Here is a 57,671-nt window from a genome sequence, read left to right as displayed (position 1 = left end):
GTTGCTCGCCCAGGCGGCGGAAGAACAGGGTGTAGTCGACACCGCCGACCTGCATCCGCTGCAGCAATTGCTCCACCAGTTGCTGGTCGCCATCTTCCGCGGTGGCCAGGCCGAGGCGGCGGCGCATCAGGTCCAGGTAATGGGCCTGGTAAAGTGGCAGGAACAGTCCCAGGGTCTCGCGCAAAGCCTCGATGCTGATGAATGGCGTCAGTGCCTGCGCCAGCGCGCTGAGGTTCCACTGGCCGATCGGTACCTGGTTGCTGAACGAGTAGCGGCCTTGGTCGTCGGAGTGGTTGCAGATGAAATGGGCGTCGAAATCATCGAGGAAGGCGAAGGGGCCGAAGTCGAAGGTAATGCCCAGGATCGACATGTTGTCGGTGTTCATCACGCCATGGCAGAAACCATAGGCCTGCCACTTGGCGATCAGCTCGGCGTTGCGCTCGACCACTTCGCGGAACATCGCCAGGTACGGTTCCGGTTGTTCCAGGCACTCGGGGAAATGCTGCGCCAGCACGTGTTCGCCAAGCTGCTTCTGCTGTTCGGGCTGCTGGGTGTAGTAGAAGTACTCGAAATGGCCGAAGCGAATGTGGCTTGGCGCCAGGCGCAGGACCATCGCCGCACGCTCCTGGCGCTCGCGCCACACGGGTGTATCCGAACCGATCACGCACAGTGCACGGCTGCTGGGAATGCCCAGGGCATGCAGGGCTTCGGAGGCGAGAAACTCGCGAATCGACGAACGCAGCACCGCGCGCCCATCGCCCATGCGCGAGTAGGGTGTCTGGCCGGCGCCCTTGAGGTGCAGGTCCCAGTATTCACCTGCCTCGTTCCGAACCTCGCCGAGCAGCAACCCGCGGCCATCACCCAGGCGCGGGTTGTAGGAGCCGAACTGGTGCCCCGAATAGACCATCGCCCGTGGCTCGGCCTCGGCCCACAGCTTGTGGCCGCTGAACAGTTGGGCAAAGACCTCTTCTTCAGCGCTTGCCGGGTCCAGGTCGAGCAGCGCCATGGCTGCGGGACTTGCTGCCACCAGGCGCGGGTTGTCGATGGGCTCGGGCAGCACATGGGTGGAAAAGGCATCGCCCAGGCGAGCGAAGCGGTTGTCGAAGGTCAGTTCGTCGAGGGCTTTCAACGGCCATCTCCAGCAGAATGTCCGAGTATTCTGCTGGGATTAGTGCTTCGATGCTAGTCGGGCTTTTCCTGTGGCGGCTGCGGAGCCTCTGCGCCGGGCTTGCTGGCCGGTACCAGGGTGTCCGCTTCGCCGTCGACCGCCACCAGCTTGTACTCGTTGCCGTGGAGGTTCTTGAGGTAGACCTCCATCTGCCGGAAGGAGATGTTGATGTGCTCCTTCTTGAACTCGCGGTTGATGAAACGGTTGACCTCGTCGATCACCGGGTTGCGGTCGCCCAGGTCGCGTACGTGCATGCGCAGTTCGTGATCCAGCGTGCTTTCGCCGAAGTTGAGGAAGTACACGTGGGGCTCTGGCTCCTTGAGCACCCGTGGGTTGTCGCGGGCGGCCTTGAGCAGTAGTTCCTTCACGCGGTCCAGGTCGGAGCCGTAGTCCACGCCGAGCTTCAAGGTCACGCGAGTGACGGTGTCGGTCAGCGACCAGTTGATCAACTGCCCGGTAATGAAGGTCTTGTTCGGGACGATGATGTCCTTGCGATCGAAGTCGGTGATGGTGGTGGCGCGGATGCGGATCTTGCTCACGGTGCCCGACAGGGTGCCGATGGTGATGGTGTCGCCGATCCGTACCGGACGCTCGAACAGGATCATGATGCCGGAGATGAAGTTGGCGAAGATTTCCTGCATGCCGAAACCCAGGCCCACCGAGAGGGCTGCCACCAGCCATTGCAGCTTGTCCCAGCTTACGCCCAGGGTCGATAGGGTGGAGACGAAGCCGATGCCGACAATGGTGTAGGACAGCAGGGTGGTTGTGGCATAGGCGCTGCCCTGGGCCAGGTCGAGCTTGGACAGCACCAGCACTTCCAGCAGGCCGGGCAGGTTGCGCGCCAGAGCCAGGGTGATGCCGACGATCGCCAGGGCGCCGATCAGGTTGCCGATGGTGATCGGTACCATGCTCATGGCGGCGCCGGTGCCGCTGGTGTATTCGTAGAGGGTGATGTTGTCCAGATAGGAGAACACGGTGATCAGGTCCGACCAGACCCAGTACAGCGCGGCGACGAAACCGCCGAGCAGGGCCAGGCGGATCAGGCGCAGGGACTGCTGGTTGACCTGCTCGATATCCAGGGTCGGTTCTTCGACCACGATCTCGCCGTCGCCCGCTTCCTTGGCCGCCTGGCGCTTGCTCAGCGCACGCTGGTAGGCCAGGCGCCGGGCGGCTACCGACAGCCCGCGAACGAAGGTGGCCTCGATCACCAGCCAGAACATCAGCAGGTACAGCGTGTCGATCAGTCGATCGCTGAGTTTCAGTGCTGTGTAGTAGTAGCCGAAGCACACCGCGACGAACAGGGCGATCGGCAGGGCGGTGAACAGCACCCCGATCAGCTTGCGAAACAGCGAGGCCTTGCCATGGTTCGGACTGCGTAGCAGCAGGCGGCTGAGCAGCCAGGCCATCAGGGCGTAGCAGGTCAGGACCACGCCGATGCCGAGTACATCATCGGCCAGGGATGCCGGCTGCAGCTCAGCCACGGCCACCACGGCCACCAGGGCCAGGACCACCAGGCCCAGGCGCCGTACCCAGCCCTGGAGGAATTCGACCTGGGGCTTCTCCCAATGGAAATGCAGCTCGGCGACGCCGCCCGGCGCCAGGACCCGATAGGCGGTGTAGAACACCAGCCAGGCCTGGGATATCTGCAGCAGCGCGGCGCCGAGGTTGGCGTTCTGCCCACGGGCGTCGATCTGCAGGGCGTAGCCGCACAGGGCCAGGGCCAGGGTGACCGGCATGGCCAGCAGCACGTTGATCAGGATCGCTTGCGGCGTATGCCACTGGCTGTCGCGCTTGAAGTGGCCGATGTCCTTGTGGACCTTGCTCAGTCGCCCGTACAGGTAGCTGCGTTTCCACAGCAGCCCACCGATCACCAGTAGCAGCGGCAGGAACAACAGGGGCCGTTGCAGCAGGCCGTCGGCCAGTTCGTTGATGCTCGACAGCCAGGGCAGGGTGGTGACCTGTCTCGGCAGACGGTTGGGCACGCCTTCCAGCCATTCCGGGTCCAGTGGCTTGTTGCTCGGAATCCAGAACATCTGTTCGTCGAGGGTCGCGCGCAGGTTCTGGGCGGTGCTGAGCAACTGCTTCTGGTTCAGTTGCAGCGTGATGGATTCGTTGAGCAGCGCGCTCAGCTCGCGATTCAGGCGCTCCAGCAGGTCGCTGCGGGTCACGGCAAGGTCGAGCAGGGTGCGGCGCAGTTGCGGGGTGACCTGTTCCGGCGGCTGGGTCGCCAGCAGGTTCTCGACATAACTGGACGGGCTGCTGAGCAGTTCGCGCTGCTGGTTGACCTCGAACTGGTACAGGCGGATGTCGGCGATTTCGTCCGCCAGGTTTTTATCGACCTTCAGGCGCGGCAGGGCCTGTTTCTGCTTGTAGAGAATCTTCGACAGCAGCAGGCTGCCCTTGAGCACATTGATCTGCTCGTCCAGGGCCTGGTCGCTCTGGGTCAGGGTATCGAGCTGCTGCTTGGTCTGCAGGTTCTGCTGGGTCAGTTCGTTGAGGCGGTCGGTGCTCTTGAGCAGGTAGTCGGAGAGCTTGAGGTTGGTGGCGCTCTCGGTCGCCAGCAAGCTGCTGTCGCCGGCTTTCTGGGCTTCGATGGATTGCTGGGTGACGGTCTGCTGGGACTGGGCCAGGCGCTTCTGGTTGATCAGCGTCTGCATGTCCTGGATTTCCTGCTCCAGGCGCGCGGTCTTTTCCATCAGCAGGTCGTGCTGGCTGTTACCCAGGTCCTGCAACTGGCTGTTGCCGGCCAGTTCCTGGCGACGCAACGGGATCAGCGCATTGATCGCCGCCAGTTCGGCGGTCAGCTGGTTGCGCTGTTCGGTGCTGAGGGTCTTGCCGTTGTCCTTGCCCAGCTTGAGGATGGTGTTGATCTGCTGGATGCGGGTCTGGCTGTTGCTGATTTCCGACTGGGCCCGTTCAGGGCGGGTCTGGGCGGTGATGATCAGGCTGTTGGCGTCGGCCAGGGCCTTTTGCAGCTCACCCTGCTGGGTGGTGCGTTCGGCCAGCAGTTGCTCCAGTTGGGGTACCGATTGATTGGCATAGCGTTGGGCGACCGGTACCACTCGGGTCGCTTTCAGGCGCGTCAGCTCACGCTGGTTTTCGCTGGTCTGGCGCGGGGCCTCGGCCACCTGCTGCTTGGTCGCGGCCAGGCGCCTGGTGTAGTCGTCGGTGCTGGACAGCCAGCTCAGGGTCTGCTGCAGCACCTGTTGCAGGGCTTTCTGGTCGACATCCGAAAGCTTGCGATCGGCGATCTTGTCCAGGCTCTGCTGGACCGACTCGCTGGTGGGCGGTTCGGCGGCCTGGAGGGCGCCGACAGAAAGACTCAGGCCCAGCAGGGCCGCACAGGAAAGGGAGCGCAAGAAGGACATAGGTACCGATCGAGCAAGGTAAGTCGGGAAGTGGCCAGTTTAGAGGAAGAGGCCCGGCCCTGGGCGACTTCCTTCGGGGAATCTGACGCCGACTTTGCCGATCTTGTTCCCGTCCATGACCGCAACCGTCCAAATGGTGTTGTTCCATTCGACCTGGTCGCCGACGATCGGTGCGCCGCCGACCTTGTGGGCGATGAAGCTGCCCAGTGGCGTGTTCGGATCGTCGCCTTCGAGCTTCAGGCCATACAGGGCCGCCACGGCGCCCAGTTGGGCGTCGCCTTCGAGGACGAAGTCGCCGAAGAAGCGCAGGTCGAGGCCGCGCTGCGGTGCCTGGCTGAACAGCTTGCCGAGGGCCGGCAGGTTGTGTTCGTGGCCGATGACGCAGAGCAGGTCGCCGACTTCCAGGGTGGTGCTACCGGACGGGTGGAGCAGTTGCTGGCCGCGGAACAGTGCGGCGATCCGCGTGCCTTCGGGCATCTTCAGCTCGCGCAGGGCGGCGCCGATGCACCATTTTTCCGCGCCGAGGCGGTAGACGAACAGTTCCCACTCGCTGGTGACGTGGACTTCCAGGGCGGCTCGGGAAATCGGCGCCGGCTCCGGTGGTACGGTGACCTTGAGCAGCTTGGCCACCCACGGCAGGCTGGTGCCCTGCACCAGCAGCGAGACCAGCACGATGAAGAACGCCAGGTTGAAGTACAGCTGCGCATGGGGGAGTCCGGCCATCAGCGGGAATACCGCGAGAATGATCGGTACCGCACCACGCAGGCCAACCCAGGAAATGAAGGCTTTCTCGCGGCCATGGAAGGCACGGAACGGCAGCAGGCCGACCACCACCGACAGCGGCCGGGCGAACAGGATCATCCACAGCGCCAGGCCCAGGGCCGGAATGGCGATCGGCAGCAGGTCATGGGGCGTGACCAGCAGGCCCAGCACCAGGAACATGCCGATTTGCGCCAGCCAGGCCATGCCATCGAGCATGTGCAGGATGCCGTGGCGGCTGCGCACCGGGCGGTTGCCGATCATCAGGCCGCACAGGTAGACGGCCAGGAAGCCGCTGCCGTGCAGGGCGTTGGTCAGGGCGAAGACCACCAGGCCGCCGGCGATCACCAGGATCGGGTACAGGCCGTTGGCCAGGTTGATACGGTTGACCAGTTGCAGCATCAGCCAGCCGCCGCCGAGGCCGATGACCCCGCCGATGCCGAATTCGCGAACCAGGTGGCCGAGCAGACTCCAGTGCAGGCCGGTCTGGCCGCTGGCGAGCATGTCGATCAGGGTCACGGTGAGAAACACCGCCATCGGGTCGTTACTGCCCGATTCGATCTCCAGGCTGGCGGTCACCCGTTCGTTCAGGCCCTTGCCGCCGAGCAGGGAAAACACCGCGGCGGCATCGGTCGAACCGACGATGGCGCCAATCAGCAGGCCCTGGATGATGTTCAGGTCGAACAGCCAGGCGGCGGCCATGCCGGTCAGTCCGGTGGTGATCAGCACGCCCACCGTCGCCAGCGATAGCGCCGGCCAGAGTGCTACGCGAAAACTCGACACCCGCGTGCGCAGGCCGCCGTCGAGCAGGATCACCGCGAGGGCGAGGTTACCCACCAGGTAGGCGGTGGGGTAGTTGTCGAAGATGATGCCGCCGCCGTCGACGCCGGCGGTCATGCCCACTGCGAGGATGATCACCAGGATCGGGATGCCCAGGCGTGAAGACAGGGAGCTGACCAGGATACTTGCGCCTACCAGCAACGCGCCGATCAAGAACAGGCTGTTGATGGTCGTCGCATTCAAAGGCAGTACTCCAGAAAAGCTAGAAAGACGGGTGCGCAGACTGACTCCATGCAGTCTGCGTGCCATTGATTCTAACCTGTTGAAATGTACCGCTGTCAAAAGCTTTAGAACCAGTCCTCCCGCATCGACAGGCAGGTATCGTCGCGGGCTTGCAGAATCGCCAGTTCGTGATGGCAGCCGGGCACCTCCCAGGTCAGGAAGTAGCGGGCCGCCTGCAGCTTGCCCCGGTAGAACGAAAGATCGGCTCCATCCCCCTTGGCCAGGCCCTCTTCGGCCCGCACCGCCTGCTCCAGCCAGCGCCAGCCGATGACCGTATGGCCGAAGGCCTTGAGGTACAGGGCCGAGTTGGCCAGGCCGCTGCCAACCTTGCCCTGGGCCAGGTCGCCGAGCAGACCGATGGTCACCTCCTGCAGGCGTGCGACCAGTTGTTCCAGCGGTTCGCGCAACGCGTCCAGGGAAGGATGCGCGGCGGCACGTTTGCCGGTGTCGGCAATCAGGCGGATCAGTTGCTTGAGGCCGGCACCGCCGTTCTGCGCCAGCTTGCGCCCCAGCAAATCGAGCGACTGGATGCCGTGGGTGCCTTCGTGAATCGGGTTCAGACGGTTGTCGCGGTAGTACTGCTCCACCGGGTATTCGCGGGTGTAACCGTGGCCGCCGAGAATCTGAATCGCCAGTTCGTTGGCCTTGAGGCAGAACTCCGACGGCCAGGATTTGACGATCGGGGTCAGCAGGTCGAGCAGTTCATGAGCCTGCTGCCGTTCGGCTTGCGATTCCAGGGTGGTGGTGTCGTCGAACAGGCGGGCGGCGTACAGGCCCAGGTCGAAGGCGCCTTCGACATAGGCCTTCTGGGTCAGCAGCATGCGCTTGACGTCGGCGTGCTGGATGATCGCCACGGGAGCGGTGCCAGGGTCCTTGCTGTCGGGCAGGCGACCTTGTGGACGCTCCCGTGCGTACTCCAGGGAGTACAGGTAGCCGGCGTAGCCGAGCATCACCGCGCCCATGCCGACGCCAATGCGCGCCTCGTTCATCATCTGGAACATGTAGCTCAGGCCGTGATGGGGTTTCCCTACCAGATAGCCGACGCAGTTCCCGTTATCGCCGAAGTTCAGCGCCGTGGAGGTGGTGCCGCGCCAGCCCATCTTGTGGAACAGCCCGGCCAACAGCACGTCGTTGCGCGGGCCGAGGCTGCCGTCGGCATTGACCAGGAACTTGGGCACGATGAACAGCGAGATGCCCTTCACCCCGGCCGGTGCGTCCGGCAGCTTGGCCAGGACCATGTGCACGATGTTTTCCGACAACGGATGATCGCCGCCGGAAATGAAGATCTTGTTGCCCTTGAGCCGGTAGGTGCCGTCGGCGGCCGGTTCGGCACGGGTGCGGATATCGGCCAGGGACGAGCCGGCGTGGGGTTCGGTCAGCGCCATGGTGCCGAAGAAGCGTCCGTCGATCATCGGTTGCAGGAAGCGCCGCTTCTGTTCGTCGCTGCCGAAGCTTTCGATCAGGTTGGCGGCGCCCATGGTCAGGAACGGGTAGGAGGTCGAAGCGGCGTTGGCCGACTGGAAGTGCGCGAAACAGGCCTGGGACAGCAGGGTCGGCAATTGCATGCCGCCGTCTTCGAAGCTGCGGGCGGCATTGAGAAAGCCGGCTTCGAGAAAGGCGTCCACCGCGGGCTTCACTTCAGGAATGAGGACCGCTTCGCCGTTTTCATAACGCGGCTCGTTTTCGTCGTTCTTGCGGTTGTGTGGCGTGAAGAATTTCTCGGCGATGGTGCGGGCCGTGCCCAGGGCGGCATCGAAGGTTTCCCGTGAGTGCTCGGCAAACCGCTCGCGGCGGGTCAGGCCTTCGGCATCGAGGACTTCGTAAAGCTCGAAAGCCAGATTGCGGGAACTGAGCAGCGTCTCGGACATGGCGGCCTACCTTTGATGGGATGACTCGAGTCTAGGTGGCTGAATGGGTGGTGCCTAGCAAGATTGATCTGGGTGATAGAGGGCCAAAGCGGCGACGTAGCTCATGCCCTATATCTGTCGGAGCAGCTCGCATGTGTGTGAGTTTTTTCTGGTATTCGAGGTAGATGGTTTGTCGCCAAGGTACCCCTTCAATTTTTATGGTTGGGGGTAATCATGCAAGTGACTGTCACCCGCGGGCTTTCGATGGAGGCGGTTCTCATCAATGGCAGGGGCGATAACGACGTCTCCCGCCCAGGTCTGCCTGACGCCTTGAGTTCAGTTGCGAATGTTCCTGGCCGGGAGCGCGCTATCTGTGCGCGGGCGCTCTTTCCTGCCGCCGGGAAGGCAGCATCCGGGTTGCTGTATGGCGAGGCCATCCAGGCCGTGGCGGACCGTTATGGCGTCGTGCTTGCCTTTCGCGCGCCCAATCCGCTGGGAGCGAGCCTGCTCAATGAAGGCTTCGCCTCGAAGAACTCTCATGTCAAGGCCAAGTCCAGCGGCACCGGTCCCACGGCCGGGTTCGTCCCGTTGAACCCGGCCTACTCGAAGGTGACGGCGGCGCAGCTCGCCGGGCAGCAGCGCAACATCGACAAGGCGCTGGCGTCAGGAGCCGGGACGGTGAGCCTGAGCCTGTCCCCTGCGCGGCTAGCCGAGTTGCTGGAGGCTGGGCATATGGAACCTGTCGGTTCGGCGTACCGGGCCGATTACCCGTCGGGTGTATCCGCTCTGTTCCGTATCGATGAGCAGGGGCGGGTTTTCGACGACGCCGGGCCGGTCCAGGTGCTGAGCAATCCGGGCGATGACCGGGCGATCACCGCGGATTACGACCTGTTCGCGATTTATCCTCGCGAGGCGCAAGCCGCGAACCGACGACCGCTGGAGGCTGCAGCGCGGCTCGTGGGTAACGTCAACGAAATACAGCAGCGTCGAGCCAGTCCGTGGACGACTCCGCGTCCGGCTTTCGAGGGCGCGCGCGAGCATCAGGATATGGGCAATATCCATGGTTTCGGTATCGCTATCGTGCGGGCGCTGAACGAGCAGGTAAGGGCGGCAGGTTATGCCGGTGGCAATCTGGTCTGGCATAACGATGAGACCGGCAATCCATTTTCTGCCGGATTCGATCCGCGCGATGAACCGATTTTCTTCTTTCCCGGGGATCGCATGACCGGGCAGGCGACTGCGCCGCGGCAGGTTTCATCCAGGGAGGAGTTGCTGGCGTTGCAGGGGTGGTTGAGGACGGAGGGGTTTCATGTCGAATACAGCCCCAGGTTCGGCTTCTAGAGGCGAAGGCCTGGCACCCATTGCGGGTGCCAGGTGTTTCGGTTGATCAGCCGATGGTCATCAGGCTGGCGTTACCGCCAGCTGCCGCGGTGTTGACGCTCAGCGCCCGCTCGATCACCAGGCGTTCCAGGGCGATACCGGTTTCGCCCTGGGACAGGCCCTGTACGCCGACGATTGCACCACTGCGTTTCGCCACCTGCTGGCAGACGGCGCGCAACTGATCGGAGTGGCCGTGATGCAGGACCGCATCGTAGACCACCTCATCCTTGTGCCAGTCGGCAACCCGCTGGATGCGCGCCTGCACATCCTTTGGCAGGCGTGCGTAGAGGGTCTTGCCCGGCTCGCCTTCCGGCCACAGCGCCGAGCTGCCCACCGCCAGCACCGCGGCGAGCTGGGTCAGCAGGTCCGCCTCGAGTTCGGCCAGGCACAGCACGTGTTCGCGCGGCAGGATGGCGTAGCTGTTGCGCTCGCCGGTCGGGCCGACCAGGGCGCGGGTAATGCCGCTCTGCGACTGGCTGGCGAAGCGGGCGCAGAGGTCCGCCAGGTCCTGCTGCTGGTTGGCCGCGGCCCAGGTTTGCAGGGCGTTCAGCGGTTTGCCCAGGGCGGCACGCAGGCGCACGTCCGGTGCGTTCTGCGCATCGACGCGGGCAAAGGACTGCTCGATGGCATCGGCCGGGCGGGTCGACAGCAGGCGATAGAGGTACAGCGGGCCACCGGCTTTCGGGCCGGTCCCCGACAGCCCCTCGCCACCGAACGGCTGCACGCCGACCACGGCACCGACGATGTTACGGTTGACGTAGACGTTGCCGGCGTTGACGTTGTCGACCACCTTGGCGATGGTTTCATCGATCCGGGTGTGCACGCCGAGGGTCAGGCCGTAGCCGCTGGCGTTGATCTGGGCAATCAGTTGGTCGAGGTCCTTGCGCTTGTAGCGGACCACGTGCAGAACCGGGCCGAAGATCTCGCGCTTGAGCTCGTCGAAGCTTTCCAGTTCGATCAGGGTTGGCATCACGAAGGTGCCGCGCTTGCATTCCTCGCCATCGGCAATCGCCATCTGGTAGACGCTGCGGCCTTTTTCACGCATGCCCTGGATGTGTTTCTCGATTCCAGCCTTGGCCTCGGCGTCGATCACCGGGCCGATGTCCACCGACAGGCGCTCCGGGTTGCCCAGGCGCGACTCGGCCATGGCGCCCTTGAGCATTTCAATCACGCGGTCGGCGGAGTCTTCCTGCAGGCACAGTACGCGCAGGGCCGAGCAACGCTGGCCGGCACTGTCGAAGGCCGAGGACACCACGTCGATCACCACCTGCTCGGTCAATGCCGAGGAGTCGACGATCATCGCATTCTGGCCGCCGGTTTCGGCGATCAGCGGGATCGGTCGGCCCTGGTTGTCCAGGCGCCCGGCGATATTGCGCTGCAGCAGGCGGGCGACCTCGGTGGAGCCGGTGAACATCACACCCTTGACCCGCTCGTCACCGACCAGGCGTGCCCCAACGGTTTCACCGCGGCCCGGCAGCAGTTGTGCCACGCCTTCCGGAATACCGGCTTCGAGCAGCAGGCGCACGGCCTGGGCGGCGATCAGCGGGGTCTGTTCGGCCGGCTTGGCCAGGACCGGGTTACCGGCGGCCAGCGCGGCGGCAACCTGGCCGCTGAAGATCGCCAGCGGGAAGTTCCACGGGCTGATGCAGACCACCGGCCCCAGCGGGCGATGGGCGTCGTTGCTGAAATCGTTGCGCGCCTGCACCGCGTAGTAGCGCAGGAAATCCACCGCTTCACGCACTTCAGCGATGGCGTTGGCGTAGGTCTTGCCGGCCTCGCGGGCCAGCAGGCCCATCAGTGGCTGGATCTCGCCTTCCATCAGGTCGGCAGCCCGCTCCAGGATGGCGGCACGTTCAGCCGGTGGTGTGGCCTGCCAGATCGGTGCGGCGTTGAGGGCGCACTGGATCGCGTTGTCGACGTCTTCGCCGTTGGCTTCCTGGACGTGGCCGACCACGTCGCGGTGGTCCGATGGGTTCAGTACCGGTGCCGGGGTTTCGCTGCTGGAGACGCAGCCGAGCATCGGGGCGGCTTTCCACGGGTTGTTGGCGCTGGCCAGCAACGCGCAGGACAGCGAGGCCAGGCGGTGTTCGTTGGCCATATCGATGCCCGCCGAGTTGGCGCGCTCCATGCCATACAGCTCGCGCGGCAGGGCGATGCGTGGGTGCGGCAGGCCGAAGCCGCCCTCCTGCAGGGCCATCTGCTCGATGCTGGCGACCGGGTCGGCCACCAGTTCCTTAATGGACACGGACTGGTCGGCGATACGGTTGACGAACGAGGTGTTGGCGCCGTTTTCCAGCAGGCGGCGTACCAGATAGGCCAGTAGGGTTTCGTGGGTACCGACCGGTGCATAGACGCGGCACGGCCGGTTCAACTTGCCCTCGGCAACCTTGCCCACCACTTGTTCATAGAGCGGCTCGCCCATGCCGTGCAGGCACTGGAATTCGTACTGTCCGGGGTAATAGTTCTGCCCGGCGATATGATAGATCGCCGACAGGGTGTGGGCGTTGTGGGTGGCGAACTGCGGGTAGATGACTTCCGGCACCGAAAGCAGCTTGCGTGCGCAGGCGATGTAGGACACGTCGGTGTACACCTTGCGGGTGTATACCGGATAGCCTTCCAGGCCCTCGACCTGGGCGCGCTTGATTTCGCTGTCCCAGTAGGCGCCCTTCACCAGGCGGATCATCAGGCGGTGGCGGCTGCGGCGGGCCAGGTCGATCACATAGTCGATCACGTACGGGCAGCGTTTCTGGTACGCCTGGATCACGAAGCCGATGCCGTTCCAGCCGTTCAGTTGCGGCTCGAAACACAGGCGCTCGAGCAGGTCCAGGGACAGCTCCAGGCGGTCGGCTTCCTCGGCGTCGATGTTCAGGCCGATGTCGTACTGCTTGGCCAGCAGGGTCAGCGACAGCAGGCGCGGATACAGCTCTTCCATGACGCGTTCGTACTGGGCGCGGCTGTAGCGTGGATGCAGGGCCGAAAGCTTGATGGAGATACCCGGGCCTTCATAGATGCCGCGACCGTGGGAGGCCTTGCCAATCGAGTGAATGGCCTGCTCGTAGGAAGCCAGGTACTTCTGCGCATCGTGTTCGGTCAGTGCCGCTTCGCCGAGCATGTCGTAGGAGTAGCGGAAGCCCTTGGCTTCGAACTTGCTGGCATTGGCCAGCGCCTCGGCGATGGTTTCACCGGTGACGAACTGCTCGCCCATCAGGCGCATGGCCATGTCGACGCCCTTGCGGATCATCGGTTCGCCGCTCTTGCCGATGATACGGCTCAGGGACGAGGTCAGGCCGGCTTCGTTGTGGGTGGAGACCAGCTTGCCGGTCAGCAGCAGGCCCCAGGTGGCGGCGTTGACGAACAGCGACGGGCTGTTGCCCAGGTGCGGCTGCCAGTTGCCGGTGCTGATCTTGTCGCGAATCAGCGCGTCGCGGGTACCCTTGTCGGGGATGCGCAGCAGGGCTTCGGCCAGGCACATCAGCGCCACGCCTTCCTGGGACGACAGGGAGAACTCCTGCAGCAGGCCCTGAACGATGCCGGCACGGCCACCGGCGCTCTTCTGGTTGCGCAGTTTTTCGGCGATGGTCGCCGCCAGTTTGTTGGTGGCTTCGGCGGTGGCTGCCGGCAGGCGGGCCTGCTCCAGCAGCATCGGCACCACTTCCGGCTCCGGGCGACGGTAGGCGGCAGTGATAGCGGCGCGCAGTACCGACTGCGGCAGGATGCTCTCGGCGAATTCGAGGAAGCACTGGTGGCTGTGATCGGTCGGAACTTCACCGGCGTCGTCGGCTTCGCCGCGGGGCAGGCCGCTGAGTTCGCTCAGGGTTGCACCGCTTTCGAGTTTTTCCAGGTAGGTGAAAATGGCCTGCTTGATCAGCCAGTGCGGGGTGCGGTCAATCGAGTGGGCCGCCGCTTTCAGGCGCTCGCGGGTCGGGTCGTCGAGTTTGACCCCAAGAGTGGTGGTAGCCATTTTTCTTATCCTCATGGTTGCCACTACCGCGTGGCGTCAGGTGGCCAAGAGATTAGCGCTGGGTTGCAATAGGTGCAACCGGGTGCAACCCATTTTTTAATCGGAAATAAACACCCTCCTGGCACGAAATGTTTGTGGATGTTGACGAATGATCGATCTTTTATGGTTTTGACCAGTAAGTCAGGGGCTTACGTTGCATGGAGAAGTAAGCGCGTGTGGGAAAAATTGGAAAAGACGAAAGGTGCAACTCGAGGAGGTAAAACAGGTTGCGCCTCGTTCGTATTGTTGAATAGCATGCTGGGTCGAGGTGCAACCTCCTACGACGGGAGGCACCGGCTGGTGATTTTCCTGGGGAAACATCAGTCACGAATGCCCGGTCCGTTTAACCGTCTGACAAGCATTGTCGTTTCGTCGGTCGCGGATCGCCGCTGAATAAAAACAATGCCAGGGCTTTTCAATGAGCGTAAGTAACCCAACCCTGATCACCTTCGTGATCTACATCGCTGCGATGGTCCTGATCGGACTGATGGCCTATCGCTCTACCAACAACCTTTCCGACTACATTCTCGGCGGTCGCAGTCTGGGCAGTGTCGTGACCGCGCTTTCGGCCGGCGCTTCCGACATGAGCGGCTGGCTGTTGATGGGCCTGCCGGGTGCGATCTACATGTCCGGCCTGTCCGAGAGCTGGATCGCTATTGGCCTGATTGTCGGGGCCTATCTGAACTGGCTGTTCGTCGCCGGTCGCCTGCGGGTCCAGACCGAGCACAACGGTGACGCGCTGACCCTGCCGGACTACTTCTCCAGTCGTTTCGAAGACCGCAGCGGCCTGTTGCGCGTCATTGCGGCCATCGTGATCCTGGTGTTCTTCACCATCTACTGCGCGTCCGGCATCGTTGCCGGTGCCCGTCTGTTCGAAAGCACCTTCGGCATGTCCTACGGCACCGCGCTGTGGGCCGGTGCGGCGGCGACCATTGCCTACACCTTCGTCGGTGGTTTCCTGGCAGTAAGCTGGACCGACACCGTGCAGGCGACGCTGATGATCTTCGCCCTGATTCTCACGCCGATCATCGTGCTGCTGGCCACCGGTGGTGTCGATACCACCTTCCTGGCGATCGAGGCCAAGGATCCGGCCAACTTCGACATGCTGCGCAACACCACCTTTGTCGGGATCATCTCGCTGATGGGTTGGGGCCTGGGTTACTTCGGCCAGCCGCATATCCTGGCGCGCTTCATGGCGGCGGATTCGGTCAAGTCGATCGCCAATGCCCGGCGCATTTCCATGACCTGGATGATCCTCTGCCTGGGTGGCACCGTGGCGGTGGGTTTCTTCGGTATCGCCTACTTCTCGGCGCACCCCGAGGTCGCGGGCCCGGTCAGCGAAAACCACGAGCGGGTGTTCATCGAACTGGCGAAGATCCTCTTCAATCCCTGGATCGCCGGTGTGCTGCTGTCGGCCATCCTGGCGGCGGTGATGAGTACCTTGAGCTGCCAGTTGCTGGTCTGTTCCAGTGCGCTGACCGAGGACTTCTACAAGGCGTTCCTGCGCAAGTCCGCTTCGCAGTTGGAGCTGGTGTGGGTCGGTCGGGCCATGGTGCTGCTGGTCGCGGTGATTGCCATCGCCCTGGCCGCCAACCCGGAAAACCGCGTACTGGGCCTGGTGAGCTACGCCTGGGCCGGCTTCGGCGCAGCCTTCGGTCCGGTGGTGCTGATCTCGGTGGTCTGGAAGGGCATGACCCGTAACGGCGCCCTGGCCGGCATCCTGGTAGGGGCGGTCACCGTGATCGTTTGGAAGCACTTCAATCTGCTGGGCCTGTACGAAATTATCCCTGGCTTTATCTTCGCCAGTATCGCGGTCTACGTGGTCAGCAAGATGGGCAAGCCTTCGGCGCAGATGATCGAACGCTTCGAAGCTGCGGAGAAGCAGTTCCGCCTGGAACACTGATCCGTGGGATAGGGCTGCAAGCCCTGTAGCGAGCAAGGCGGCCCGTCTCTCTGGAGGCGGGCCGCTGCGTTTCAGGCCTGCAGTGCCTGTTGCAGGTCTTCGAGCAGGTCCTCGATGGCCTCGATGCCGACTGACAGGCGGATCATCTCCGGCTTCACGCCGGCCTTGGCCTGTTCCTCCTCGGTCATTTGCCGATGGGTGGTGGAGGCCGGGTGGCAAGCCAGGGATTTTGCGTCGCCGATGTTCACCAGGCGCTTGAAGATCTGCAGTGCATCGTAGAAGCGCACGCCGGCCTGGTAGCCGCCCTTGAGGCCGAACGAAAGGATCGCCGACGGCTTGCCCTTCATGTACTTGTGCGCGAGCTCGTGGTGCGGATGGTCGGGCAGGCCGGCGTAGCTGACCCAGGCGACCTGCTCGTGGGCCTTGAGGAACTTTGCCACCTTGAGCGCGTTCTCGGTATGGCGCTCCATGCGCAGGGCCAGGGTCTCCAGGCCTTGCAGCAGCAGGAAGGCGTTCATCGGTGCCAGCGCCGCGCCGGTGTTGCGCAGCGGCACGGTGCGGGCGCGGGCGATGAACGCTGCCGGGCCGAATTTCTCGGTGTAGACCACGCCGTGGTAGGCGGCTTCCGGGGTATTCAGACCGGGAAACTTCTGCGGATGATCGGTCCAGGGGAAGGTGCCGGCGTCGACGATCACTCCGCCCAGGGCGTTGCCATGGCCGCCTACGTACTTGGTCACTGAATGCACGACGATGTCGGCACCGAACAGGATCGGCTTGCACAGGATCGGCGTGGCCACGGTATTGTCGACCATCAGCGGTACGCCGTGGGCATGGGCGATCTGAGCGAAACGCTCGATATCGACGATGTTGCCCGCCGGATTGCCGATGCTTTCGCAGTAGACCAGCCGGGTGTTGTCGTCAATCAGTTCGGCGATGGCCTCGGGTGAGTCGTCGCGGGCAAAGCGTACCTCGACGCCGAAGCTCGGCAGCAGGTGGGCGAAGAGGGTATAGGTGCCGCCGTAGAGCTGCGGGGTGGAAACGATATTGTCGCCGGCGCGGGTCAGGGTCTGGATCGCATAGTGGATCGCCGCGCTGCCGGCGGACACGGCCAGTGCGGCGATCCCGCCTTCCAGGGCCGCCAGGCGTTGTTCGAGCACGTCGTTGGTGGGATTCATGATCCGGGTGTAGATGTTGCCCGGGACGTCGAGATTGAACAGGTCGGCGCCGTGCTGGGCGTTGTCGAATTCGAAGGCGACGTTCTGGTAGATGGGGACGGCCACGGCCTTGGTGGTCGGGTCCGACTTGAAACCGTGATGGAGCGCAATCGTTGCGTCTTTCATAAAGTCTCGACTCAGTGAAATTCCATTAATTGAGCACTGCCGGGCAGTTGCGGTCGTTTAATGGTCTCGTGTGCCTGAGTCGCCAATGACCTCGGGTGGGGTACCCGCAATCGGACCGCAAACCGGTGCGCCAGTGTCCGCTACTGGCGCATGGTCGGCAAGTGATCCAGGTTAAGCCGGCTCGTTGTCGGCCTGATTGACGAAGATCAGCACGCCGAGCAAGGCCATGTAGAACCGGAAGGCGGCTTCCTGGCCGTTCCAGATCTTCGATTGCCACATCAGGAACCATTCGCCGCCGACCACCATGAAGCCGAAGAACCACACCAGGAAGCCCAGGGTCGTACCCGCGATGACGGCTCTCTTCGCTCGGGCGAAGCTGGCTGCATCGGCCTTGCGGGCTCGCCACAGCGATAGGGCGCCAACGGCCAGCAGTATGCTGGTCAGCCCTTCACCGAGGATGATCAGCCAGTAGGCTGCGTGCCACAGGACGGGCGTGGTGATCGCACGGTACATCGCGGCGTTGTCCGGGAAGGTGGTGTCCATGCTCAGCACGTGGTTGACGAAGGCGAAGTTGGAGCCGTAGTCGCTGATGTTGTTGAAGGTGACCATGAAGGCGAAGGCGGCGAGTGCCAGGCTCAGGACGATTTTGGCGTAGCGGGTGGTCATCTTTTTCGAATCCTTCGAGTGAGAGGGCGTGACGTTAACATGCGTCACCCCGGCGAGTATGTCGGTTGCACAACCTGCCGCTTGTACGTTGCGACCTGACGGCGGCAGGAGCACAAGGTAAACTTCGCCTCCTTCGCAGGAGTTGCCATGAATTACCGTCACGCCTTCCACGCCGGCAACCATGCCGACGTCTTGAAACACCTGGTCCTGACTCGCCTGATCGCCCTGATGGCGCGCAAGGAGCAGCCGTTCGCCTATCTCGACAGTCATGCCGGTATCGGCCTGTACGACCTCAAGGGCGACCAGGCCAGTCGCACCGGCGAATACCTGGAAGGGATCGCCCGCCTGTGGGGCGAGCCGGACCTGCCTGCCGTCACCGCCGACTACCTGCGGGTGCTGCACGAGATGAATCCGGACGGCGAATTGCGCTACTACCCGGGTTCGCCGGAACTGGCGCGGCGCCTGACCCGTGAGCAGGACCGCGTGCTGATCAACGAGAAGCACCCGGAAGACGGCAAGCTGCTCAAGGACAACATGAAGAGCGATCGGCGTGTTGCCGTGCACCTGGGCGAGGGTTGGCACCTGGCGCGAGCGCTGCTGCCGGTGGCGGAAAAGCGTGCGGTGATGCTCATCGATCCGCCGTTCGAGCAGTTGGACGAGATGCAGCGGTGTGCCGCTTCGCTCAAGGAAGCGATCGGGCGCATGCGCCAGACGGTGGCGGCGATCTGGTATCCGATCAAGGACCAGCGGGCGCTCAAGCGCTTCTACCAGGATTTGGCCGGTACCGGTGCGCCGAAGCTGCTGCGGGTGGAGTTGCTGGTGCATCCACTGGACACGCCGGCAAGCCTGAACGGTTCGGGTCTGGCGATTGCCAATCCGCCGTGGGGACTGGAGGAGGAGTTGCGTGAGCTGTTGCCGTGGTTGGCGCAGAAGCTGGCGCAGACCCAGGGTGACTGGCGGATGGATTGGCTGATTGCTGAGTGAACTCCATGGGCGGGATCTGAGGGACTGGATGGCTTTTGTGGCGCTTGCCCCTGCTCGGTCGCGTGGCAACCGTAAAATCAGCAGTCCTGCTCTTTCTGGTGTAATGCGGTGCCTGGCTTCAGGGGTGCTTCGCACCCCAGCGGGGGCAAGCCCCCTCGCCACAGGAGTGGGCCTGCCAGCTCCTCAGATCGGGCAGCTGACCCCGGTACCGCGGATACCGCAGTAGCCTTCCGGGTTCTTCGCCAGGTACTGCTGATGGTAGGCCTCGGCGTAGTAGTAGGTCGGTGCCTCGGCGATTTCCGTGGTGATGCTGCCCAGCCCGGCCTTGGTCAGTTCCGCCTGGAACACCTGGGCGCTCTTCTGCGCCGCTTCCAGTTGCTCCGGCTTGGTGGCGTAGATCACCGAGCGGTACTGCGTACCGATGTCGTTGCCCTGGCGCATGCCCTGGGTCGGATCGTGCAGTTCCCAGAATTGCGCCAGCAACTGCTCGTAGCTGACGATTTCCGGTTCGTAGACCACCAATACCACTTCGCTGTGGCCGGTCAGGCCCGAGCAGACTTCCTCGTAGGTCGGGTTCGGGGTGAAGCCGCCGGCATAGCCGACCGATGTGCTGTGCACGCCTTCACGCTGCCAGAAGCGCCGTTCAGCGCCCCAGAAGCAGCCCAGGCCAAAGATCGCGAACTCGACGTTGCCAGGGAATGGGCCCAGCAGCGGATTGCCGTTGACGAAGTGTTTGTCCGGGACCGTCATCGGGGTTTCACGGCCCGGCAGGGCTTGTTCTTTGGTAGGTAGCACGTTTTTGTTCACCAGTATTTCCGAGCGCAAGACCATGTCGCAGTCCTCTCAGTCAGGTTGAAATAAGCTGTCGCTATATGAAGTAGACCGACAGTGTGCCCGAGTGTTGCGGCGCTGTCAGGCCAAAGGTCCGCGCGGGTAGCGCTTGAGCTGTTGGATCAGCTCGGCCCCCGGAATCGGGCGGTCGAACAGGTAGCCTTGGCCGACGTCGCAGCGATGGCGACGCAGGAAGGCCAGTTGTTCGGAGGTCTCGATGCCTTCGGCCACCACCTTGAGTTTCAGGTTGTGGGCCATGGCGATCACCGCGGAGGTGATCTCCATGTCGTCCTGGTTGTCCGGGATCTCATGGATGAAGCTGCGATCGATCTTGATGATGTCGATCGGGAATTTCTTCAGGTAGCTCAGGGACGAGTAGCCAGTGCCGAAGTCGTCCATGGCCAGGGTCAGGCCGATTTTTTTCAGTTGGTCGAGTTGCTGCCGGGTATCGTCGGTGGCTTCCAGCAGCAGACCTTCGGTCAGTTCGAGTTCCAACAGCGAAGGCGGCAGTTGTTCTTCCTTGAGGATGCTGGCCAGGGAGGCGACCAGGTCCGGGTCGGAGAACTGCTTGGGCGACAGGTTGATCGCCACCTGCAGGTTGCCCAGGCCACAGGCGGTGAGGGCCTTGCTCATGCGGCAGGCCTGGCGGGCGATCCACTTGCCGATCGGGATGATCAGGCCGGTCTCTTCGGCGACGCTGATGAACTGGTCGGGGCGGATCATGCCCTTTTCCGGGTGATTCCAGCGCAACAGCGCCTCCATCCCCAGCAGGCGACCGCTGCGCAGGCACAGCTTGGGCTGGTAGAACACGTCCAGCTCGTTCTGGGTCAGGGCCCGGCGCAGGTTGTTCTCGACGAACAGCTTGTAGCTGGCCTCGGCGTTCAGGGCCTCGGTGAAGACCTGGACCTGGTGCTTGCCGTTGGCCTTGGCCTTGTGCAGGGCGAGGCCGGCGTTGCGCATCAGGGTCTGCGGATCGCGGCCGTGCAGCGGTGCGCTGGCCAGGCCCACGGAGCCGGTGACGCTGATCAGCTGGTTATCGACGAACATCGGTTTGTCGAGGGTGGTCAGCAACTGGCTGGCGACCTGCTGGCCGGCTTCCAGGTCGGTGTCGTCCAGCAGTACGGCGAATTCGTTACTGGCAAACCGTGCCAGGCTGCCACTTGGGCTGAGGCTGTTGCGCAGGCGTCGGGCCAGGCTGATCAGCAGTTTGTCGCCGGTCTGGTGGCCGAGGCTGTCGTTGATCCGCTTGAAGTTGTCGATATCCACCAGCAGCAGGCTGATGGGCGAGTCGCTGTCGCGGGCGAAGCGCTCGTCGAGGTTGCGGATGAACGCCGGGCGATTGCCCAGGTTGGTCAGGTTGTCGGTATAGGCCAGACGCTCGATGCGCTGCTGGGCGAGCTTGGTCTGGGTGATGTCTTCGTAGATGCCGATGTAGTGGGTCAGCTCACGATTGTCGCCATAGACCTTGGAGATCGACAGTTGCCCCCAGTAGGGCTCGAGATTCTTGCGGCGGCTCTTGAACTCGCCTTGCCAGCTGTTGCTCTGGGCCAGGCTCGATTGCGCATCGAACAGCAGTTCGCTGAGATTTTCCAGGGCCGGCAGCTCGGAGAGTTTCTGGCCGTGGACTTCCTCGGTGCTGTACTGGGTGATGGCCGTGAAGCTCGGGTTGACGTACTCCACGATGCCGTCGCAATTGACCAGCAGAAAGGCGTTGGCGCTTTGTTCTACCGCTCGCTGGAACAGGTGCAGGGCGCTGGTGGCGGTGCGTCGGTTGTGGTTGTTGATGACCTGGGCGAACTGATCCGCCAGTTCCCCGGCGAAGGCGATTTCATCCGATTGCCAGGCGCGGGTCTGCCCGGTCTGTTCCAGGCACAGCACGCCCACCACCTGGCCGTCGATGCGAATGCTGGCATCGAGCATGGCGTTGACGTCGCGCGGCCGGAGAATCTCGGCCATTTCGCGGGTGCGCGGGTCGCGCGTGGCGTTGTGCGCATCGATGGCGCGACTGGTGTGCAAGGCTTCCAGGTAATCGGGGAACTTGCTCGCATCGATCACGTCCGGCAGGACGTATTCCTGGCTGGCGCGATGGTAGGCGGAGATCGGCACCAGGCGCTGCCCTTCGAGGTTCCAGATGCTGGCGCTGTCGATCTGGTAGATGTCGCAAGCGCTACGGGTGATCAGCTCCGCGGCCTCCTGCAAGGAGTTGTTCACGCTGTAGCGCTGGCGCGCCAGGCGCAGGATCAGGTCCTGCTGGGAGCGTACCCGGTCCAGATGCTGCAATTGGTCCAGCTGGGCGCGCTGGTTGAGCTCCAGGGCGATCTGCAGGCGGCTGTTCTGGGTCGCCAGGTCGGTGAGTGGCGGTTGTGGCTCCAGGCCGAACAGGCCTTCGACGACCAGCAGGTAGCCGCGCAGCAGGTGGCGGTTGTGCTGCTTGTAGGCTTCGCCCATCTCCAGCAGGGTCAGCGGGCCCTGGGCGGTGTGCAGGGTATAGCGCACCAGATAGTGCGGGCTCTCCGTCAGTTGCAGTTGGATCGCGTCATGCAGGCGGTAACGCGCCTCGGGCTCCATCAGGCTGGCATAGGGCGAACCGACCAGGGCGCAAAGCTCGATGGCCGGCAGGCCGAACTGGCGCTCGCAGTTGGGATCGAGAAACAGCAGGGCCCAGCTTGCTTCATTCAGCCGCTCGAAACGCAGCATACCGAGCCGCGACGGCACCGGTAACTGAGTCACTACCTCGGCCGCCAATCTATTGGCGGCATCGGGTTGGCTTTTCATTGAGAGCTCGCTTCAAGAGTACTGATCACGCACAGGGGGAAGAGGCCTTTTTCCTGGCGAATTGGGCAAGGTTGCATTAAGCGGATCGGGCTGACAAGCAGAACAGTGGCTCTGTGCCTTCAATGTATCGGCCGGAGTTGGAAAATCTTCAGTCGAGCAAGATGGGTGAGCGGCTTCTACCGCTCTAGGTCGGGCGTTTGCGCGTATTTCGGATGGCGCAAAAAAAGCCCCGCCATTTGGCGGGGTTGAGGTACGAGCGTGGCGCTCGGAAAACACTGCAAGCCCGGCCTCCTTGGCGGGAGGCCGGGTCGCCGGTTACAGCAGGATGGTGCGGATATCCGCCAGCAGGTCGCTCAGGCGCTTGGTGAAGCGCGCAGCCGCGGCACCGTTGATTACGCGGTGATCGTAGGATAGCGACAGTGGCAGCATCAGCTTCGGCTGGAAGGCCTTGCCATCCCAGACCGGCTGGATGGTTGCCTTGGATACGCCGAGGATCGCCACTTCCGGCGCGTTGACGATCGGCGTGAAGCCGGTGCCGCCAATGTGGCCGAGGCTGGAGATGGTGAAGCAGGCGCCCTGCATGTCGTCGGCGGAGAGCTTCTTGGTCCGGGCCTTTTCAGCCAGGGAAGCCGCTTCGGCGGCGAGTTGCAGCAGGCTCTTCTGGTCGACGTTCTTGATGACCGGTACCAGCAGGCCATCCGGAGTGTCGACGGCGAAGCCGATGTTCACGTACTTCTTGCGAATGATCGCCTTGCCGCTTGGCGCCAGCGAGCTGTTGAAGTCCGGCAGCTCCTTGAGCAGGTGTGCGCAGGACTTGAGCAGCAGTGGCAGGACGGTCAGCTTGACGCCAGCCTTCTCGGCCACGGCCTTCTGCGCGACGCGGAACGCTTCCAGTTCGGTGATATCTGCCGAGTCGAATTGGGTCACGTGTGGCACGTTCAGCCAGCTGCGATGCAGGTTGGCGGCGCCAGCCTGCATCAGGCGGGTCATCGGCACTTCTTCGACTTCGCCGAAGCGGCTGAAGTCGACGACCGGGATCGGCGGGATGCCGGCACCACCGGTTGCGCCAGCGGCAGCGGCCGGAGCTTCCTTGGCCTTCTGCATCATCGCCTTGACGTAGACCTGCACGTCTTCCTTGAGGATGCGACCGTGCGGACCGCTAGGGCTGACGGCACTCAGCTCGACGCCGAATTCACGGGCCAGTTGGCGTACCGCCGGGCCGGCGTGAACCTTGGCGCCAGCAGCGGCTGGAGCGGCGGCCGGGGCAGCCACGGGTGCAGGTGCAGCAGCTGGTGCGGCCTCGGCCTTGGCCGGAGCAGCCGGAGCAGCCGCCGGTGCTGGGGCGGCTGCAGGCGCGGCGCCCTTGACCTTGAGTTTCAGGATCAGGTCACCGGTGCCGACTTCGTCGTCCAGCTTGATGGAAACGCTTTCCACCACGCCGGCAGCCGGCGATGGGATTTCCATGCTGGCCTTGTCGGATTCCAGGGTGATCAGCGACTGGTCGACTTCGACGGTGTCGCCGGCCTTGACCGATACTTCGATGATCTTGGCCTTGCCCGACGAACCGATATCCGGCACGTGGATGTCCTGGACGCTGTCGGCGACCGGCGCGGCCGGGGCCGTTGCTGGCGCTGGTGCGGCAGCTGGAGCGGCGGCTTGAGCTGGAGCTGGAGCAGCGGCAGGCGCGCTGCCAGCGACCTTCAGGACCAGGATCAGGTCGCCGGTACCGACTTCGTCGTTCAGCTTGACGCTGATGCTTTCCACCACGCCGGCAGCCGGCGACGGGATTTCCATGCTGGCCTTGTCGGATTCGAGGGTGATCAGCGACTGATCAGCCTCGATGGTGTCGCCGACCTTGACCGAGATCTCGATGATCTGGGCCTTGCCCGACGAACCGATGTCCGGCACGTGCACCTGCTGCGCCGAAGCGGCAGCCGGGGCGGCGCTCGGAGCAGCCGCCGGTGCAGGTGCGGCCGCTGGCGCGGCTGGGGCGGCAGCAGGAGCCGGGGCAGCCGCAGGGGCCGCCGCGGCGGCGCCCTCGACTTCCAGCTCCAGCAGCTCGTCGCCTTCCTTCAGGCGGTCGCCCAGCTTCACTTTCAGGCTCTTGATGACACCGGCCTTCGGCGCGGGCACTTCCATGCTCGCCTTGTCCGATTCCAGGGTCAGGATGCTCTGGTCGGCTTCGATACGGTCGCCGACCTTCACAAACAGTTCGATTACTTCACCTTCACCGCTGCCGATGTCAGGTACGCGAATGAGTTCGCTCACAGGGGGTCTCCTCAGCAGTCCAGTGGGTTGCGTTTTTCCGGGTCGATCCCGAACTTGGTGATAGCCTCGGCCACCACTTTAGGCTCGATGTCGCCACGGTCAGCCAAGGCTTCCAGGGCTGCCAACACCACGAAATGACGGTCGACTTCGAAGAAGTGACGCAGCTTCTTGCGGCTGTCACTGCGGCCAAAACCGTCGGTACCCAGGACCTTGAACTCCTTGGATGGGACCCACTGGCGGATCTGTTCAGCAAACAGCTTCATGTAGTCGGTAGAGGCGATCACCGGGCCCTTGCGGCCGGCCAGGCACTGCTCGACGTAGCTCTGCTGCGGCTTCTGGCCAGGGTGCAGGCGGTTGCTGCGTTCCACGGCCAGGCCATCGCGGCGCAGTTCGTTGAAGCTGGTAACGCTCCAGACATCGGCGCCGACGTTGAACTGCTCGCGCAGGATCTTCGCGGCTTCGCGCACCTCGCGCAGGATGGTGCCGGAGCCCATCAGTTGCACGTGGTGGGCGGCTTCCTTGGTGTCTTCCTCGAGCAGGTACATGCCCTTGATGATGCCGTCCTCGACACCGGCCGGAATGGCTGGCTGCTGATAGGACTCGTTCATCACGGTGATGTAGTAGAAGACGTCCTGCTGCTCTTCGGTCATCTTCTTCATGCCGTCCTGGATGATCACCGCCAGCTCGTAGCCGTAGGTTGGATCATAGGTGCGGCAGTTCGGGATGGTGGCAGCCAGCAGGTGGCTGTGGCCGTCTTCGTGCTGCAGACCTTCACCGTTCAGGGTGGTCCGGCCGGCGGTGCCGCCGATCAGGAAACCACGGGTACGGCTGTCGCCAGCGGCCCAGGCCAGGTCGCCAATACGCTGGAAACCGAACATCGAGTAGAAGATGTAGAACGGCAGCATCGGCTGGTTGTGGCTGGAGTACGAAGTACCGGCGGCGATGAAGGAGCTCATGGCGCCCGCTTCGTTGATGCCTTCTTCAAGGATCTGACCTTTCTGGTCTTCCTTGTAGAACATCACCTGGTCCTTGTCGACTGGCTCGTAGAGCTGGCCGACCGACGAGTAGATGCCCAGTTGACGGAACATGCCTTCCATACCGAAGGTACGGGCTTCGTCCGGGATGATCGGAACGATGCGCGGGCCGATTTCCTTGTCCTTGACCAGTTGCGCGAGGATCCGCACGAAAGCCATGGTGGTGGAGATTTCACGGTCGCCCGAGCCGTCGAGGATGGCCTTGAGGGTATCCAGGTCTGGGGTCGGTACGCTGAAGCTTTGCGCGCGGCGCTGAGGGACGAAACCGCCCAGTGCGGCACGACGCTCGCTCAGGTAGCGGGCTTCGGCGCTGTCCGGCTCCGGCTTGAAGAACGGCAGGCTTTCCAGCTCTTCGTCCTTGACCGGGATGTCGAAGCGGTCGCGGAACAGCTTGAGGCTGTCGACGTCGACTTTCTTGGTGTTGTGCGCGGTGTTTTTCGCTTCGCCGGCACCGGTGCCATAACCCTTGATGGTCTTGGCCAGGATGACGGTTGGCTGGTCCTTGTGGTTGACCGCTTCGTGGTACGCCGCATAGACCTTGTACGGGTCGTGGCCGCCACGGTTTAGCTTCCAGATCTCGTCGTCGGACAGGTCGGCAACCATCGCCTTGAGTTCAGGCGTGTTGAAGAAGTGCTCGCGAACGAACGCACCGTCTTTTGCCTTGTAGTTCTGGTATTCGCCGTCGATGACTTCGTCCATGCGACGTTGCAGGATGCCGTCGACGTCCTTGGCCAGCAGTGGGTCCCAGAAACGGCCCCAGATGACCTTGGTCACGTTCCACTGGGCGCCACGGAACACGCCTTCGAGTTCCTGGATGATCTTGCCGTTGCCGCGAACCGGGCCGTCGAGGCGCTGCAGGTTGCAGTTGATGACGAAGATCAGGTTGTCCAGCTTCTCGCGGCCGGCCAGGGAGATTGCGCCCAGGGATTCCGGCTCGTCGCACTCGCCGTCGCCCAGGAAGCACCAGACCTTCTGCTTGCCTGGCTGGATGAAGCCGCGGTGTTCCAGGTACTTCATGAAGCGTGCCTGGTAGATCGCCTGGATCGGGCCCAGGCCCATCGATACGGTCGGGAACTGCCAGAAGTCAGGCATCAGCCAAGGATGTGGGTAGGACGACAGGCCCTGGCCATCGACTTCCTGGCGGAAGTTGTTCATCTGGTCTTCGCTGATGCGGCCTTCCATGAACGCACGGGCGTAGACGCCCGGGGAGGTGTGGCCCTGGAAGTAGATCAGGTCGCCGCCGTGCTCGTCGCTCGGGGCCTGGAAGAAGTAGTTGAAACCGATGTCATACAGGGTCGCGCTGGAGGCGAAGCTGGAGATGTGACCGCCCAGGTCAGAATCTTTCAGGTTCGTGCGCATTACCATGGCCATGGCGTTCCAGCGCACCAGCGAGCGAATGCGGCGTTCCATGAACAGGTCGCCAGGCATGCGTGCTTCGTGGGTGACGGGAATGGTGTTGCGGTATGGCGTGGTGATGGCGTAGGGCAGTTGCGAACCGCTGCGGGTCGCAAGTTCACCCATACGGGTCATCAGGTAGTGAGCACGGTCTTCGCCTTCTTTGTCGAGAACCGATTCCAGGGCGTCCAGCCATTCCTGGGTTTCGACGGGATCGAGGTCTTGCATGGCTTGCTCCAGGGCGGAAAGGCTTCCAGAATCGGTTGCCTGAGTTTGCGACTGGCCTTGTGGGCAGACGACATAAATTCTTGGATGTTCCGGAGGTTGTTCCGGGGTTCTGTAGTTTTACTACAAATCGTCAGCCATTTCAGCCTTTCGAATGTATAGACGAGTAGTAAAACTACAGATCAGCGTGGAAAAACTTCCTGTTTCATTGTGAGAATAATCGATATTGTTGGTTGAAAATAAACCTTGTCAGGTGTGTGCTTGATGTTGGCTGCCAAAAAAAACCGATTATCAGCTATTTCCAACTTTTGTTCGACACTCCTTTGCCGCGCGTCTTTCTCGTGCGCATCGTTAGCGGCTGCTTGTTCGCCGATCAAGGATAGACCATGAGCCTACCTGCACTGGCCGTTTTGCCGGCCATTCTCCAGCCTTTTGTCAGCCGGGCCGAGCAGTCCTTCCGCGCCGCCGTTGCCGCGCTGGACGATGATCACGGTCTGGCACTGTGGTCGCCCGAGCGCTGGGCCGACTTCGCCCGCGTCAGCGCCGCCAGCGACTTCTTTATTGAACAGGCGGTTCGTGACCCTTTGATGTTGCTCGAACTGGCGCAGTTTGGCGACCTGGACCGGATGTTCGCCCCAGGAGAACTGTGTGGGCAGATCGCCGCCGCAGTCCAGCAGGCTGAAAGCGAGGACGAGCTGGGGCGGGTGTTGCGCCGCCAGCGCAATCGCCAGCAGGTGCGGATCATCTGGCGCGACCTGACCCGCCAGGCCGACCTGGTGCAGACCTGCCGCGACCTGTCGGACATGGCCGATGCGAGTATCGACCAGGCCTATCAATGGCTGTACCAGCGGCACTGCCAGCAATTCGGTACGCCAACCGGTCGGCGCAGCGGTGAGCCCCAGCAGATGGTCATCCTCGGCATGGGCAAGCTCGGCGCCGTGGAGTTGAACCTGTCCTCCGACATCGACCTGATCTTCGCCTATCCGGAAGGCGGCGAGACGGTCGGGGTCAAGCGCGCACTGGATAACCAGGAATTCTTCATTCGCCTGGGTCAGCGCCTGATCAAGGCATTGGACCCGATCACTGTCGACGGTTTCGTTTTCCGGGTCGACATGCGCCTGCGGCCCTATGGTTCGGCTGGCGCGCTGGTGCTGAGCTTCAATGCCCTGGAGCAGTATTACCAGGACCAGGGGCGCGACTGGGAACGCTACGCGATGATCAAGGCGCGAGTGGTGGCCGGCGACCAGGCGGCTGGCGCCAATCTGCTGGAAATGCTGCGTCCCTTCGTCTACCGGCGCTACCTGGACTTTTCCGCGATCGAAGCGCTGCGCACCATGAAGCAGCTGATCCAGCAGGAAGTGCGCCGCAAGGGCATGGCTGACAACATCAAGCTCGGTTCCGGCGGCATTCGCGAGGTCGAGTTCATCGCCCAGGCGTTCCAGCTGATTCACGGCGGGCGCGACCTGAGCCTGCAGCAACGGCCGCTGCTGAAGGTCCTGGGTACGCTCGAAGGTCAGGGTTACCTGCCGGCGGCGGTGGTCGCCGAGTTGCGCACGGGCTATGAATTCCTGCGCTACACCGAGCATGCGATCCAGGCGATTGCCGATCGCCAGACCCAGATGCTGCCCGATGATGAAGCGGACCGGGCGCGTATCGCCTTCATGCTCGGCTTCGACAGTTGGACGGCCTTTCACGAGCAATTGATGTACTGGCGGGGCCGCGTCGACTGGCATTTCCGCCAGGTCATCGCCGACCCGGACGAGGATGAGAACGAAGAGTGCCAGGTCGCCGTGGGGGGCGAGTGGCTGCCTTTGTGGGAGGAGGCCCAGGATGAAGAAGCCGCCAGTCGCCAGTTGGAAGAGGCTGGTTTCAAGGACGCACCCAAGGCGCTGAAGCAACTGGCGGCCTTGCGCGCCAGTCCGCAGCTGCGGGCCATGCAGCGTCTCGGTCGCGAGCGTCTGGATGCCTTTATTCCACGGTTGCTGGCCCAGGCCGTCGAACATGCCGACCCGGACCTGGTGCTGGAGCGTGTGTTGCCGCTGGTCGAGGCAGTCGCCCGGCGCTCTGCCTACCTGGTGCTGCTCACGGAAAATCCCGGCGCCCTGCGCCAATTGCTGACCCTGTGCGCCGCCAGCCCGTGGATCGCTGAACAGATCACGCGTTTTCCGATGCTGCTCGACGAGTTGCTCAACGAGGGTCGGTTATTCAAGCCGCCGCTGGCGCCAGAGCTGGCGGCCGAGCTGCGCGAGCGCCTGACGCGGATTCCCGAGGACGATCTCGAGCAGCAGATGGAGGCCCTGCGGCACTTCAAGCTGGCGCACCGGCTGCGGGTCGCCGCTTCGGAAATCTCGGGCAGCTTGCCACTGATGAAGGTCAGCGACTACCTGACCTGGCTCGCCGAGGCGATTCTCGAGCAGGTGCTGGCCCTGTCCTGGCGCCAGACCGTAAGCAAGTACGGCTCGCCGCGGCGGGTTGATGGCACCTTGTGCGATCCCGGCTTCATCATTGTCGGTTATGGCAAGGTGGGTGGGATCGAGTTGGGGCACGGTTCGGACCTGGACCTGGTGTTCATCCACGATGGCGACCCGAATGCCGAGACCGATGGCGCCAAGCCCATCGACACGGCGCAATTCTTCACCCGCCTGGGGCAACGGATCATTCACCTGCTGACTACCCAGACCAACTCCGGCCAGCTCTATGAGGTCGACATGCGCCTGCGACCGTCCGGCGCTTCCGGCCTGCTGGTGAGTTCCCTCGGTGCGTTCGAGCGCTACCAGCAGAACGAGGCCTGGACCTGGGAACACCAGGCGCTGATCCGCGCCAGGGTGCTGGTGGGCTGCCCGGATGTCGGGACGGCCTTCGAGAAAGTGCGCGCGGCGGTACTGGGGCGCGAACGGGATCTGCCGACGCTGCGCCAGGAAGTCAGCGAGATGCGCGCCAAGATGCGTGACAACCTCGGCAGCAAGGCGACTGCGGCCGGCAAAGCGGCCAATGCCTTCGAGGCGACGGCGCCGTTTGACCTCAAGCAGGACGCCGGAGGTATCGTCGATATCGAATTTATGGTGCAATACGCGACTTTGGCCTGGTCTGAACAGCACCCGGCGTTACTGCGCTACACGGATAATATCCGCATTCTAGAAGGGCTTGAACAGGCCGGGTTGATCCCCGCGACCGACGCTGGCCTGCTTCGCGAGGCCTACAAGGCCTACCGTTCCGCTGCCCATCGCCAGGCCCTGCAAAAGGAGGCCGGCGTCATCGGTGGCGACCAGTTCGTGGTGGAACGGCGCGGCGTGATGCGGATCTGGGCTGAACTGGGACTAAGCTAGGGCTGTAGCGGAACTCGCCGCAGGGTGGTTTCGTGCAGGACCTGGGACGGCCATGGGCAAAGACCGGGGAGGCTACAGGCCTCCCTGATCGTTTCCGGAATATTTATGAAAATTCTCATCGTTGGGCCCAGCTGGGTCGGTGACATGGTGATGGCTCAGACACTGTTCCAGTGCCTGAAGCAACGCCACCCGCAGTGCGAGATCGATGTGCTGGCTCCCGAATGGAGTCGCCCGATCCTCGAACGCATGCCCGAAGTTCGTGCGGCCTTGAGCTTTCCGCTCGGCCACGGTGTGCTCGACCTGGCGACTCGGCGCAAGATCGGCAAGTCCCTGGCCGGCCAGTACGACCAGGCGATTCTGCTGCCCAACTCGCTGAAATCGGCGCTGGTGCCGTTTTTTGCCGGTATCCCCAAGCGCACCGGCTGGCGTGGTGAGTTCCGCTACGGTCTGCTCAACGACGTGCGCAAGCTGGACAAGGAACGCTACCCGCTGATGATCGAGCGGTTCATGGCACTGGCCCATGAGCCGGGCGCCGAACTGCCAAAACCTTATCCCAGTCCGCGGTTGCAGATCGATCCGGTCAGCCGCGCAGCAGCGCTGGCCAAGTTCGGGCTGGTGCTCGATCGTCCGGTGCTGGCCCTGTGTCCGGGGGCCGAGTTCGGCGAGTCCAAGCGCTGGCCGTCGGAGCACTACGCGAAAGTCGCCGAGGCGAAGATTCGCGAAGGCTGGCAGGTCTGGTTGTTCGGTTCGAAGAACGATCATGCGGTCGGCGAGGACATTCGCCAGCGGCTGATCCCCGGCCTGCGCGAGGAGTCGGTGAACCTCAGCGGCGCCACGTCGCTGGCCGAGGCGATCGACCTGTTGTCCTGTGCCGACTCGGTGGTGTCCAACGACTCCGGGCTGATGCACGTGGCTGCGGCCTTGAACCGCCCGCTGGTGGCGGTCTATGGCTCGACCTCGCCGGGCTTCACGCCGCCGCTGGCGGACCAGGTGGAAGTCGTCCGCCTCGGCCTCGATTGCAGTCCGTGCTTTGACCGTACCTGCCGTTTCGGTCATTACAACTGCCTGCGCCAGCTGTTGCCTGCGCCTGTGAATGAGGCTTTGCAGCGTCTGCAGGGCGCCCCGGTCGAGGTTCAGTAACTTGCGCGTATTGCTGGTCAAGACGTCCTCCCTGGGGGACGTGATTCATGCCCTGCCGGCGCTGACCGATGCGGCCCGGGCCATTCCCGGCATCCGCTTCGACTGGGTGGTCGAGGAGGGTTTCGCCGAAATTCCGAGCTGGCATCCGGCTGTGGACAAGGTGATTCCGGTGGCGATCCGTCGCTGGCGCAAGAACCTTTGGCAGACCGTCAAGAGTGGCGAGTGGAAACGCTTCAAGCAAAGCGTGCGGGCAACGAAGTACGACTTGGTGATCGATGCCCAGGGTTTGGTCAAAAGCGCGTTCCTGACCCGCTATGTGAAGGCTCCGGTTGCCGGCCTGGACCAGCACTCGGCCCGTGAGCCGCTGGCCAGCCGTTTCTATTCCCGGCGCCTGGCGGTTGCCCGCGGCCAGCATGCGGTCGAGCGGGTGCGCCAGTTGTTTGCGGTCGCCCTCGGCTACGACCTGCCCAGCGGGTTGGGCGACTATGGGCTGGATGTCGAGCGGCTGGTTGAGTTGCCACGCAGGAATCCGTTCGTGCTGTTTCTCCACGGCACCACCTGGGACACCAAGCACTGGCCTGAAGCCTATTGGCGCGAACTGGGCGAACGCATGGGGCACCTGGGGGTGGAGGTACGCCTGCCCTGGGGCAATCCGGACGAGAAGGCCCGCGCCGAGCGTATCGCCCGTGGTCTTAGAAATGCAGTGGTGCTGCCCAAGCTGAATCTCGCCGGCGTGGCGAAGGTGCTTGCCGGCGCCAGCGCCTGTGTCGCGGTGGATACCGGTCTTGGTCACCTGGCTGCGGCGCTGGATGTGCCGACCCTGTCGCTGTTCGGTCCGACCAATCCGGGGCTCACCGGGGCCTACGGCAAATCGCAGATTCACCTGGCGAGCGATTTTCCCTGCGCGCCCTGCCTGCAAAAGAAATGCACCTATGTACCGACCCCCGAAGACCAGAAGCGCTTCGATCTCAGGCGCGAATTGCCGTTGTGCTTCACGCGACTCAACCCCGAACGTGTCGCCAGCCGGCTGACCGCCTTGTTACTGGCCGAGGAGCGGCACTGATGCAACTGGCTTTTGTCCTGTACAAATACTTTCCGTTCGGCGGCCTGCAGCGCGATTTCATGCGTATTGCCCTGGAGTGCCAGAAGCGCGGGCACCAGATTCGCGTCTACACGCTGATCTGGGAGGGTGACATCCCGCCAGGCTTCGAAGTGCTGGTGGTGCCGATCAAGGCATTCTCCAATCATCGACGCAACGAGAAACTCAGCGCCTGGATGGAGGCCGACCTGGCCAAGCGTCCGGTCGACCGGCTGATCGGCTTCAACAAGATGCCGGGGCTGGACGTGTACTACGCCGCCGACGGCTGCTTCGAGGACAAGGCGCAGAACCTGCGCCATTCGCTGTACCGTTTCTGGGGTCGCTACAAGCACTTCGCCGAATACGAGCGGGCGGTGTTTGCCCGGGATGCGAAAACCGAGGTCCTGATGATCTCCGAGGTCCAGCAGCCACTGTTCATCAAGCATTACGACACCCCGCTGGAGCGCTTTCACCTGCTGCCGCCGGGGATTGCCCAGGATCGGCGCGCACCGGCCAATGCCGCCGAGATCCGCGCCGAGTTCCGGCGTGAATTCAAGCTGGCGGACGACGAGTACCTGTTGGTGCAGATCGGCTCCGGGTTCAAGACCAAGGGCGTCGATCGCAGCCTCAAGGCCCTGGCGGCATTGCCTGCGGAACTGAAAAAACGCACTCGGCTATTTGTAATTGGCCAGGACGACCCCAAGGTATTCCAGGTGCAGAGTGCTGCGCTGGGCTTGGGCGAGCATGTGCAGTTCCTCAAGGGGCGCAGCGATATCCCGCGTTTCCTGCTGGGCGCCGACCTGCTGATTCATCCGGCCTACAACGAAAACACCGGTACGGTGCTGTTGGAGGCGCTGGTGTCCGGGTTGCCAGTGCTGGTCAGTGCGGTCTGCGGGTATGCCCATTACATTGCCGAGGCCGATGGCGGCCTGGTGCTGGACGAACCTTTCGAGCAGGGCCAGCTCAATCAATACCTGAACCGGATGCTGTCCGACGAGACGGCACGCACGGCATGGAGCCGCAACGGTCTGGCCTTCGCCGAGACGGCCGACCTCTATAGCATGCCGCAGCACGCTGCGGATGTGATTCTGGCGGAGCAGCATCGATGAAGTTGATTCTTGCCGAGCCCTTCAAGAGCCTGTGGGCTGGACGCGATGCGTTCGCCGAGGTCGAGCGCTTGCAGGGTGAGGTTTTCCGTGAGCTGGAGGCGCGCCGGACCTTGCGTACCGAAGTCGCCGGCCATGGTTTTTTCGTAAAGATCCATCGTGGCATCGGTTGGGGTGAGATCTTCAAGAACCTGTTCACTGCCAAGCTGCCGGTCCTGGGGGCCGGGCAGGAGTGGCGGGCGATCCAGCGCCTGCATGAAGCGGGTGTGCCGACCATGACCGCAGTTGCCTATGGCGAGCGCGGTAGCAATCCTGCCGGCCAGCATTCCTTTATCGTCACCGAGGAGCTGGCGCCAACCATCAGCCTGGAAGACTTCAGCATCGACTGGGTCCGGCAGCCGCCAGAGCCGCGCCTCAAGCGCGCCCTGATCGCGGAAGTGGCGCGCATGACCGGCATGATGCATCGCGCCGGAGTCAATCATCGCGATTGCTACATCTGCCATTTCCTGCTGCATACCGACAAGCCGGTCACGGCCGATGACTTCAAGTTGTCGGTGATCGACCTGCACCGGGCCCAGACCCGTCCGGCGATCACCCGCCGTTGGCGCAACAAGGACCTGGCGGCCTTGTATTTTTCGGCGCTGGATATCGGCCTGACCCGACGCGACAAGCTGCGCTTCCTGCGTGGTTACTTCCAGCAACCGCTGCGTCAGGTTCTGCGCGAAGAAGCTTCCTTGCTGGCCTGGCTGGAAGGCAAGGCCGAGCGGCTGTACCAGCGCAAGCAACGTTACGGGGATGCGCTCTGATGCCGGGTTGGAAACTGGAGCCCGAATACGCAGCGCTGGCGGATGACTTTGGTAGCCTGGAAGCGGTGTTCGCCCTTGAGGGCGAGCGGTTGACGCGTGATCCGTTGTCCGAGGTCATCCGGGTCAAGCGTGATGGCGTCAACTATTACGTCAAGCGCTACCATGGTGCGGGCAAGGGCATGCGCCGTTATGTGGGCAAGCCTCGGGTCAAGTCCGAATGGCAGAACCTCAAGCGTTTCGCCAAGTGGGGCATTCCGACTGCCGACGTCGTTGGCTGGGGCCTGGAGCGTCGTGGCGCGGCCTATCACCGGGGCGCCATGATCACTCGCGAACTGCCCAACACCGAAGACCTTTCGGCCCTGGCCAACCGCAATGACCCGTTGTTGCGCAATCGTGCCTGGGTCGATGGCATCAGTCGGCAACTGGCACGCTGCACGCGGATCATGCACGACCAGCGCTTTACCCATAACGATCTGAAGTGGCGCAATCTATTGGTCGATGACCAGGCCCGGCTGTTCCTGATCGATTGCCCGAACGGCGAGTTCTGGCGCGGCTTCTGGCTGCGCTACCGGATCACCAAGGATCTGGCTTGCCTGGACAAGGTTGCCAAGTATCACCTGTCGGCGACCCAGCGGCTGCGTTTCTACCTGCAGTATCGCCAACGTACGCGCCTGAATGCCGCGGACAAGAAGCGCATCCGGCATGTGTTGAGATTTTTCGAGGGACGGGAATGACCGACTTCCTGGCGGCTGTCGACCGCCCATTGCTGGAGCGCAACGGGCTCGGCAACTTCGATGCGCTCTGGAGCAAGGAGCTTGAGGCGGTGGACGAGCCCAACACCAGTGGCGGTGGCTGGAGCAGCGTGTACCGGCTGGAGCTGGAAGGCCAGGGGTATTACCTCAAGCGCCAGAGCAATTACCTGACGCGAACCCTGCACAGCCCGTTGGGCGAGCCGACCTTCGCTCGTGAGTTCCGCAATATCAGTCGTTACCAGCAGTTGGGTATTCCGGCGTTGCAGGCGGCGTTCTTCGGTCAGCGCGTGGTGAGAGGTGAGCGTCGGGCCGTGCTGTTGACCCGGGCGCTGGATGGCTGGAGCGACCTGGACTCGTTGCTGGAGCAGTGGTCGCAACTTTCCCCGGTGCAGCGTCAGGCCATCCTGCGTTGTTGTGGCCTGCTGGCCCGGCAAGTGCACGGGGCAAGGCAGGTCCACGGGTGTTTCTATCCCAAGCATATTTTCCTGCAGGCAACGGCAAGCGGTTACCAGGCGCAGTTGATCGACCTGGAGAAAACCCGGCCTTTGCTGTTTGGCCAGCGTGATCGGGTCAAGGACCTGGAACCGTTGCTGCGTCGGGCGCCAGTCTGGAGCGAGGCCGATGTGCGTACGTTGCTGGCGGCCTATCTCGACCAGCCGGTGGACAGCTCGCTGGTGGACGCCTGGCTCCAGCGCCTGGGTGCGCGGCGTAGCAAGAAGGGAAGTCGCTGATGCGTTTGTCCGAGTTGAAGTCCGCGGGGAGGACGCCAGTCCTGCCTTTGAGCATTGAGCTGGCAGATGCCGCCGGGCCTGGGCAGTTGCAATTGCTCAGCCTGTTGCGAGTGCTGCCTGGCCAGCGTTATGTCGGTGCCGGGGTCTGGCGCGGGCGTATGGTGCTGGCCAAGTTGCTGGTGGGTAGCAAGGCTGCCCGGCATTTCCAGCGGGAGTTGCAGGGTGTGCGGTCGCTCGCTGAGCAGGGGCTGACGACGCCGCTGCTGCTGGCTGACGGCCTGAAGGAAGGCGAAGGCGGCTGGCTGCTTTTCGAATTCCTGGAGGGTGCCGAGAGCCTGGCCGATGCCTGGCAGAAGGTGGAGATGTTACCGGTCCTGGCTGATGAGCAGCAGTTGGTGCTGGGGGAAGCCCTGGGGGTGATCGCACAAATGCACGGCAAGGGTCTGTGGCAGGAAGACCTGCATCTGGACAACCTGCTGCGTCATGGCGGCAAGCTGTACCTGATCGATGGCGCAGGAATTCGTGCCGAAGAAGCGGGCAAGCCGTTGTCCCGGCAGAAAGTGCTGGAAAACCTCGGGGTGTTTTTCGCCCAGTTGCCCAGGCATTTCGAACCGTTCATCGAAGAGTTGCTGGTGCACTACCTGTTGAGCAATGCCGAACATGCCTTGCCACTGGAGGCGCTGCTCAAGCAGGTCGAAAGAATTCGCGGCTGGCGGCTCAAGGATTTTCTCGCCAAGGTCGGGCGTGAGTGCACGTTGTTCAGCGTGCGGCGCGGGCTGTTCGCCTTATGCGCCGTTCGTCGCGAGGAAGAGACTGCCCTGCTGCCGGTGCTGGCCCAGGCGGACACCCTGCTTGACCAGGGGCATTTGTACAAGACCGGCGGTGCGGCCAGCGTTGGCCGGATCGAGGCGAATGGCCGGACCCTGCTGCTCAAGCGCTACAACATCAAGGGTTTTGCCCATTGGCTCAAGCGCTTCTGGCGCCCAAGTCGCGCCTGGCATTCGTGGCGCGAGGGTAATCGCCTGGCATTTCTCGGTATTGCCACACCCAAGCCGCTGGCGGTTCTGGAAAAACGCTTTTTCGGGTTGCGTCGCCAGGCCTATCTGGTCACCGAGTATCTGCCGGGGCCGGACATCATCGAGCGCTTTGCGCCCTACGTTGAAAATGGCGCGGTGCCCGAGAGCGAGTTGCAGGCATTGGAGCAGTTGTTTGCCGAGCTGATCCGCGAACGTATCAGTCATGGCGACTTCAAGGGGCACAACCTGTTCTGGCACGAGGAGCGCTGGACGCTGATCGATCTGGATGCCGTGCATCAGCATCATTCGAACAGCAGCTTCGCGCCGGCCTATGCTCGTGATCGTGCGCGGTTCATGCGTAATTGGCCCGAGAGCAGCGCCTTGTACCAGGTCATCGACGGTCGCTTGCCCAGGACTATCGAACCGACCAACTGACCACGCGATCGCCGCGAGCCCCTGCGGCGCGGCGATCGGCCGCTCCCGGCTTGCCGCTAGAGGCTTGTCGCTGCTTTTGCGCTATAATCCCGCCCTTTAGCTGTTTCTCGCCCCTTGCGAGGACACATTTTCTCAAGGCGCATCGCCGCCTGCATGCAGACTTAATAGAGGCTAGACCCCTGTGGCATTGACGATTCTTGGCCTGTCCGGCGCCCTTAGCCATGATCCTTCCGCAGCCCTGTACATCGACGGCAAGCTGATTGCGGCCGCCGAGGAAGAGCGCTTCGTACGCGATAAACATGCAAAGAACCGCATGCCCTACGAGTCGGCGAAGTTCTGCCTGGAGCAGGCGGGCATCAAACCGTCTGACGTCGATGTGGTGGCAATCCCGTTTGCCCCGATCAGCCTGTTCGGCAAGGCTCGCTGGCACTACGCCAAGCGTTACTGGTACGCCCCGGATCGTGCCCTCGATGCGATCCTGATGGGCAACCGCCGCTACAAGCGCTATCGCAAGAAAATTGTCTGGTGCCTGGAGCAACTGGGCTTCGATCCGAAGAAGATCAAGATCGAGCCGGTCGAGCATCACTTGGCCCACGCTTCCAGTGCCTACCACTGCTCCGGCTTCAAGGAGAAGACCGCGATCCTCGGGATCGACGGCAAGGGCGAATACGCCACGACCTTCTTCGGCTACGGTGAAAACGGCAAGATCCACAAGATCAAGGAGTTCTTCGATCCGGACTCGCTGGGCGGCCTGTATGGCGCGATCACCGAGTTCCTTGGCTTCGAAATGCTCGATGGCGAATTCAAGGTCATGGGCATGGCCCCCTACGGCGATGCCAGCAAGTATGACTTCTCGCGGCTGGCTTCTTTCGAGAATGGCGAACTGGTGATCAACACCGAGTATGCCAACGTCATCGGCCTGCGCCGCTACAAGGAAAAGGGCAAGGGCTTCTACTTCTCGCCGAAACTGATCGAGTGGCTGGGTCCGAAGCGCGAAGGCGACATCGCCGACGAACCGTACATCCACTACGCGGCCAGCATGCAGGCGCTGTTCGAGAAGCTCGCGCTGCAGATGATCGACCACTACCTGGGCGACGTCCTCAAGGAAACCGGCAAGCTGGCCTTCGCGGGCGGCTGCGCGCTGAACGTCAAGCTGAACCAGAAGATCATCGCCCGCGATGACCTCAAGGAACTGTTCGTCCAGCCGGCCTCCGGCGATGCCGGCACCGCGGTGGGCGCGGCGGCCTATGTCTCGCATGCCCGCGGCGTGCCGGTGGAGAAGATGGAACACGTCTACCTCGGCCCGGCCTACAGCAACGAAGACGTGATCGCGGCCTGCGCCCGGCATCCGGATGCGCCGAAGTGGCGCAAGCTGGATAACATGCCGGAGCAGATCGCCAAGATCATGGTCGACGGCAACCCGGTGGCCTGGTTCCAGGGCCGCATGGAGTTCGGTCCACGCGCGTTGGGCGGTCGTTCGATCATCGGTTGCCCGAGCGTCGCCGGCGTGGCAGACCGGATCAACCATCAGATCAAGTTCCGCGAGCGCTGGAGGCCTTTCTGCCCGTCGATGCTCGACACCGTCGCGCCACAGATGATCAAGATCGATCACCCGGCGCCGTTCATGACCTTCACCTTCGAGGTGGCCGAGGAGTGGAAGACTCGCGTGCCGGAAGTCGTTCACGAAGACGGCACTTCCCGGGCCCAGGTACTCAAGCGCGAATACAACCCGCGTTACTACGACATGATGAAGGCGCTGGAAGCCCTGACCGGCAACGGCGTGTCGCTGAACACTTCGTTGAACCGTCGCGGTGAACCGATGATCTGCTCGCCGACCGATGCACTGAACATGTTCTTCGGCTCGGACCTGCAGTACCTGATCATGGAAGACATCCTGGTGGTCAAAGACGGCGCGGACGCTTATGACACGCTCGGCTGAGCGCCATGTGCTGCAGTTCTGCCACGGGTATGACGGGCCATTCCTCGATTGTGCCCGTCAGTACGCCAGCCTGTTCAAGGGGACCGGCTACCGGGTGACCACAGTGTTTCTCACCGGGTCCGCCGATGCGGAAGTCGCTGCGGGTTGTGGCTCGGATGAAGTGCTGTTCATGGAGTACAGCTCCAAGGCTATCCGTGGCCTCAAGCTCGGCGCCATCCGCGACCTGCGCAAGATTGCCGCCTCGCGCGACTTCAGTTTCTGCGTCGCCCATCGTTTCAAGCCGATCTATATCGCCTTGCTCGGTACCGCGCTGCCGGTTATCGGCGTGCATCATGCGTTCGGTGACTATGTACGGGGCAGTCGCAGGCTGTTCGCCCATCTGTTTCGCAAGCGCCTGAGCCTGCTCGGCGTCTCCGATGCGGTGCGCGACGAGATGCGCAAGTGCCTGCCGAAGTGGCCGACCGGACGGATTCGCACACTTTACAACCGCATCGACATCGACGCCCTGCAAGCTTCGCAGCTTCCGGCCGCCGAAGCGCGTGCGGCCCTTGGTTTGCCAGCGGATGCCTGGATTGTCGGCAACGTTGGCCGGCTGCATCCCGACAAGGACCAGGCAACCCTGATCCGTGGGTTTGCCCAGGCTGTTGATCGGCTGCCGGGCAACAGCCTGCTGGCGATCCTGGGTACCGGCCGCCTGGAGCAGGACCTGAAGGTATTGGCGGGTGAGCTTGGGGTTGCCGAGCGGGTGCTGTTTCTCGGCCAGGTTCCGGAGGCTCGTCGTTATTTCCGGGCATTCGACGTGTTTGCGCTGAGTTCCGATCACGAACCGTTCGGTATGGTGCTGCTCGAAGCCATGGCCGCTGGTGTGCCGTTGCTGGCTACCGCCTGTGGTGGTGCCCGGGAAGTGGTCGAGGGCGTGGGGATTCTGTTCCCGCTCGGTGATGCCGAGCACCTGGCGCAGGGCCTCCAGCACCTGGCGGCGTTGGACGACGAACAGCGCCTGGCCTGTACCGAGCTGATGCTGGCCAGACTGCATGAGCGGTTCTCGGACCAGGCGGTCCGTGGCACCTTCTGGCAGTTGCCAGCAGTCACCGACCTGACGGCGGAGGCCTGATGCTCAACCTATTCCAGGGTTGGCGCGAGCGTGGTTGGTCGGTGGTGGATGCCGCCACCTACAGCGAAGCCTGGCAGCGTTTCGGCGGCAGCGTCGCGACGCACCCGCTGGTGGTCGAGCGCCTGGCTGGCCTCGCCGCAATTCCGGTGCGCTATCTGGCTTTCGAGCAGGGTGGCGAGCTGAGGGCCGCGATCCCGACCTGGGGGCGTGATCTGGCGCTCTCCAAGGACGTGCTCAAGCGCCGGGGCAAGAAAGGCCTGTTCGATCTGGGCAACGCCGAGCTGATCCTGCCGGCAGCGGCGGGCGCGCAGGCGCCGCTGCGCCACCGCGGCCGTTATCTCTCCGAATTGAACGTCGATCGTTTCAGCGGTCTGCAGGCTCAGGCCGAACAGTTGGCGATGGCGCGGACGCCGGAAGACCTGTCGAAGAAGTTTCGCTACAACCAGCGCCGTGAACTGCGTCTGCTCGAAGAGGCGGGCGGTGTGGTGCGCCCGGTCAGCGAGTTCTCCAGTAGCGAACTGGCGGCGATCTATTGCGACCTGTTCCAGCGGCGCTGGGGCTTCGCCGCGACTGGTGCGGCGCGCATGGCCGAGGTCGTCGAACTGCTGCGCGAACTGCTGGTCGGCTCGGTGATCTTTCTCAATGATGCGCCGATTGCCGTGCAGTTGATTTACCGCGTCGAGTCGCCGGAGTGGATCAGCATCGAATACATCAACGGTGGCGTCGATCCCGAGACCCGTGCCTTCAGCCCCGGCAGTGTGCTGAGCTTTCTCAACACCCAGAGTGCATGGGAAGACGCCCGGGCACGAGGCAAGGCGTTGCGCTTTTCGTTCGGGCGTGCGGACCGTGAGTACAAGGATCGTTGGTGCAACCCCGTGCCGGTGTTCAAGGTATGAGCCGTAAGCAGCAATTGCTCAAGCGTCATCGCCGCAACAAGCGGCTGGCGCTGTTGATTGGCCTGGTCCTGCTGATCGTGGTCGGCCTGCTGGTGGCCTGGTGGTTGCCTCTGGTTCTGGCGGTGCTGGCCTGGGTTGCCCATGAGGCCTGGTTTGCCGATCACCTGTTCTATTCGCCGGGTGACGACTATCAGTATGCCTTTCCCGAAGGCAGTCAGCAGCTGACTGGTCGCCTGGATGCTGGTTTGTTGAGGCTGGACGGGGCCCTTGCGCTGACCGGTGATGAAACCCTGGTACTGGCCATCAGGCTCAAGAGCCGCTGGTTGGGACGCTTCCTCGATCCGGCCGTCGAAATCCAGGACGCGCAATCCGCCGATCGCCAGACCTTCGAGCGCGGCGTCAACGGTTTGCGCTATCTGAACCTGGCTGGCTTCGCACCGGCACTGACAGCCGGTTCGTTGCGCTTGCGTGGGCGTTTCTGTCGCTTGGTGGGTGAGCCGGTGCTGTGGGTTTTTCGCCAGCCGGACCTGCGGCGCCAGCGAGTCATGGTGATCGCTCCCCATGCCGACGACGCCGAGTTGGCGGCCTATGGCTTGTACAGTCAGGCCGATGAAACCTGGATCGTAACCCTGACCGCTGGCGAGATCGAGGCCGAGCATTACCAGTCGATGGGGCTGCCCCGTGCCGACGCGGCTCGCCTCAAGGGGCGCCTGCGGGCCTGGGACAGTATTGCGGTGCCGCGCTGGGCTGGCGTGCCGCAAGAGCATTGCGTGCAACTCGGCTATTTCTGCCTGCAACTGCCGGCCATGCAGGCCGCACCGGACCAGCCGGTGGCGTCCCGTGAAGCCGAGTTGGACGATATTCGCCTGTTCCGCCAGCTCAATCCGTTCCCCTTGCCCGGTGACCACGACGGCGTGCCCAGTTGGAACAACCTGCTGGCCGACCTGCGCGAACTGTTGAGCCGGGCCCGGCCACAGGTGATTGTCCTGCCACATCCCTCTCTTGATCCGCACCCTGATCATATCTGTGCCCAGGCAGCGGTGATGGAGGCCTTGCAGGGTTTGGAGTGGCAGCCGACGACGCTGCTGGGCTATGCCAACCACCTGCATGACAATGATCGCTGGCCCATGGGCGATTCCGGTGCGGGGGTTGCCTTGCCGCCGGTGTTCGATGCCGCGCAGCCGATGCGACCCTACTGCCTGTCGCTGTCATTGGAGCAACAGCGCGACAAGGCCATGGCATTGGGCATGATGCATGACTTGCAGCCGCGTGCGGCGTTCAAGCGCCGACTGCGTCGTTCAATACAGTGGCTTATGGCTAGTAGGGTACAATCCCCCTACGGCGAGAACGAGTTCTTTCGCAAGGCAGTCAGGCGGCACGAGCTGTTCTGGTTGCTTGAGCGGCGGTAACGCCGTCCCCGGGGCATAGCATTGCCCTTGAGCCCCCGATGCCTACAGTGAGTTGCCAATGAGCCGTCCGACCCCACGTATTCTTTTTATTATTCCCTACTTTGGGCGTTGGCCGTTCTGGATGCCGTTCTTTCTGGAAAGTTGCCGGCACAATCCAGATGTTGACTGGCTGCTGTTCAGTGATTGTGGCGTACCGGAAGATACTCCCGCCAACGTGACCATCGAGAGCATGAGTTTCGGAGATTACTGTCAGTTGGTATCGGGTCGGCTGGAGATTGATTTCGCCCCCAAGGCTGCCTACAAACTCTGCGATATCAAGCCGGCCCTGGGCTATATCCATGCTGATCGCCTGCAAGGTTATGATTTCTGGGCGTTCGGCGACATCGACCTGGTTTATGGCAACTTGCGTGAGTATTTCACCACTGAGCGGCTGGCCGGTTACGATATGTTTTCCACTCACGAACGACGGGTCGCTGGGCATTTGTGCCTGATGCGCAATACCGCGCGCAAGCGTGAGGTCTTCATGCAGATGAAGAACTGGAAAGAGCGTTTTACCGATCATGAACATCATGCGCTGGATGAGGGCGCATTCAGCCGTATTTTCCTCTGGCGCAAGAACTTTCCCAAACTTCTGTTCAATCTGGTAGGCAAGTTCAATCCCTGGCGGCGGCGCAGTGAGTTCACAGAGTGTTTCAGCACGCCAGGCGGCGTGATCAAATGGCATGATGGGACCTGTGATTTTCCGAGTCGCTGGTACTGGCGCAATGGGCGCCTGACCAATGACCGCGATGGCGAGCGCTCCTTTCCGTATTTTCACTTTGTGTGCTGGAAGCGCAATGAGTGGTCCAGGCTACCTGAAGCCGACCCCGGGCAAATCCGGCTGCTGGCACGGGAATCGGCGTGGACCATCGATGCGACAGGGTTTCAGCGGGGAGATTTATGAGTCAACGCTTCAAGGTCCTGCAACTGCAGCCGGACTATAACGTCAAGTCGCACGACTTCGCCGACCTGGCCGAACAGATCGTCAAGGCCCTGCCTGTCGAGCGCTTCGAGGTCACGGCGGCGTTCCTGCGTGGGCGTCCCGGTCAGGGTGAGCCTGTGAGCCGGGCTGACCACTCGGTATATTTCGAGTTCTCCGACAGTTCCCTCAAGGGCATGCGCCTCAAGGCAATGTGGCAGTTGTACAAATTCTGCCGTAGGGAGAAATTCGATGTGGTGGTATGCAATCGCTTCAAACCGGTGAACATGCTGCTGCAGCTCAACCGCTGGCTGAAAATCCCCCTGTGTATCGGTATCTCCCATGGTTTTGGCGAGTACGATCGTCTCTATCGACGTAGGCAAACCCAGGGCTTGATCGACAAGCGCTGGCGCTTCGTAGGCGTTTCGCCTGCCGTGAAACAGTACCTGCTGGATTGTCGTTGCGGCTTCACCGACGCCAATACCTACGCGATCACCAACGCGATTGATATCCCGCAGGCCGAGGGCTTGCAGCACTCGCGGGAGCAGGCAAGAGAGCTTCTCGGGCTGTCGCCTTCGGCACGCCTGGTCGGTGCACTGGGCCGACTGGTACCGGTCAAGGGACACACTTACCTTCTGCAGGCATTTGCATCACTCAAGGACAAGTATCCTGATGCCCAGTTGGTGATCATCGGTGCGGGGCGTGAAGAAGAACGTTTGCGGCAGGAGATCAATCGCCTTGGCCTTGATGGCCGTGCCCACTTGCTCGGTTTTCGCGAGAACGCCCTGCAGTATGTCCGCGCATTCGATATCTGGACCATGCCTTCGCTCGCCGAGGGTCTGGGCCTGGCTCTGCTGGAGGGCATGAGCGGGCACCTGCCGGTCATCGCGTCCAGCGTCCCGGCCATGCTGCCATTGATCCAGGGGGCAGGTGGCCTGGCTGTGGAGCCGGCCAATGTGCCTTCGCTGGCAGCAGCCCTGGACAACTACCTCGGTCTGTCGGATGACGCCCTGCGAGCCAAGGGAGAGCAGAGCTACCGCTATCTGCAGGATCAACACGACATCGAGGTATTCCGTCAGCAATACCTGGACTTGATTGAATCAGGCCTGGCCCAGGCTGGTAAGGAACATCCATGACAGACGCCCAGCCCCTGGTGACGGTGATCATCGCCTCGTACAACCACGGCCCCTACATTGAGCAGAGCATTCTCAGCGTGCTCAACCAGACCTATCCGAATATCGAACTGCTAGTGGTCGATGATGGTTCCACCGATGACAGTGTCGAACGTATTCGCCGTCTTCAGGCCGAACATGGTTTCGACTTCCAGGTCCAGCAAAACCAGGGCCTGACCAATACGCTCAACGGTGCCATTGCGCGTTCCCATGGCAGCCTGATCGCTCCGTTCGGTTCCGATGACATCATGCTGCCCGAGCGTATTGCGGTTCAGGTCGCGCACATGGATGGCAAGCCCGAGGTCGGGATCTGTGCGGGCAACATCGAGTTGATCGACTCCGAGGGCAACCTCTTTCCGGAGAAACGCCAGCGCCGTGACGTGCCGTTCCGCCGGCTGGATTTCGACGACATGTTCCTTGAGCGCAAGCCTTATCCTCCTGCTCCCACCTTGCTTATCCGCCGCGAGGCGCTGGATGAGGTCGGCGGGTTCGACCCGCAGATTCGTCTCGAGGATCTGCTGATCGAACTGAAGATCACCCATGCCGGTTACTTCATCGATGGTCTTGGCGTGTTGATGGCGCGCTATCGCAAGCACGCCACCAACTCCTACAAGAATCACCGGTTCATGATCGACAGCATCCTGCGCACCTATGCGTTGTTCAACGATCATCCGCTGTATGATCAGGTGCGCTACAAGTTTCTAAACTCGATGTTCCTGAAAACCTCCAACCGTGACCGCAAGTTGGCTCGCGAATTGTTGGCACAGATTCCGTTCAAGGCCTGGACAGGGAAAACCTGGAAGGCTCTGGGCCGGTTGTATTTTTCCCCGCTGGAAAAAAGCTGAACGGAGCGTGAGGCATGGGCTGGATTCAGCGGTTTCTCGAAAAACGGGCCAAGCGGGCGATCCGCAAGCTGCCGAAGATCGAGCGTGGGGCGGTTCGTTTCAAGCAGCGCTATCCCGGTTATGGTTTTGGCCGGGGAAGCTATGGGCTGCCCCTGGTCCATGACTGGAAGGAAGGTTCGACCCTGAACATCGGCGCCTACTGCTCCATTGCCGAAGGGGTACAGATTTTTCTTGGTGGACATCATCGTGCCGACTGGGTGACGACCTTTCCGTTTCCGGCCATGGTGTCGCAGGCTGCGCATATCGGTGAATACAGCGGTACTCATGGCGACGTCACGATTGGCAACGACGTGTGGTTGTGCTCCAACTGCACATTGTTGTCTGGTGTGACGGTGGGGACAGGTGCGATCGTTGCGGCGGGCGCCCTGGTGACCCGGGACGTGGAGCCTTATGCAGTCGTGGGGGGGAATCCGGCTCGCTTCCTGCGCTGGCGTTTTCCCGAGGAGCAGCGTCAGGCATTGCTGGCCAGTGCCTGGTGGGACTGGCCGCAAGAGGAGCTGTACGGTTTGGCAGACAAGCTGTGCAGCGACGATATCGACAGTTTTCTCGAATATGCCACGCAACGTCGCAACTGACATTCCACAAACGGTCGCGGCACCCTCTGGATGCTGCGACCAATGTCCATCAGGCCCTCGCTGTCTGGGTCAGCAGTTGTGCTTCCTTGCGTAGCGAGGAGGCTGATCGGGCCGAGGCCGTCGCGGCGTACCCCTTGAGCAGTGCGGGCAACTGTTCTTCGAAGAGCCAGCCGCGGTCCTCCTGGTAGCGCTGCATATGCCGCAGGTTGCGCTGTCGCAGTGATTGCCTCAGGGGCGAGGGATAGACTCGCAGATCGGCGAGATCGATCAGGCCAAACTCGCCGCTCTCCAGCAGCAGGACGTTGCCCATATGCAGCGAGCGGAAATAAACGCCCCCTTCGTGCAGTTGCCCAAGAAACCTGCCGAAGCGCTCGACCAAGGCCTCGCGTACCGCTGCCGACCCCATCGATTGCAATACTTGGCGGAGCGTCTGGCCTGGTAGTGGCTGATAGTGTACGGCGGTGCCACCATCCTTGAGATGATAAAGATCGATAATCCCTGGCGTCGGAATGCCCATGCCACGCAGGCGCTCGCTATTCGTCGCAAAGCGTGCCGATTGCGGGTTGAAGCTCCCGGAGCTATAGACGCGACGACGTCGAAATAGCTTCAGGTACTCTCCGTTTTGCAAACACAAGACTTTTGGACCCAGGCCATCCTCTTCGATGGTTCGGGCCCCGCGGGTCAGTTCAGTGAGTTCGCTCGCATCCAGCTGTCGAACGGGTCTGTCCAGCAGGCGCCGAGTACGGCGTGCGACGGTCAGGGCGAGAATCAGTGCCAGGGGCACCCAAAGCAGGTACCAGTGTTCCTTGGGCCGTGACAGCGTTCCCCCCCCTTCGGTAAGCCCAGCACCTATGCCGAATACCAGCCAGCTGGATGCCAGTATGAAGAGCGGTTGTACGCGTTGCTGCCAACTACTCAGCAAGCCCCAGCCAAGCATGAAGATCCATGGCAGGAAACCGATTATCCCGGCATAGAAGAACACGCCCAAGGCAAAGTTGTGGGGTTCGCTCAAGTTGTAACCGGTTCCTGGATCAATGCTCAGTTCGGCGTTATAGCCGTGTCCGATCCAAGGGTGGAAAGCGATCTGCTCCAGGGTCATGCGCCACAGTTCGAAGCGGAACGAATTGCCACGTTCGAAAAGCATTTCGGAAAAGAAGCTGAATACCACAACGCCACATGCCAGCATCGTTCCCAGAACCAGCACCGAACGGCGGTTCCAGCAGATGAAACTCAGCCACAGGGCCGCCAGGGTAAGTGCAACCAGGGGGGTTCGAGAGCCGGTGGCGAGAACGGCACAGAACATGACCAGTAGAGCAGGCAGGCTCAGCAGCAACGTCTGCGGGCGTTTGCAGAGCATGCTCAGGCTCATCCAGTAGACGCAGAAGAAGCCGAAGACATGGGAGCTGAGCAGCGGATTGTCGAAGGCCCCGGCACCCACCATGCGCTGCTCCGGCGTATGGGTTTTCCAGAATATGTAAAGGTTGTACAGGGTCGCGCCGAGGCCGATGATGGCCGCGCTGAAAATCAGTGGCTGCAGGCTGTCCGGGCGATAGCGCACCAGCAGGGTGCAACCGATGAAGAGCATCAGGGTGTGCAAAGGCGGCTTGGTGTCGCCCCAGGCGCCTGCTACTGGTGGGCTCCAGAGCAGGCTGAGTATGGTCCACAGGACGAAGGCCGTGATGGCGATGAACAGCGGTTCACGGATCAGTTCCTTGAGTTCCCGGGGGCGTAGGAGCAGGGCGACCAGGGCTGGTGCACTGAACAGCGCATAGTAGATCTTGTGGTGCACGCTGCGACCCGGCAGAAAGAACATGTCGCTTAGCAGCAACAGGTAGCCTAGGGGCAACAGCCAGAGACAGATGAAATCGAAAACTCGATTGGAGGCGTTATTCAAGCCACTGAATTGCATGCTGAAAAATCTTTCCGAAAGATGAAAGGCCATACTAACGTACTGGCTATTCAATGTCGTCCACCGGGACGGCGGGGACCTTGAGCCAAGCGGCAGTCAGTACAACAGAGAAGCTGTGCTAAAGTCAGCCTCCTTTTTCAATTACCGCCGCGTGACATGACCGACTCCAGTCTCTCTGCAAGCCCGTCGAGCTTGAAAGTCTACTTCCGCCTCCTGAGCTATGTACGGCCCTATATAGGCCTGTTCTCGCTCAGTATCGTCGGTTTCCTGATTTTCGCTTCGACGCAGCCAATGCTGGGTTACATCCTCAAGTACTTTGTCGATGGCCTGTCCAATCCTGAAGCCGCGCTGTTCCCCAACGTGCCTTATCTGCGTGACCTGCAATTGCTGCAGGCCGTGCCGCTGCTGATCATCCTGATTGCCGCCTGGCAGGGCCTGGGTTCTTACCTGGGTAACTACCTGTTGGCCAAGGTATCCCTTGGGCTGGTCCATGATTTGCGGGTTCAGTTGTTCAACAACCTGCTGACCCTGCCAAACCGGTATTTCGACCAGCACAACTCCGGCCATCTGATTTCACGTATCACTTTCAACGTGACCATGGTGACCGGCGCCGCGACGGATGCGATCAAGGTCGTGGTTCGTGAGGGCATGACGGTGATTTTCCTGTTCGTCTCGTTGCTGTTCATGAACTGGCGCCTGACGCTGGTCATGGTCGCTATCCTGCCGTTGATTGCGGTGATGGTTCGCACCGCGAGCAAGAAGTTTCGCAAGCAGAGCAAGAAAATCCAGGTCGCGATGGGCGATGTGACCCATGTGGCTTCCGAAACCATCCAGGGTTATCGCGTCGTACGCAGTTTTGGGGGCGAGACCTACGAGCAGAAGCGCTTCCTGAATGCCAGCCAGAGCAACACCGACAAGCAGTTGCGCATGACGCGTACCGGTGCGATCTATACACCGATGCTGCAGTTGGTGATCTACGTTGCGATGGCAGTGCTGATGTTCCTGGTACTGTACCTGCGCGGCGATGCGTCGGCAGGCGACATGGTGGCCTACATCACCCTGGCGGGTTTGCTGCCAAAACCGATCCGGCAACTGTCGGAGGTCAGTTCGACCATCCAGAAAGGCGTGGCGGGTGCCGAGAGCATCTTCGAGCAGTTGGACGTCGCCCCGGAGATCGATCACGGTACCATCGAGCGGGACAAGATCGAGGGTCGGCTGGATGTGCGCAATCTGAGCTTTACCTATCCGGGAACCGACCGCCTGGTGCTGGACGACATTTCGTTCAGTGTCGAACCGGGCCAGATGGTTGCCCTGGTGGGGCGCTCAGGTAGCGGCAAGTCGACCTTGGCCAGCCTCATTCCGCGCTTCTATCACCATGAGCAGGGCGAGATCCTCCTGGATGGGGTCGAGGTCGAAGACTACCGCCTGCTTAACCTGCGTCGGCATATTGCCCAGGTGACCCAGCATGTCACGCTGTTCAGTGACACGGTGACCAACAATATCGCCTATGGTGACCTGGCGGGCGCGCCTCGCGAGGATATCGAGAAGGCCGTGTGCGATGCCTACGCCAAGGATTTCATCGATCAGTTGCCCAAGGGGCTGGATACCCAGGTCGGTGAGAATGGCGTCCTGCTGTCGGGTGGGCAACGTCAGCGGCTGGCGATTGCCCGGGCCCTGCTCAAGAACGCGCCGCTGTTGATTCTCGACGAGGCCACGTCAGCACTCGATACCGAATCCGAAAGACATATCCAGGCCGCGCTGGACAAAGTCATGAAGGGACGCACCACGTTGGTGATCGCTCATCGCCTGTCGACCATCGAGAAGGCTGACCTGATTCTGGTGATGGACCAGGGACGTATCGTCGAACGTGGCACCCATTCGCAGTTGCTGGAAAAAAATGGCTTTTACGCACGGCTGCATGCCATGGGGCTGGACGAGTCGCTTCCGGCTGGAATCGCCTGAGTCAGGGTGTCGGGAGCGACCTGTCGCTCCCGGGCAGCTCCGGCGTGCAATGCGCTGGAGGTTTGTATCTAAATATTTACCCAGCTTGACCATCGCTAAATACTTCCTGGTACCCGAGATTGTTATGGTTCGGCAACGAATCATTGATATCAACGGAAGGGCCATCCCTTCCGCGCAGGTACTGGAATGTTGCAACGTTACCTATGGAAGCTGATGCCCAAGGCTCAGCGAGAATTCCTGCTGGGGCGCCTGTCCATCGTTGACCGCCAGGTCGTCAATAAGGTCATGTCCGGCAATGTTCAGTTTCCCGACTTGTTCACCGAGCATGCCTGTCTGTTTATTCACGTTCCCAAATGTGCGGGTAGCAGCGTGTGTGGCGCATTGTTTGGCGGTTGGCATCCTGGGCACCTGCCGCTGCATTGGTATGAACATCATTTTCCCGAACAGTATGCTAACAGCTTCAAGTTTGCCTTCGTGCGCGAGCCCCTGGAGCGTGCCTACTCGGCTTTCGCCTTCCTGAAGGGAAACGAGCCGTGCCGACGGGATATGTCGGCGCAGAACCTGGTGAGTGCCTATCGCGATTTTGATGATTTCGTCTATCGCTGGCTGCACCCCGAGAACATCAGGAAGCAACTGCACTTCGCTCCCCAGACGGATTTTCTCGTCGGTTCGCTTGGGCATGTGGGCTTGGATTTCATCGGTCGCCAGGAACATCTGGAGCAGGACTTTCAATCCGTCTGCGAGCGCATCGGAGTCTCATCGGGCCTGCCTCACCTCAACCATTCACGCCAGCGCCGCTCGGAGCCAGTGAGGGAGTTCTGTTCAGTAAGAACCCGCCGACTGATTCGCCGCGTCTACCAGCGAGACTATGAGCTACTGGGCTATGAATAGACTGGCAACCATTCCTCTGGAAAAACCGCAGATCCGCCCTTACACCCTGGCGCTCTCCACGGTCGAGCGGGCGGCGATCAAGCACCAGCGCCCATCCTGCATATGGCTTACCGGGTTGTCGGGCGCCGGCAAGTCGACCCTGGCCAATGCCCTTGAGCTGCGGCTCAATCAGCTTGGCCTGCATACCTTCCTGCTTGACGGCGATAACGTACGCAACGGCTTGTGCAGCGACCTGGGCATGTCCGCGAAGGCTCGCAAGGAGAATATCCGGCGGGTGTCCGAAGTGGCCCGCCTGATGGTCGATGCCGGATTGATCGTGATCGTCTCGGCGATCTCGCCGTTTCGTGCCGATCGCGACCTGGCCCGTTCATTGTTCAAGCCCCGGGAGTTTTCCTGTGTCTATGTCAGCACGCCGTTCGACGTCTGCTCCCGACGCGACCCCAAGGGCTTGTACAAAGCGGCCCTGGCCGGGCAGATCAAGGATTTCACCGGTCTCGACAGCCCTTATGAGGTGCCGCTGGATGCCGATTGCGAAGTCGATACCACATCGATGACGCTGGAGGCTTCGACCCAGCTCCTGCTGGACTTCCTGGTCAATAAACGTTCAATTGCCACGGGCGAAGCCACTCACTTGAAGCCATAGGCTAGCCAGCCGCAACCCTGTGTTAATATCGCGCCCCTGTTCATTTTGTATGTGGGTTGCTCCATGAAGTTGTCCATGCCGCGATTCGATCAAGCCCCTGTCTTGGTGGTCGGCGATGTCATGCTCGACCGTTACTGGCATGGTGGTACCTCACGGATTTCCCCTGAGGCGCCGGTGCCGGTAGTCAAGGTCGAGCAGATCGAAGACCGCCCGGGCGGTGCTGCCAACGTTGCCCTGAACATTGCCGCGCTGGGTGCGCCGGCGTCCCTGGTGGGTGTCACCGGCGACGATGAAGCTGCCGACAGCCTGAGCAACAGTCTCAAGGGCGCAGGCGTGCGGGCCTTGTTCCAGCGCATCGCGCACCAGCCGACCATCGTCAAACTGCGGGTCATGAGCCGTCACCAGCAACTGCTGCGTATCGATTTCGAAGAGCCGTTCGCCACAGACGCCCTGGCACTGGGCGCCGAGGTGGATGGCCTGCTCGAAGGCATCAAGGTGCTGGTGCTGTCCGACTACGGCAAGGGTGCACTGAAGAACCACCAGGCGCTGATCCAGGCGGCGCGTGCGCGGGGCATTCCCGTACTGGCCGATCCCAAGGGCAGGGACTTCTCGATTTACCGCGGAGCCAGCCTGATCACGCCGAACCTCAGCGAGTTCGAAACCATCGTCGGCGGTTGTGCGGACGAGCACGAACTGGTCGCCAAGGGCGCGCAGCTCATGCAGGACCTCGACCTGGGGGCCTTGCTGGTCACCCGTGGCGAGCACGGCATGACCCTGCTGCGTCCCGATCATCCGGCCTTGCACCTGCCGGCCCGGGCCCGTGAAGTATTCGATGTGACCGGTGCCGGCGACACGGTGATTTCCACTCTGGCGGCGGCGATTGCCGCGGGCGAGGAGTTGCCTCATGCGGTGGCCCTTGCCAACCTGGCGGCGGGCATTGTCGTTGGCAAGCTGGGGACAGCGGCCATCAGTGCTCCGGAACTGCGTCGTGCGATCCAGCGTGAAGAAGGCTCCGAGCGCGGTGTGCTGGGGCTTGAGCAGTTGCTGCTGGCCGTGGATGACGCCCGCGCGCACAACGAGAAGATCGTCTTCACCAACGGCTGTTTCGACATTCTCCATGCTGGCCATGTGACCTACCTGGAGCAGGCACGGGCCCAGGGTGATCGGCTGATCGTCGCGATCAACGACGACGCCTCGGTCAGCCGCCTGAAAGGCCCTGGCCGGCCGATCAACAGCGTCGACCGGCGCATGGCGGTCCTGGCCGGTCTCGGCGCGGTGGACTGGGTGATCAGTTTCCCGGAGGGTACGCCGGAAAACCTGCTGGCCCAGGTCAGGCCCGATGTGCTGGTCAAGGGCGGTGACTACGGTATCGACCAGGTGGTCGGCGCCGACATCGTCAAGGCCTATGGCGGCACGGTGAAAGTGCTGGGGTTGGTGGAAAACAGCTCGACCACGGCGATCGTCGAGAAGATCCGCAGCAACTGATAGCTGGCGGCGTCTCCAGTCTTATCCTGTAGACGCCGGCCTGCTTGCTGTCAGTGCCCGGCCTTGGCCGGTACGATCTTGCGCAGGATCTGCCGTGCCCTGCCGGTCAGACGCTTGAGCTTCGAATCCTTTTCCGGTTCTTCCAGGCCTTGTTGGCGGACCCAGTCCTTCCAGCGAACCCGCTCATCGCGCACCAGCCAGCCGTCCTGGCGGGCGAAGCTTTCCGCCAGGTACAGGCCACGTGTGCTGGCCGCAATCAACTGATCCTTTTTCAAGGTATACAGTTCGGCACAGGGCTGGCCGTCCTTCAGGGGCATCAGGTACAGGTCGGGGCGGGAGCGGTCCAGTCTCGCCACCAGTTCATCGTTTTCCAGCCGTTCGTCGACATGAAACAGGCTCAGGGACTTCGCTTCCCTGGGCACGTCCAGTCGCAGGTCATAGATCAGTTGCAGCGACGCGGTGGGCAGGTGTACATAGGCCCGTGGTCGCTCCATCAGTTGTTGCACGCCGCAGCGCACGGGCAGTGCCGACCCCGACAGCGGCGTCAGGCGAAACGGCAGGGCCTCGCGATAATGCAGCGCGGCGGAGTAGGGGGCCGGCAGCCAGGTGTCGTTGAAGCGCCCGGTCAGCCAGCCCTCCGGTGTTTCCAGCAGGCATTCCTCGGCGATTTCCTGGATGGCGGTGTGCAGTGGCAGGTTCAGTTCCTGGGCCGGGACGTAACCGGAAATCAGCTTGAGCACCACGTCGCCGCGGTCCTGGCGGCGTTGACGGACCAGCACCCAGTAGTCGCGGTTCTGCCAGTGCAGGGTGAGTCGTACCGAAACCCCGAGGTTGGCCAGCTCCAGGGCAAAGCGCCCGGCGTCGGCGACAGCCACCGGCTTGCGCTTGTGCAGGATCTGCGCGAAGTTCAGCGGCATCCCGACGCTCTGGTAGCTCAGGCCTTCGGGAGTCGCTTCGACGAACAGGGGCAGGGTCTTGAAGTTGCTGGGGTTCTTTCTGATCAGTGTTCGCGGCATGTCGGCTCCTTCTTGCGTCGGGGTCGGCCGCGTGGGCGGCATCAGTTCTGGCGAATGACCCGGGCTACGGTTGCAACGTTATGGGCGAGGTGCAGCGGATTGATGGTACCGACGATAGCACTGGCCACGCCGGGGTGTTCAAACAGCAACTCGAAACTGGCGCGTACCGGGTCGACGCCAGGACTCAGGCAGGCGTGACCGCTGGCCAGGGCCTTTTTTACCAGAATCGCCTTGCCATGGGCAGCCGCATAATCAATGACCGGTCGTTCGGCCTGTTCGTTCAGATTGTAGGTGATCATCGCGCAGTCGCCCTGTTCCAGAGCCTTCAGGCCGCCCTCGACGGTTTTCCCGGAAAAACCGAACGCGCGGATCTTGCCTTCGCGCTTGAGCTCGGCGAGTGTCTGGTAGACATCGCTCTGTTCAAGGATCGCCAGGTCGTTGCCGTCGGAGTGCACCAGCACCAGGTCGATGAAATCGGTTTCCAGGCGTTGCAGGCTGCGCTCCACGGAGAGCCGCGTATGCCCGGCGCTGAAGTCGTGGCGCGATTGGCCAGCCTCGAATTCCTCGCCGACCTTGCTGACGATCACCCATTCATGACGTTGCCCGCGCAGCAACGGGCCGAGTCGCTCCTCACTACGGCCGTAGGCCGGCGCGGTGTCGATCAGGTTGATCCCCAGGTCGCGGGTCAGCTTGAGCAACTGGCGCGCCTCGTCGTCGTCGGGAATCTGGAAGCCGCTGGGGTATTTGACGCCCTGGTCGCGGCCCAGCTTGACGGTGCCCAGGCCCAGTGGCGAAACGTTCAGGCCGGTGCTGCCCAGCGGGCGATGCAGTTCGTGCAGGGTGGGCAGGCTCATGGCAGCAGTTGCTCCCAGGCGGTTTGGGTGATGGCCGGGCGCGGCAGTTCGGGCAGCGGGGATGGATGGCTAGGCTGGATACCGTCGCGCTGCAGGCTGGCGAGCACCCGATCAGCGAAGTCCGGTGCCAGCGCCAGCTTGGTTGGCCAGCCGACCAGCAGGCGTCCCTCTTCGGCGAGGAAGGCGTTGTCCGGGCGGGTCAGGCCCGATTGCCGGGGTTCGGCGCGATCGACCCGCAAGGTGGCCCAGCGGCTTTGGCTCAGGTCGATCCACGGCAGCAGGTTGCCGATTTCCTTGCGTGCCTCGGCAATCTGCTGGTCGCTGTCACGTGCCACGCCTTCGGCCTCGGCAATATCACCGCCAAGGTACCAGACCCACTGGCCATCGGCCGCCGGGTGGGTCGTCACGGTGATCCGTGGCTTGGGTCCGCCGCCCAGGCAGTGGGCGTACAACGGCTTGAGGCTTGGCCCCTTGACCAGCACCATGTGCAGTGGCCGTGTCTGCATGGCCGGTTGGCTCAAGCCAAGGGCGGTGAGCAGTTCGGCATTGCCGGCACCGGCACTGAGGACGATGCGCTGGGCGCGGATCTCGCGCTCATCGACGCGCAGGCCAACCAGTTGATCGTTTTCTCGCAGCGGTTCGATTTTCTGTCCGGCCAGCAGGCCGTCGCCGGCCAGCTCGGCCAGGCGCTCGATCAGGCTGGGAACATCGACCACCAATTCGGCCAGGCGGTAGACCTTGCCCTTGAAACGTGGGTTCTGCAGCGCGAGTGGCAATTGCTCGCCCTTGACCTGGTCGACCCGGCCACGTACGGCCTTGCTGGCGAAGAAGCTGGTGAGGTTGCCGGCCAGGGTCCCGGGGGACCAGAGGTAGTGTGCCTCGGACAGCAGGCGCACGCCGGACAGGTCGAGTTCGCCGTTGCCAGCCAGGGCCTCGCGCCAGCGCCGCGGCATGTCCGCGATGGCTTCCGAGGCGCCGGTGAGTGCACCGTGCAGCGCATACTTGGCACCGCCATGGATGATGCCCTGGGACTTCACGCTCTGGCCACCGCCGAGGCTGGCGCTCTCCACCAACACCGTCGAAAAGCCCTGGCGGCGCAGGCGCGCATTCAGCCAGAGACCGGCGACGCCGGCGCCGACAATCAGGACATCGGTGGAAATAGCGGATGGCATGCAGCGACCTCGGTTGTTCTGACTAAGGCCGCAGTATACAGGTTCAGGGGAGGCGTCGACGGCCCGCCGTCAATGCCCGGCGGTTTTCGAGAACAGTTGGATCACCACCACGCCCAGGACGATCAGCGCCATGCCGAGCATGGCCGGCATATCCAGTTTCTGGCCGTAGAGGAACAGCGCGGCCACGCTGACCATCACGATGCCCATGCCAGCCCAGACCGCGTAGGCCACGCCCACCGGCACGGTGCGTACCACCAGGGTCAGCATCCAGAAAGCCGTGGCGTAACCGGCGATGATCAACGTCAGCGGTAGCGGCGTGCTAAGGCCCTTGACCGCTTTCATGGACACGGTGGCGATGACTTCGGCGCAAATGGCGATGGCGAGATAGTAGTAGGCGTTCATGAAATGGTCTCCCCGGTCTTTGGCCTGCTGATGAGGTGGGCATTTTAGCCATTGGTCAGATGGGGTAAAGTCATTACCTATCTGTAATGAAGATAGGTTGGTTTCGACATGCAATGGAACCTGGAACAGTTGCGTCTGTTCGTCAGCGTCGCCGAGCAGCGTTCGTTTTCTGCAGTAGCCCGGCATCAGCGCAAGGCGCAATCGGCGATCAGTTCGGCGATTGCTTTGCTCGAGGACGACCTCGGCGTGCTGCTGTTCGAGCGTAGCAGCGGGCGCCAGCCGCGGCTGACGGAGGCGGGTGAGTCGCTGCTGGAGGAGGCGCGTGAGGTGCTACGCCAGTGCGAGCGCCTCAACGGTCGAGCCCTGGCCCTGGTGCGCGGCCAGGAGGCCTGCCTGCGCCTGGCGCAGGATGAAGCGATGCCCTATCAGTCGGTGGTCGACAGCCTGGAGGCGTTGGCCAATCGCTTCCCCAGCCTTGAGGTGCAACTGACCAGCGCGGCCCAGGGCGATGTGGCGCGCAAGCTGGTGGAGCGGCGGGCCGACCTGGGATTGCTGTTCTACCACGACCAGATTCCCGAGGCCCTGGAGCGGCGGGTGCTGGGCAGCATCGAAATGGTCACGGTATGCGGTGTCGGTCATCCCATGGCGGCGCTGGCGAAGGTCAATTGCCAGCAACTGGCGCAGCATCGGCAGTTGCTGATGTCGACGCAGTCGAGTGTCTATCCCGGCAGCGAGGCGGCCAGCCCGCAGGTGTGGCGTGCCGACAGTTTCTACGTCATGGCCGAATGGTTGATTCGCGGCCTGGGCTGGGCCTGGCTGCCGCGTCACGTGGTGCAGTATCCGACGTACCAGGGGCAGATGGTCGAATTGGCGAGCGAGTGGACGCCACCTGCGCTGGTGGTCGAACTGGTCTGGCGCCGCGACGATCCACTGGGGCCGGCGGGACGTTGGCTGGCGGAGCGTTTTGCCGAACA

Annotated in this window: 40 protein-coding genes (2 of these 40 only partly in view); 24 read left to right on the top strand and 16 right to left on the bottom strand. The window is 62.5% G+C overall.

Annotation, left to right across the window (positions count from 1 at the left end):
* The 4 genes from selO to AC6I6U_RS00950 all read right to left on the bottom strand — a co-directional run.
* Nucleotides 1-1,129, bottom strand: the 5' portion of a protein-coding gene (selO, locus tag AC6I6U_RS00965) for a protein adenylyltransferase SelO (RefSeq protein ID WP_497880231.1). Its footprint begins 335 nt before the window's first position; only the first 1,129 of its 1,464 coding nucleotides appear in the window; the start codon lies at nt 1,127-1,129; its stop codon lies off the left edge, out of view.
* A gap of 53 nt (nt 1,130-1,182) precedes the next feature.
* Complete coding sequence (gene mscK, locus AC6I6U_RS00960) at nt 1,183-4,536, bottom strand: mechanosensitive channel MscK (protein WP_497880230.1); 3,354 nt, start codon at nt 4,534-4,536, stop codon at nt 1,183-1,185.
* A 39-nt stretch (nt 4,537-4,575) separates the two neighbouring features.
* The gene (locus AC6I6U_RS00955; protein ID WP_497880229.1) at nt 4,576-6,318 is read right to left on the bottom strand and encodes a potassium/proton antiporter; all 1,743 of its coding nucleotides are present in this window, start codon (nt 6,316-6,318) and stop codon (nt 4,576-4,578) included.
* 104 nt (nt 6,319-6,422) lie between these two features.
* Nucleotides 6,423-8,225, bottom strand: coding sequence for an acyl-CoA dehydrogenase (locus AC6I6U_RS00950; protein WP_497880228.1), 1,803 nt, complete (start codon nt 8,223-8,225; stop codon nt 6,423-6,425).
* Between the two features lie 213 nt (nt 8,226-8,438).
* On the opposite strand from AC6I6U_RS00950, the gene AC6I6U_RS00945 reads away from it, so the two are divergent.
* Nucleotides 8,439-9,545, top strand: a complete 1,107-nt coding sequence (locus AC6I6U_RS00945) for an anthrax toxin-like adenylyl cyclase domain-containing protein (RefSeq protein WP_497880227.1) — start codon at nt 8,439-8,441, stop codon at nt 9,543-9,545.
* 46 nt (nt 9,546-9,591) lie between these two features.
* Here the strand turns inward: AC6I6U_RS00945 and putA are convergent, their stop codons facing one another.
* Nucleotides 9,592-13,545 (bottom strand): trifunctional transcriptional regulator/proline dehydrogenase/L-glutamate gamma-semialdehyde dehydrogenase, encoded by a 3,954-nt coding sequence (gene putA / locus AC6I6U_RS00940; protein WP_497880226.1) that lies wholly within the window; start codon nt 13,543-13,545, stop codon nt 9,592-9,594.
* Nucleotides 13,546-14,002: 457 nt separating this feature from the next.
* On the opposite strand from putA, the gene putP reads away from it, so the two are divergent.
* Nucleotides 14,003-15,487: a sodium/proline symporter PutP gene (gene putP / locus AC6I6U_RS00935; protein ID WP_497880225.1), complete on the top strand. Its 1,485-nt coding sequence runs from the start codon at nt 14,003-14,005 to the stop codon at nt 15,485-15,487.
* 71 nt (nt 15,488-15,558) lie between these two features.
* On the opposite strand, the gene AC6I6U_RS00930 is transcribed toward putP, so the two are convergent.
* Both AC6I6U_RS00930 and AC6I6U_RS00925 read right to left on the bottom strand, forming a co-directional pair.
* The gene (locus AC6I6U_RS00930; RefSeq protein ID WP_497880224.1) at nt 15,559-16,827 is read right to left on the bottom strand and encodes an O-acetylhomoserine aminocarboxypropyltransferase/cysteine synthase family protein; all 1,269 of its coding nucleotides are present in this window, start codon (nt 16,825-16,827) and stop codon (nt 15,559-15,561) included.
* Between the two features lie 171 nt (nt 16,828-16,998).
* On the bottom strand, nt 16,999-17,493 hold the full coding sequence (locus AC6I6U_RS00925; protein ID WP_497880223.1) for a DUF2165 family protein: 495 nt from the start codon (nt 17,491-17,493) through the stop codon (nt 16,999-17,001).
* A gap of 147 nt (nt 17,494-17,640) precedes the next feature.
* Here AC6I6U_RS00925 and AC6I6U_RS00920 point away from each other — a divergent pair, with 147 nt between their 5' ends.
* The gene (locus AC6I6U_RS00920; protein ID WP_497880222.1) at nt 17,641-18,477 is read left to right on the top strand and encodes a 23S rRNA (adenine(2030)-N(6))-methyltransferase RlmJ; all 837 of its coding nucleotides are present in this window, start codon (nt 17,641-17,643) and stop codon (nt 18,475-18,477) included.
* A gap of 183 nt (nt 18,478-18,660) precedes the next feature.
* Here AC6I6U_RS00920 and msrA read toward each other — a convergent pair whose 3' ends face one another.
* The 4 genes from msrA to aceE form a co-directional block, all read right to left on the bottom strand.
* Nucleotides 18,661-19,308, bottom strand: a complete 648-nt coding sequence (gene msrA / locus AC6I6U_RS00915; protein ID WP_497880221.1) for a peptide-methionine (S)-S-oxide reductase MsrA — start codon at nt 19,306-19,308, stop codon at nt 18,661-18,663.
* 81 nt (nt 19,309-19,389) lie between these two features.
* Nucleotides 19,390-22,083, bottom strand: a complete 2,694-nt coding sequence (locus tag AC6I6U_RS00910) for a sensor domain-containing phosphodiesterase (RefSeq protein ID WP_497880220.1) — start codon at nt 22,081-22,083, stop codon at nt 19,390-19,392.
* A 315-nt stretch (nt 22,084-22,398) separates the two neighbouring features.
* The gene (gene aceF / locus AC6I6U_RS00905) at nt 22,399-24,351 is read right to left on the bottom strand and encodes a dihydrolipoyllysine-residue acetyltransferase (protein WP_497880219.1); all 1,953 of its coding nucleotides are present in this window, start codon (nt 24,349-24,351) and stop codon (nt 22,399-22,401) included.
* Nucleotides 24,352-24,362: 11 nt separating this feature from the next.
* Nucleotides 24,363-27,008 carry a pyruvate dehydrogenase (acetyl-transferring), homodimeric type gene (aceE, locus tag AC6I6U_RS00900; protein ID WP_497880218.1) on the bottom strand — a complete coding sequence of 882 codons (2,646 nt, stop codon included), beginning with the start codon at nt 27,006-27,008 and terminating at the stop codon, nt 24,363-24,365.
* A 383-nt stretch (nt 27,009-27,391) separates the two neighbouring features.
* On the opposite strand from aceE, the gene glnE reads away from it, so the two are divergent.
* The 16 genes from glnE to AC6I6U_RS00820 all read left to right on the top strand — a co-directional run bounded on the left by glnE (nt 27,392) and on the right by AC6I6U_RS00820 (nt 46,363).
* On the top strand, nt 27,392-30,331 hold the full coding sequence (gene glnE / locus AC6I6U_RS00895) for a bifunctional [glutamate--ammonia ligase]-adenylyl-L-tyrosine phosphorylase/[glutamate--ammonia-ligase] adenylyltransferase (RefSeq protein ID WP_497880217.1): 2,940 nt from the start codon (nt 27,392-27,394) through the stop codon (nt 30,329-30,331).
* 105 nt (nt 30,332-30,436) lie between these two features.
* Entirely contained in the window at nt 30,437-31,471 is a 1,035-nt protein-coding gene (gene waaF, locus AC6I6U_RS00890) for a lipopolysaccharide heptosyltransferase II (protein WP_497880216.1), read from the top strand.
* Nucleotide 31,472: 1 nt separating this feature from the next.
* A complete protein-coding gene (gene waaC, locus AC6I6U_RS00885; protein ID WP_497880215.1) occupies nt 31,473-32,534 on the top strand; it encodes a lipopolysaccharide heptosyltransferase I in 1,062 nt (353 codons plus the stop codon).
* Entirely contained in the window at nt 32,534-33,658 is a 1,125-nt protein-coding gene (locus tag AC6I6U_RS00880) for a glycosyltransferase family 4 protein (protein WP_497880214.1), read from the top strand. The genes waaC and AC6I6U_RS00880 overlap by 1 nt, the downstream gene beginning before the upstream one ends.
* Nucleotides 33,655-34,461, top strand: a complete 807-nt coding sequence (gene rfaP / locus AC6I6U_RS00875; RefSeq protein ID WP_497880213.1) for a lipopolysaccharide core heptose(I) kinase RfaP — start codon at nt 33,655-33,657, stop codon at nt 34,459-34,461. The genes AC6I6U_RS00880 and rfaP overlap by 4 nt, the downstream gene beginning before the upstream one ends.
* Nucleotides 34,461-35,195, top strand: a complete 735-nt coding sequence (locus AC6I6U_RS00870; RefSeq protein WP_497880212.1) for a lipopolysaccharide kinase InaA family protein — start codon at nt 34,461-34,463, stop codon at nt 35,193-35,195. Before rfaP ends, AC6I6U_RS00870 begins: the two co-directional genes overlap by 1 nt.
* Nucleotides 35,192-35,944: a lipopolysaccharide kinase InaA family protein gene (locus tag AC6I6U_RS00865; protein ID WP_497880211.1), complete on the top strand. Its 753-nt coding sequence runs from the start codon at nt 35,192-35,194 to the stop codon at nt 35,942-35,944. Before AC6I6U_RS00870 ends, AC6I6U_RS00865 begins: the two co-directional genes overlap by 4 nt.
* Nucleotides 35,944-37,395: a lipopolysaccharide kinase InaA family protein gene (locus AC6I6U_RS00860; protein ID WP_497880210.1), complete on the top strand. Its 1,452-nt coding sequence runs from the start codon at nt 35,944-35,946 to the stop codon at nt 37,393-37,395. Before AC6I6U_RS00865 ends, AC6I6U_RS00860 begins: the two co-directional genes overlap by 1 nt.
* Nucleotides 37,396-37,576: 181 nt before the next feature.
* Nucleotides 37,577-39,334: a carbamoyltransferase family protein gene (locus tag AC6I6U_RS00855; protein WP_497880209.1), complete on the top strand. Its 1,758-nt coding sequence runs from the start codon at nt 37,577-37,579 to the stop codon at nt 39,332-39,334.
* Nucleotides 39,318-40,448 (top strand): glycosyltransferase, encoded by a 1,131-nt coding sequence (locus AC6I6U_RS00850; RefSeq protein ID WP_497880208.1) that lies wholly within the window; start codon nt 39,318-39,320, stop codon nt 40,446-40,448. The genes AC6I6U_RS00855 and AC6I6U_RS00850 overlap by 17 nt, the downstream gene beginning before the upstream one ends.
* On the top strand, nt 40,448-41,344 hold the full coding sequence (locus tag AC6I6U_RS00845; protein WP_497880207.1) for an antimicrobial resistance protein Mig-14: 897 nt from the start codon (nt 40,448-40,450) through the stop codon (nt 41,342-41,344). Before AC6I6U_RS00850 ends, AC6I6U_RS00845 begins: the two co-directional genes overlap by 1 nt.
* A complete protein-coding gene (locus AC6I6U_RS00840) occupies nt 41,341-42,753 on the top strand; it encodes a PIG-L deacetylase family protein (protein WP_497880206.1) in 1,413 nt (470 codons plus the stop codon). The genes AC6I6U_RS00845 and AC6I6U_RS00840 overlap by 4 nt, the downstream gene beginning before the upstream one ends.
* A gap of 58 nt (nt 42,754-42,811) precedes the next feature.
* Entirely contained in the window at nt 42,812-43,696 is an 885-nt protein-coding gene (locus tag AC6I6U_RS00835; protein WP_497880205.1) for a DUF6625 family protein, read from the top strand.
* Nucleotides 43,693-44,847, top strand: coding sequence for a glycosyltransferase family 4 protein (locus AC6I6U_RS00830; RefSeq protein WP_497880204.1), 1,155 nt, complete (start codon nt 43,693-43,695; stop codon nt 44,845-44,847). Before AC6I6U_RS00835 ends, AC6I6U_RS00830 begins: the two co-directional genes overlap by 4 nt.
* Nucleotides 44,844-45,728: a glycosyltransferase gene (locus AC6I6U_RS00825; RefSeq protein ID WP_497880203.1), complete on the top strand. Its 885-nt coding sequence runs from the start codon at nt 44,844-44,846 to the stop codon at nt 45,726-45,728. Before AC6I6U_RS00830 ends, AC6I6U_RS00825 begins: the two co-directional genes overlap by 4 nt.
* Nucleotides 45,729-45,742: 14 nt before the next feature.
* Entirely contained in the window at nt 45,743-46,363 is a 621-nt protein-coding gene (locus AC6I6U_RS00820; protein WP_497880202.1) for a CatB-related O-acetyltransferase, read from the top strand.
* A 49-nt stretch (nt 46,364-46,412) separates the two neighbouring features.
* Here AC6I6U_RS00820 and AC6I6U_RS00815 read toward each other — a convergent pair whose 3' ends face one another.
* Nucleotides 46,413-48,272, bottom strand: coding sequence for an O-antigen ligase family protein (locus tag AC6I6U_RS00815; protein ID WP_497880201.1), 1,860 nt, complete (start codon nt 48,270-48,272; stop codon nt 46,413-46,415).
* A gap of 156 nt (nt 48,273-48,428) precedes the next feature.
* Here AC6I6U_RS00815 and msbA point away from each other — a divergent pair, with 156 nt between their 5' ends.
* From msbA to hldE, 4 genes are all read left to right on the top strand, one after another.
* On the top strand, nt 48,429-50,234 hold the full coding sequence (msbA, locus tag AC6I6U_RS00810) for a lipid A export permease/ATP-binding protein MsbA (protein ID WP_497880200.1): 1,806 nt from the start codon (nt 48,429-48,431) through the stop codon (nt 50,232-50,234).
* A 186-nt stretch (nt 50,235-50,420) separates the two neighbouring features.
* The gene (locus AC6I6U_RS00805; RefSeq protein ID WP_497880199.1) at nt 50,421-51,125 is read left to right on the top strand and encodes a sulfotransferase family 2 domain-containing protein; all 705 of its coding nucleotides are present in this window, start codon (nt 50,421-50,423) and stop codon (nt 51,123-51,125) included.
* On the top strand, nt 51,118-51,768 hold the full coding sequence (gene cysC / locus AC6I6U_RS00800) for an adenylyl-sulfate kinase (RefSeq protein ID WP_497880198.1): 651 nt from the start codon (nt 51,118-51,120) through the stop codon (nt 51,766-51,768). Before AC6I6U_RS00805 ends, cysC begins: the two co-directional genes overlap by 8 nt.
* Before the next feature lie 63 nt (nt 51,769-51,831).
* A complete protein-coding gene (hldE, locus tag AC6I6U_RS00795; protein WP_497880197.1) occupies nt 51,832-53,253 on the top strand; it encodes a bifunctional D-glycero-beta-D-manno-heptose-7-phosphate kinase/D-glycero-beta-D-manno-heptose 1-phosphate adenylyltransferase HldE in 1,422 nt (473 codons plus the stop codon).
* A 50-nt stretch (nt 53,254-53,303) separates the two neighbouring features.
* On the opposite strand, the gene AC6I6U_RS00790 is transcribed toward hldE, so the two are convergent.
* From AC6I6U_RS00790 to AC6I6U_RS00775, 4 genes are all read right to left on the bottom strand, one after another.
* Nucleotides 53,304-54,269 (bottom strand): metal ABC transporter ATPase, encoded by a 966-nt coding sequence (locus AC6I6U_RS00790; RefSeq protein ID WP_497880196.1) that lies wholly within the window; start codon nt 54,267-54,269, stop codon nt 53,304-53,306.
* 41 nt (nt 54,270-54,310) lie between these two features.
* Nucleotides 54,311-55,123: an aldo/keto reductase gene (locus AC6I6U_RS00785; protein ID WP_497880195.1), complete on the bottom strand. Its 813-nt coding sequence runs from the start codon at nt 55,121-55,123 to the stop codon at nt 54,311-54,313.
* On the bottom strand, nt 55,120-56,295 hold the full coding sequence (locus AC6I6U_RS00780) for an NAD(P)/FAD-dependent oxidoreductase (protein ID WP_497880194.1): 1,176 nt from the start codon (nt 56,293-56,295) through the stop codon (nt 55,120-55,122). The genes AC6I6U_RS00785 and AC6I6U_RS00780 overlap by 4 nt, the downstream gene beginning before the upstream one ends.
* Before the next feature lie 69 nt (nt 56,296-56,364).
* Nucleotides 56,365-56,697 carry a DMT family transporter gene (locus AC6I6U_RS00775; RefSeq protein ID WP_497880193.1) on the bottom strand — a complete coding sequence of 111 codons (333 nt, stop codon included), beginning with the start codon at nt 56,695-56,697 and terminating at the stop codon, nt 56,365-56,367.
* Between the two features lie 108 nt (nt 56,698-56,805).
* On the opposite strand from AC6I6U_RS00775, the gene AC6I6U_RS00770 reads away from it, so the two are divergent.
* Nucleotides 56,806-57,671, top strand: the 5' portion of a protein-coding gene (locus AC6I6U_RS00770) for a LysR family transcriptional regulator (protein WP_497880192.1). The gene runs 19 nt beyond the window's last position; the window shows 866 of its 885 coding nt (coding positions 1-866); it begins with the start codon at nt 56,806-56,808; its stop codon lies beyond the right edge, outside the window.

This window comes from Pseudomonas sp. UTLPPB19802 (assembly GCF_059730225.1).
Note: the sequence above shows the minus strand (reverse complement) of the source record. Positions and strands in the feature narration are given on the sequence as shown.

Excerpts from the sequence above, each read along its gene's own strand:
- mscK (WP_497880230.1), bottom strand. The coding sequence starts at position 4,536 with ATGTCCTTCTTGCGCTCCCTTTCCTGTGCGGCCCTGCTGGGCCTGAGT.
- AC6I6U_RS00950 (WP_497880228.1), bottom strand. The coding sequence starts at position 8,225 with ATGTCCGAGACGCTGCTCAGTTCCCGCAATCTGGCTTTCGAGCTTTAC.
- AC6I6U_RS00945 (WP_497880227.1), top strand. The coding sequence starts at position 8,439 with ATGCAAGTGACTGTCACCCGCGGGCTTTCGATGGAGGCGGTTCTCATC.
- putA (WP_497880226.1), bottom strand. The coding sequence starts at position 13,545 with ATGGCTACCACCACTCTTGGGGTCAAACTCGACGACCCGACCCGCGAG.
- putP (WP_497880225.1), top strand. The coding sequence starts at position 14,003 with ATGAGCGTAAGTAACCCAACCCTGATCACCTTCGTGATCTACATCGCT.
- AC6I6U_RS00930 (WP_497880224.1), bottom strand. The coding sequence starts at position 16,827 with ATGAAAGACGCAACGATTGCGCTCCATCACGGTTTCAAGTCGGACCCG.
- AC6I6U_RS00925 (WP_497880223.1), bottom strand. The coding sequence starts at position 17,493 with ATGACCACCCGCTACGCCAAAATCGTCCTGAGCCTGGCACTCGCCGCC.
- AC6I6U_RS00920 (WP_497880222.1), top strand. The coding sequence starts at position 17,641 with ATGAATTACCGTCACGCCTTCCACGCCGGCAACCATGCCGACGTCTTG.
- msrA (WP_497880221.1), bottom strand. The coding sequence starts at position 19,308 with ATGGTCTTGCGCTCGGAAATACTGGTGAACAAAAACGTGCTACCTACC.
- AC6I6U_RS00910 (WP_497880220.1), bottom strand. The coding sequence starts at position 22,083 with ATGAAAAGCCAACCCGATGCCGCCAATAGATTGGCGGCCGAGGTAGTG.
- aceE (WP_497880218.1), bottom strand. The coding sequence starts at position 27,008 with ATGCAAGACCTCGATCCCGTCGAAACCCAGGAATGGCTGGACGCCCTG.
- glnE (WP_497880217.1), top strand. The coding sequence starts at position 27,392 with ATGAGCCTACCTGCACTGGCCGTTTTGCCGGCCATTCTCCAGCCTTTT.
- waaF (WP_497880216.1), top strand. The coding sequence starts at position 30,437 with ATGAAAATTCTCATCGTTGGGCCCAGCTGGGTCGGTGACATGGTGATG.
- AC6I6U_RS00880 (WP_497880214.1), top strand. The coding sequence starts at position 32,534 with ATGCAACTGGCTTTTGTCCTGTACAAATACTTTCCGTTCGGCGGCCTG.
- rfaP (WP_497880213.1), top strand. The coding sequence starts at position 33,655 with ATGAAGTTGATTCTTGCCGAGCCCTTCAAGAGCCTGTGGGCTGGACGC.
- AC6I6U_RS00870 (WP_497880212.1), top strand. The coding sequence starts at position 34,461 with ATGCCGGGTTGGAAACTGGAGCCCGAATACGCAGCGCTGGCGGATGAC.
- AC6I6U_RS00865 (WP_497880211.1), top strand. The coding sequence starts at position 35,192 with ATGACCGACTTCCTGGCGGCTGTCGACCGCCCATTGCTGGAGCGCAAC.
- AC6I6U_RS00860 (WP_497880210.1), top strand. The coding sequence starts at position 35,944 with ATGCGTTTGTCCGAGTTGAAGTCCGCGGGGAGGACGCCAGTCCTGCCT.
- AC6I6U_RS00850 (WP_497880208.1), top strand. The coding sequence starts at position 39,318 with ATGACACGCTCGGCTGAGCGCCATGTGCTGCAGTTCTGCCACGGGTAT.
- AC6I6U_RS00845 (WP_497880207.1), top strand. The coding sequence starts at position 40,448 with ATGCTCAACCTATTCCAGGGTTGGCGCGAGCGTGGTTGGTCGGTGGTG.
- AC6I6U_RS00840 (WP_497880206.1), top strand. The coding sequence starts at position 41,341 with ATGAGCCGTAAGCAGCAATTGCTCAAGCGTCATCGCCGCAACAAGCGG.
- AC6I6U_RS00835 (WP_497880205.1), top strand. The coding sequence starts at position 42,812 with ATGAGCCGTCCGACCCCACGTATTCTTTTTATTATTCCCTACTTTGGG.
- AC6I6U_RS00830 (WP_497880204.1), top strand. The coding sequence starts at position 43,693 with ATGAGTCAACGCTTCAAGGTCCTGCAACTGCAGCCGGACTATAACGTC.
- AC6I6U_RS00825 (WP_497880203.1), top strand. The coding sequence starts at position 44,844 with ATGACAGACGCCCAGCCCCTGGTGACGGTGATCATCGCCTCGTACAAC.
- AC6I6U_RS00820 (WP_497880202.1), top strand. The coding sequence starts at position 45,743 with ATGGGCTGGATTCAGCGGTTTCTCGAAAAACGGGCCAAGCGGGCGATC.
- AC6I6U_RS00815 (WP_497880201.1), bottom strand. The coding sequence starts at position 48,272 with ATGCAATTCAGTGGCTTGAATAACGCCTCCAATCGAGTTTTCGATTTC.
- msbA (WP_497880200.1), top strand. The coding sequence starts at position 48,429 with ATGACCGACTCCAGTCTCTCTGCAAGCCCGTCGAGCTTGAAAGTCTAC.
- AC6I6U_RS00805 (WP_497880199.1), top strand. The coding sequence starts at position 50,421 with ATGTTGCAACGTTACCTATGGAAGCTGATGCCCAAGGCTCAGCGAGAA.
- cysC (WP_497880198.1), top strand. The coding sequence starts at position 51,118 with ATGAATAGACTGGCAACCATTCCTCTGGAAAAACCGCAGATCCGCCCT.
- hldE (WP_497880197.1), top strand. The coding sequence starts at position 51,832 with ATGAAGTTGTCCATGCCGCGATTCGATCAAGCCCCTGTCTTGGTGGTC.
- AC6I6U_RS00790 (WP_497880196.1), bottom strand. The coding sequence starts at position 54,269 with ATGCCGCGAACACTGATCAGAAAGAACCCCAGCAACTTCAAGACCCTG.
- AC6I6U_RS00785 (WP_497880195.1), bottom strand. The coding sequence starts at position 55,123 with ATGAGCCTGCCCACCCTGCACGAACTGCATCGCCCGCTGGGCAGCACC.
- AC6I6U_RS00780 (WP_497880194.1), bottom strand. The coding sequence starts at position 56,295 with ATGCCATCCGCTATTTCCACCGATGTCCTGATTGTCGGCGCCGGCGTC.
- AC6I6U_RS00775 (WP_497880193.1), bottom strand. The coding sequence starts at position 56,697 with ATGAACGCCTACTACTATCTCGCCATCGCCATTTGCGCCGAAGTCATC.